This is a genomic window from Streptomyces sp. NPDC058371 (assembly GCF_042723265.1).
GTDB lineage: Bacteria > Actinomycetota > Actinomycetes > Streptomycetales > Streptomycetaceae > Streptomyces.
Map to the genome: position 1 here is coordinate 391,323 of NZ_JBHXJC010000001.1, position 57,671 is coordinate 448,993.

Genomic DNA, 57,671 nt, shown 5'->3' on the forward strand with positions numbered 1-57,671 from the left:
ATCACCCCGGACCACAACGCGCTGATCGGTGAGGCTGCCGCGCCCTCCCGCTTCCTGTACGCGACCGGGTTCTCCGGCCACGGCTTCCTGCAGGGCCCGGCGGTCGGCGAGGTCGTCCGCGATCTGGTCCTGGGCCGCACGCCGTTCGTCGACATCAGCCCCCTGGGCGTCGGCCGCTTCGCCACCGACAGCCTGCGACCGGAGGTCAACCTCGTATGACCGAGCTCCACCTGTGGCTGCGCCACGAGTCCCGTACGACCGAGCGGCGCACGCCCGTCGTGCCGTCCGACGCCCGCCGGCTCGTCGAGCGGGGCGTGACCGTCACCGTCGAGGACTCGCCGCAGCGGATCTTCCCGGTCGAGGCGTACGAGGAGGCGGGCTGCCGGGTCGCCGCGCCGGGCTCCTGGGTCTCGGCGCCACCGGACGCCGTGATCGCCGGCCTGAAGGAACTCCCGGACGAGCCCGCCGAGTTGCGACACCGGCATGTCTTCTTCGGGCATGCCTACAAGGGGCAGCCCGGCGCCGCCGCGCTGCTCGGCAGGTTTCTCGCCGGAGGCGGGGCGCTGCTGGACCTGGAGTACCTGGTGGACGACGAGGGGCGCCGGCTCGCCGCGTTCGGCTACTGGGCCGGGTACCTGGGCGCGGCCCTGGCCCTCCTGCACCACGAGGGAAGGCTGAGCGCACCGCTGCGGCCGACGTCCAAGGAGGAGCTGGACGCCGAACTCGCCGCCGTGACCGGGCAGTCGAGTGCGCTGGTGATCGGCGCGCTCGGGCGCAGCGGCCGCGGGGCACGTGCCGCGCTCGCCGTGGCCGGGAACGAGCCCACGTGCTGGGACCTGGCCGAGACCCGCGCGCTGGACCGAGCGGCGCTGCTGGAGCACGAGGTGATGGTCAACACCGTGCTCACCACCCGGCCGATCCCGCCCTTCCTCACCGACAAGGACCTCGACGAGCCCGGCCGCCGGCTGCGCACACTGTGCGACGTCACCTGCGACGTCGGCTCACCCATGAACGTGCTGCCGGTCTACGACACCACCACGGACTGGGCGCGTCCCGTGCGCCGCCTGCGCGAACAGCCGGTGCTGGATCTGATCGCCATCGACAATCTGCCGTCCCTGCTGCCGCGCGAGGCGAGCGTCGACTTCTCGGCGGCGCTGCTGCCACTGCTCCTCGACTTCGAGACGGGCGGGCCGTGGGGCCGCTGTCTGGCACGGTTCCACCAGGCGAGCCGTGAACTCGGCGCGAAGGAAGGGGAGTTCCGCCATGTCTGAGACGACCGGAGCGGGAACGGTCCCGGCGAGCGGCACCGTCCACTGGGTCGGCGCAGGCCTGTCCACCGGCAGCGGGCTCGCGGCGCTGTGCGAGGCCGCCGACCGGGTGCGCCTGTGGCACCGCACCGAGGAGCGCGCCGAGCGGAGCCTGGCCGGTCTCGGCCTGGCGGGACGCGCCGAGCCGCGCGCCTACACGCTGCCGGCGCTCGCGGCCGAACTGGCGCCCGGGGACGTCGTCGTCTCGATGCTGCCCGCGCCCGAACACGCCCCGCTGCTGAGCGCCTGCATCGAGCGCCGGGCGCACTTCGCGTGCTCCAGCTATGTCTCGGACGCGGTGGTCGAGCAGGTGCCCGCGGCGGTGGCGGCGGGGGTCGTGGTGCTCACCGAGGCGGGCCTCGACCCGGGCATCGACCACCTCTTCGCGCACGGTCTGATCGCCCGGGCCCGGGAGGCGATCGGCCCCGACACGGCGGCCTCGTACCGTTTCACCTCGTACTGCGGAGGCGTCCCCGCCGTCCCGAACGACTTCAGGTACCGCTTCAGCTGGGCACCCGCCGGGGTCCTCAACGCCCTGCGCTCGCCCGCCCGTTACCTCGAGGGCGGGGCGGAGACGACCGCCGCCCGGCCGTGGGAGGCCACCCGCCCTCATCCGATCGACGGGGAGACCTTCGAGGTGTACCCCAATCGCGACAGCGTCCCCTTCCTCGACCAGTACGCCCTTCCGGCGGCCTGGAAGCCCGAGACCTTCGTCCGCGGCACGCTCCGCCTCGACGGCTGGCTCCAAGCCTGGGACGCCGTGTTCGAGGAGCTGAGGACCGGGGACGACCGGCGGATCGCCGCGCTCGCACGGGAGTTGGCGACGGCCTATCCCACCACCGACGCCGACCGCGACCGTGTGGTCCTCGCCGTCTCCCTGGACGTGCGCGGCGGCTCGGGCGAGGCCTGGTCCGGCCGGTATCTCCTGGACCTGGAGGGGACGCCCGAGGAGAGCGCCATGGCCCGCTGCGTCTCCCGCACCCTCGCTCTCGGTGTCCGTCACGTACTCGACGGCACCCTGCCGGCCGGCCTCAGCCGCGCCGCCGAGACAGCGGAGCGGTCGGAGGAGTGGCTGGGCGAACTCCGCGCCGACGGTGTCGAGTTCGCCCTGCGGACCTGAGCGTGAAGGGGGCGCTCAGGTCCGCAGGGCTCAGCGCCCGAGCCCGGGCCCGCGGCTCAGTCCAGTACCGCCTCGTGCACCAGTCGCCGTACCTCGGGGAAGACCGCGTGTGAACCGGTCGGCCGCAGCTGGGTCAGGAACTGCACGGTCATGTCCCGGAGCGGGTCGACCCAGAAGGTCGTACTGGCCACGCCGTTCCAGCCGAACGCGCCCAGGGCGGTGGGGTAGGCCGTGACCGCCGGGTCGATCACGACGGAGACACCGAGACCGAAGCCGAGGCCCGCGTTCCCGGGCTCGTCGTGGGCGGGTGTGCCGTGGGTGCGGATGTCGACGCCGCCCGGCAACTGGTTGGACGTCATGGTGTCCACGGTCCCGGCGGCGAGCAGCCGGGTGCCGTCGAGTTCGCCGCGGCGGCGGAGGAACTCCATGAAGCGGTGGTAGTCATGGGCGCCGGCCACCATGCCCCCGCTGCCGGACAGCAGTCGCGGGCGGCCGTGCAGGGGGAGACCGGGGACGGGGGTGATCCCGCCCCTGCCGTCCTCGCCGTAGAGCTCGGCCAGCCGTTCGGACTGCTCCTCGTCGACGCAGAATCCGGCGTCCGTCATCCCGAGCGGCCCGAAGATCCGCTCGGCGAAGAACTCGTCCAGGCGCTGCCCGGACACGACCTCGACGAGCCGGCCGAGGACGTTCGTCGCCACCGAGTAGTTCCAGCGCGTGCCCGGCTCGAACTGGAGCGGCAGACGCGCGTACACCTCGCAGGCCCCTGCGAGGTCCGCGCCCTCGGGCACCGACGACTCCAGACCGGCGGCCCGGTACAGGGCGTCGACCGGGTGGGAGTGGTAGAAGCCGAAGGTCAGGCCCGCGGTGTGGGTCAACAGGTGCCGGACGAGGAGGGGTTGCCCGGCCGGACGGGTCCTGACACCGGCGCCCGTCCCCTCGACGTACACCTGCTGCTCGGCGAACGCGGGGAGATGGCGGGCGACCGGATCCGCCAGGCCGATGCGCCCCTCCTCCAGGAGTATCAGCGCGGCGACCGTGGTGACCGGCTTGGTCATCGAGTACATCCGCCACAAGGTGTCGGTGGTGACCGGGAGCCCGGCCGCGCGGTCGCGGTGGCCGTACGTCGTCAGATGGGCGACCTGACCGTGGCGGGAGACGGCGACGAGGAAACCGGGCAGCCGGCCCTCGTCGACCTCGTCCGCGAAGTGCTGGTCCAGCCGGGCGAGCGCCTTGGGGTCGAGTCCGGCCTCGGTCGGCTCGACCTCTTGCTGCAGGTGTCCCATGGCTCTCCTCCGGACTGCGGCTCCTGGACTACCTCGCGTTCATCGTCTCGTACGGACGGACCGCGGTGACGTACGGGGCGGCCATTTCGTGGTCATGCGCGGGTCATACAGGGCATTTTCCCGCTGGGTGGGGCCGTATGCGGGACATCCACGGTCGTACGGCGCCCCGTGCGGGGTGCGTGGGACGCCGTACGGAATGCGTCGTGCGTCACCCGCGGTCGTGAGGTGTCATCTGCGGGTCCCGCCGGGGCGGTTCGGGGTGTGTGCCGAGAGGCGAGCCGGCCCCCGCCGCAGGACGGTGATCGGCCGCGTCCTCCTCGCGTGGCCGTCCCGGCAGCCACCGCGCGAGCAGCGTGCCGAACGCGGACACCGCGGCGAGGACGGTCAGGGCGGGGCCCATCTCGACACCCGCGCCCGACGCGCCGGCACCGGCGTACGACAGCATCGTGGTCGCCACCGCCACACCGACCGTCGGCCCGACGTTCATCGCGGTCTGCTGGAGGCCGCTCGCGACACCCGCCGACGCACGGGACGCGTGCCGCACGATGACGGCGGTAGCGGTGACCATGACCGCGCCGAAACCGGCGCCCAGCAGCAGGAAACCGGCTCCGATCGTCACGGCCGTCGACGCCCGGTCGAGCCGCGACAGCACGAGGACGCCGGCGGTGAGGAGCGCCATGCCCGTGACGGCCGTCCGGCGGGGGCCGAAGCGGCGCATCAGTACGGCGGAGACGGGCGCGCCCAGCACCATCATCACGGCCAGCGGCAGGGCGCGGAGGCTGCTCCGGAGGGGGTTCAGGGCGAGGACGTCCTGGAGGAAGTACGTACTGGTGAAGAGCGCCCCGAACATCGCCGCCGACGCTGCCACCAGGACGCCGAGCCCCACACCGAGGGTTGCCGAGCCGCGTACGTCCGGGGGCAGCAGCGGGCTCGCGGCTCGGCGTTCGTGGCGCGCGAATACCCAGCCCAGGGTCGCGACCGCGAGCAGCCCGCGGGCCGTGGCGGCCGGCCGGTTCGACGGTGTCCCGACGAGCGTGTGGACGAGACACGCCAGGGCCGCCGCGAGCAGACAGGCGCCGGGCACGTCGAGCCGGGTGGCCGTCGCCCGTTCCCGCTCGGGACCGCGGACGGTGAGCGCCAGGACGCCCAGCACGAGCGTGGGCACGATGTTGAGGAAGAAGACGGCACGCCAGCCGAGGGCGGTGACCAGCGCCCCGCCGACGACCGGGCCCGCGGCCGCCGCCACCCCGATGGCGCTGGTGCGCAGCGCGATCGGCATACCGAGTCTCTCGGGCGGGAACGCGGCGCGCAGCATTCCCAGGGTCGCGGGCTGGAGCAACGCGCCGAAGACCCCCTGGGTGATCCGCAGTCCGACCACCCAGCCGATGTCCGGTGCCAGGCCGATCCCCGCGGAGACCACGCCGAAGCCCAACACCCCCACGGCGAAAACCCGTTGATGGCCGAAGCGGTCACCGAGGCGTCCGGCGAACACCAGCAGGCTCGCCACCGCGATCAGATAACCGGTGCTGATCCACTGGATCTGCGCGAAGGACGCGTGCAGCTCCCGGCGCAGGGTGGGCTGGGTGACCGTGAGGACGGTGCCGTCCAGGGCGACGATCGCGGCGCCGACGACGCTGCTCGCGAGGGCGACGCGGCGGTGGAGTGTCATCGGCGGTCCGGGCCGAGGTGCGCGTCCAGTGCCGTGGCCAGCAGGGGCCCGAAGTCATCCGCCCCCGTGGCGAGTTGGAGGCTGCCCCAGCTCCAGAGCTGGGCGATGCCGTGCAGGTTCGCCCAGAGGGACCCCGCGACGAGCCGGGCGTCCGCCTCGGGTCGTGCCCGGCCGACCAGGTCCACCAGTACGCCGAAGAGCGGAAGGCTGGTCTCCCGCAGCCCCAACTCATCGCTGCGCAGCATGTCGTGACGGAACATCAGCTCGTACATACCGGTGTTGGTCAGTGCGAAGTCCAGATAGACCCGGCCCAGCGTCTCCAGGTCGCCTCGCGGGCTCGCCCCGCCGGTGCCGAGCGCTTTCGTGGCACGGTCGCCGAGGTCCGTGAAGCCGCGGCGCGCGATGGCGGAGAGCAGGGAGAGGTGTGTCGGGAAGTGGCGGCGCGGGGCGCCGTGCGAGACCCCCGCCCGCCGGGCGATCTCCCGCAGGGACAGCGCCTGGGCCCCCTCGGCGGTGACCAGGTCGACCCCGACCTGGACCAGACGGGCGCGGAGCCCGGTGTCGGATTCATGCATAGACACTGTCTACCAGGTCGAGTAGACAGCGTCTACTCGCGTCTGTTCGGCTGGAATGCCATGTGGGTCAGGGGCGTTGATCACTGCATGACTCAAGACGCGACGCAGGACGCACTGCTCCAGCTGCTCTCCGACCACGGCGGTGGGGTGCTGGTCACCCTCAAGCGCGACGGCCGGCCCCAGCTCTCCAACGTCAGCCATGCCTACGACCCCGAGGAGCGGACCGTCCGGGTCTCGATCACGGACGACCGCGCCAAGACCCGCAATCTGCGCCGGGATCCACGGGCGTCGTACCACGTGACCAGTGACGACCGGTGGGCGTTCACGGTCGTGGAGGGGACGGCCGACCTCACCCCCGTCGCCCAGGACCCGCACGACGAGACGGTCGAGGAACTCATCCGGCTCTACCGCGACGTGCTGGGCGAGCACCCGGACTGGGACGACTACCGCGCCGCCATGGTCCGCGACCGCCGTCTGGTGCTACGGCTCCGGGTGGAGCGTGCGTACGGGATCCCGCGGGGGCGCTGACCGCTCACCGCTCCGGTGGTGGCCGTCGGGCGTCGTGGCCACCGGTCCCGCGCTGCTCCGTGGTGGCCGTCGGTCTCGTGCGGCCACCGGTCCCGCGCTGCTCCGGTGGTCGCCGTCGGCCCGCGCGGCCACCGGGCCCGCACCGCCCCCGTGGTCGCCGTCGGTCCTGCCTCGCTCGCGCGGCCCATGCCGCGCGTCCGGCGCGGCGGCTGTGGAAAACCGGTGTCCGATTGTCGGAACGCGGTGATAGAGAGTCAGCGTGACAACGACACCTGAGTTCGCCGTCCTGCTGCGACTGATCGACGACCGGTCGACCGCCTTCCGCGCCGCGGTCGCCTCCGCGCCCAGCCTCGACGTGCAGGTACCGACCTGCCCCGACTGGACCCTGTTCGATCTGGCGCAGCATTTGGGCGAAGGGCGCCGCTCCTGGGCCGCCACCGTCGCCGCGGGGCCTGCCGAGGCCAAGTCCGCAGCAGCGGGCGCCCCGGCCGCGCCGCGGGAGCGCGAGGCGCTGCTGGACTGGCTGGCCGTGTCGACGCAGCAGCTGCTTGAGGCACTCCAGGAGGCCGGCCCCGATCGCGGTTGCTGGACGTGGTGGGGTGCGTCGCAGTCGCCGCAGACGTCCGGTGCCGTCGCTCGGCACCAGCTCCAGGAGATCGCGCTGCACACGTACGACGCCCAGATCACCTCGGGTGCCCGGCAGCCGCTGCCGGACGAGGTGGCACTGGACGGTGTCGACGAGTTCCTGTCCACCTGCTGTGCAACGACGAGTGCCTGGCCGCACAAGCCCGCTGCCGTCGACTTCCACGCCACCGAGGGCCGCTCCTGGCGCCTCTCGCTCTCCGCCGACGGCGCACGGGTCACCCGCCTCCCCGCGTCCGGCACAGTGCCCACCACCGGTGCCGACGAGGGCCCGGACGCGGCCGCCGCCTCCGTCCGGGGCACGGCCGGTGAACTGGTCCTGGCCCTGTACGGCCGTATTCCGGTGGACTCCCTGAAGCTCGAAGGCGATGGAGTTCTCTTCGACCTGCTCCAGGCCTGGGAGCCGGAGGAGTAGAACGCCGGGTTCCGGGGCGAGGCCGACACCCTGGCCGTGCTCACCGAGCCGTCACCCTGCCGCCACGTACCTGAGGCGCCGCCGTTTCTGCCCTGCGGACCGGAGAGACACCGCCGGTCCGCAGGACCGAGCGTGCCTGGCGGCGCTCGGCGGCTCGCTCCAGCACCACGTCCGACGGGACGTGGCGAACGCTGCGCCGCGGAAGGGGAGTTGACCGCCGAGTGCGCAGCGGGTGGGCTTAGGATTCCGGCAGGCTCGGGCAGTTGATCACGGCGCGATGCCGCGGCCGCCGACCCACGGAGACAGGGAGACCCGCATGGCACCGGAGCGGATCGACACGAGTAGGCCGCACCCTGCCCGTATCTACGACTACCTGCTGGGCGGCAAGGACAACTACCCCGTCGACGAGGCGGCCGCCGAGCAGATCCTGGTGCACACGCCCACCGCCAGGACCGCGGTCCGGGCCAACCGGCTGTTCATGCAGCGTGCCGTGAGGTGGCTGGCCGCCGAGGCGGGCATCCGGCAGTTCCTCGACATCGGCACCGGCATCCCCACCGAGCCCAACCTCCACCAGATCGTCCAGGGCGTCGCGCCGGAGTCCCGGGTCGTGTACGCCGACAACGACCCCGTCGTGCTCTCCCACGCCCGAGCCCTGCTGCGCAGCACCCGGGAAGGGCGTACCGCCTATCTGCACGCCGATGCCCGCGAGCCGCAGAAGATCCTCCAGTCGCCCGAACTCCACGAGACCCTCGATCTCTCGCAGCCCGTCGCGCTGAGCCTGATCGCCCTGCTGCACTTCGTCCCTGACGAGGCCGGCCCCTACGACCTCGTACGGTCCTTCGTCGACGCCCTGCCGTCCGGCAGCTACCTCGTCCTGACCCACGGTTTCTCGGGCGAGGAGCAGGACCGGCTCAGCGAGGTCCAGACGGTCTACCGGTCCGGCGGCATCTCCGTGCAGGGCCGCTCCCGCGCGGAGGTCGCCCGCTTCTTCGAGGGCCTTGACCTCGTCGACCCCGGCATCGTCACCGCCCACCGCTGGCGCCCGGAGCCCGGCGATCCCCTCACGGACGCCACGGACGCGGAGATCATGGTGCACGCCGGGATGGCCCGGAAGCCGTAGAGCGCACGGCTGTTGGGGCGGGGAGCCTCAGGGCGCAGGCCTGCCGGCGCGGTTGCCGCAGGGCCTGCACCCATTGGCGCGGCCGGCGTGCCACGCGGCGCGTCCGGCGGTTCACCGCGCGTCCGGCGGTTCACCGCGTGACCGCGTGACCGCGTGACCGCGTGACCGCGTGACCGCGTGACCGCGTGACCGCGTGACCGCGTCACCGTGCGCGCCGGGCGGGGAAGCCGTGGGCGCGGGCGGCGATCACGACCGCCAGGACCGGGAGCACCAGGGCGAGGACGCTCCAGGGGAGGGTCCTCGGGCCGCTGAGGCCGAGGAGGATCCCGCCCGCCACGCCGCCGCCCGCCATGGCCGCGTTCCACAGGGTCACGAGCATCGCCTGCGCGGCGTCGGCCGCCTCGCCGCCCGCGTCGGCCACGGCGGTCTGCAGCAGGGTGGGCGCGCCACCCCAGCCGAGCCCCCACAGTGCGACGGCGACGTAGACCAGGACCGGGCTGTCGGCCGCCAGGGCGAGGAGCGAGGCCGCGGCGGCGACGGCGAGTGTGCTCACGAGGGTCAGCGCACGCAGTCCCCGGTCGATGCGGACGCCCACGATCCAGATGCTCGCCAGCGACGCACCGCCGAAGACCAGCAGGACGAGGTCGGTCGAGCCGCCCATGCCGAGTCGGTCCAGGTAGGCGGCGATGTACGTGTAGAGGATGGTGTGGGCCAGCACGAAGACCAGCGTGACGAACAGGACCGGCAGCACTCCCGGTACGGCGAGGGCCCGCAGCAGCGGGGGACGCCCGTCGCCCCGCTGCCCCGGCCGGTCGGGCACGGCCACGGCGATCCAGACCAGGAGGACCGCGGTGAGAACCGTCATGAGGGAGAACGCCACCCGCCAGCCCACCGCACCGCCCAGGAAGGTCCCGGCCGGAACGCCCAGCGACAGGGCGACCGGAATGCCGGTCATGACGACGGCGATCGCCTTCCCCTGCAGCCGGGCCGGGGCCAGCCGGCGGGCGTACCCGGCCAGCAGGGCCCAGGCGAGACCCGCGGCGACACCGGCGACGAAGCGGGCCACCATGGTCAGGGGGTACGAGGTCGAGGCCGCCGTGACCGTGTTGGCGACGGCGAACCCGGCCATCGCGGTGAGCAGCAGCCGCTTGCGCGGCCATCCCGCCGTGGCCGCGGACAGCGGGATCGCCGTGAGCGCGGTCCCCACCGCGTAGACGGTCACCGACTGCCCCATCGCGGACTGGCCGACGGCGAGATCCGCACTCATCGCCGGCAGCAGCCCGGCGGGCAGGGTCTCGGTGAGGCTGGTGACGAACACGGCGGTGGCGAGCGCGAGCAGCGCGGACAGGGGGAGGCCGCTCCTGTCGGCTCGCTCGGTGGAACTGCCGTATGCGGTAGGTGTGTTCGCACGGTGCGTGGCGGGGTGTCCCGCCGCTCGTGCCGCTTCTCGGGTCCGGTCGTTTCGCATGCTGCGTATGCTCGAACCCTCACATCGGTGTGAGGGTCAACGCGAGAACCTGTGAGGGCGGTCACATGCGCATCGGAGAGCTGTCGGAACGCACCGGCACCCCCCGCCGACTGCTGCGCTACTACGAGGAACAGGGTCTGATCGTCGCCGACCGCTGTGCGAACGGCTACCGGAGCTACGACGAGGTGTACGTGGACCGGGTGCTGCAGATCCGCGGCCTGCTGGACGCCGGGCTCCCCACCCGGATCATCAAGCAGATCCTTCCGTGCCTCGACAAACCCCGCGCCATTCACTTCCCCGACGCGACCCCCGACATGCTGGCCACCCTGGAGGGCGAGCGCGACCGGATGACGGAACGCATCAACTGCCTGACCCGCAACCGGGATGCCATCGCCGGCTACCTCGACGCGGTACGCGCCAGGATCGGCCCGCTGGAGGATCGCGAAGCGACGCCAGGCGCCATGACCCGGGCTGCGACGACCAGTTGACCGTGTTCTGCGCCAACTCCGCGCACACCGGCCGTCCCTGAACCCGGCCGGTGTGCGCGGAGTCGAACTTTACGGGCCCGCGGGAGCGCTGTCCGCCCGTCGCGGTGCCTTGATCGCCTTGGCCGCGCCTTTTGCGCCCAGGTCGACGAAGGCCGGCGTGACGTCGAGCGGGGTCGCGTAGTCCTGGAGAGTGCGCGGCCCCTTGACCGTCGTACCCCGGTCGACGTCGTATCACCGGCCGGACGGGAGGTGGATGTCCCGGGCCGGTGACGAGGTGAGGTTGGGCGCCGAGAGCACCGCCGGGCCGAGCATCCACTCGTCGGAGACGGTGTAACCGCCCTGGTCGCGCGGGAAGTCGAAGAACAGCGGCCGCATGATCGGATCCCCGGTCCTGACGCCGCGCTGTTCTTTTCTGCTCGTTTCGGCCGATGTTCTTGCTGAAAACATCATCTGTCAACCATGGCCGACACGCGACCACGGGACCCGGCCCGTTCCGCCGGCGCAGGCCCGAGCCCCCGAACAGCGGTGAGCTGTCGGGGACGTGGGGACAATCGGGGCCTGGTCAGGCGGTCACGGTCGCGGGTTGCGCGGACTCCAGGCCGTCGCGCACGCCCAGGTGCTCGGTCGGCACCCGGTGCGTCTCCCGTGCGGTGACGGCGGCGATGACCGGCGGAACGCACAAGGCCGCGGTGAACAGGGCGACGGCCGACCAGTCGTCGCCGTCGGGGCCGGCGATCTGCGCGGCGAACGTGACGGCGAACCCGGCCACGGCGAAGCCGATCTGTGTGCCGATCGCCATGCCGGACAGTCGCACGCGGGTGGAGAACATCTCGCCGTAGAAGGCGGGCCAGACACCGTTCGCCGCGCTGTAGACGACACCGAAGGCGACGACACCGAGGACGAGGATCAGGGGATAGGAACGCGTCGAGACGGCCCACAGGTAGAGGAACATGGTGATCGCGCTGCCGACGGCGCCGACGAGGAAGACCGGCCGGCGGCCGACACGGTCGGAGAGCTTGGCCCACAGCGGGATCGCGCCGAGGGCGGCAACGTTGGCGAGCGCGCCCACCCAGAGCATCCGGGAGCGGGAGATGCCGACCGCGTCACTGGTCGCGTAGGCCAGCGCCCACACCGTGAAGATGGTGCTGACCGAGGCGATGACGGCGCCCGCGACGACCCGCAGCACGTCCACGCGGTGGTCGCGGAGCAGCACGACGAGGGGCATCCGCACGACCCCTTCCGTGGCGGCCTGCTGAGTGAAGGCGGGGGTCTCCTGGAGGGTGCGCCGGATGACGTAGCCGACGACGGCGACCGCAAAGCTCAGCAAGAAGGGCAGGCGCCAGCCCCAGGAGAGCAGTTGGTCCTCGGGGAGCGCGGCGACCGGCAGGAAGACCAGGGTCGCGAGGAGCTGGCCGCCCTGGGTGCCGCTGAGCGTGAAGCTGGTGAAGAAGCCGCGCCGGTCCGGGGGCGCGTGTTCCAGCGTCATGGAGTTGGCGCCGGCCTGCTCGCCGGCGGCGGAGATTCCTTGGAGCACCCGGCAGAGCACGAGCAGGACCGGGGCGAGACCGCCGACCTGTGCCCGGGTGGGCAGGCAGCCGATCAGGAAGGTCGACACGCCCATCAGGATCAGCGTGAAGACCATGATCTTCTTACGGTCGGCACGGTCGCCGAAGTGGCCGAGGAAGAGTGCCCCCACCGGACGGGCCGCGTACGCGACCCCGAACGTGGCCAGCGAGAGCAGGGTCGCGGTGGCCGGGTCGGACTCGTCGAAGAAGACCTTGGGGAAGATCAGCGCGGCGGCGCTGCCGTAGACGAAGAAGTCGTAGTACTCCAGAGCGCTGCCGATCCAGGCGGCCATGGCGGCCTTCCGGGGCTGGCCGGGAGGGGCGTCGAGCGGGACGGCGGGGACGGACACGGCGTGCTCCTTCGGGGGAACTCCGGGGACGGGAGTGGCGGCGGGGAGGTGCCGGGGCCCTGGGGTGTGCGGGCCGGCCGAGCCGGGCGGGACCCGGCTAATTAACCCACTGGATAGTTAGTAGTGGATGGCTGGATGTTCCGCCCGCGTTTCCATGGTGTCAAGAGGCCATGTCGAAGAATCCTCGGCCGTGAGCCGTGCGAGGGGGCTCTGACCAGGCGCGACGCCAGGGTCCGTGCGTGGCGTGGTCGGGCTTCCGCGGTCAGTCCGCGGAGCGGTCCGCGGTCAGATACGCGATGACCATGTCGCCGAGCATGGTGCGGTAGTGCTCCCGCTGTTCGGGGGCGACCAGGTCGCGCCCGAACAGGGCGCCGAACGTGTGCCGGTTGGCGACCCGGAAGAAGCAGAACGCGCTGATCATCGCGTGCAGATCGACGGCGTCGACCTCGGCCGTGAACAGACCGGAGCTGCGCCCGGCCTCCAGGATGCGGCCGATCACCTCCAGGGCGGGCGAGCCGATCCGGCCCAGCTCCTCGGAGGCGGCGATGTGCTCCGCGCCGTGGATGTTCTCGATGCTGACCAGGCGGATGAAGTCGGGGTGCTTCTCATGGTGGTCGAAGGTGACCTCGGCGAGCCGGCGGATGGCCGCGACCGGGTCCAAGTGCTCGACGTCCAGCTCCTGTTCGGCCTCGCGGATCACGGAGTACGCGCGCTCCAGGACGGCCGTGAACAGCTGTTCCTTGCCGCCGAAGTAGTAGTAGATCATCCGCTTGGTGGTGCTGGTGCGGGCGGCGATCTCGTCGACGCGGGCTCCCGTGTAGCCGGCGCGTGCGAACTCCTGGGTGGCCACGTCGAGGATCTCGGCCTTCGTGCGGACGGCGTCGCGAATGCGGCCGTTGGGTCGTGCCGGTTCTTCGACGCTGGTCATCGGGTTCCTTCGGGCGGGGGCCAGTGCTGGCGATTGTAGAAGCAGGTCGGGGGCGGGGTGGCGGGCATTCGGCGCCGATGTGGGCTTCCGCCTCGGCGTACGTCCTGGCCGCGCTCGACGGGTCCGCGGCCGTGGGGACCAACGGAGCGGTCTTCCGATGGGGTCGGCATCCTGGTACAACTAACGTACTAGTTCGTACATTAAGCCGCTCTCCAGGAGGTCCCGTGCCCCAGGACTCGTATCTCGTCGGCCTGATCGGTTCCGGTATCGGGCCGTCCCTGAGCCCGGGCCTGCACGAACGGGAGGCCGACCGGCAGGGGCTGCGCTTCGTGTACCGGCTGATCGACATCGAGAGGCTCGGCGTGGGGCCCGAGGCGGTGGGCGATCTGGTGCGCGCGGCACGCGACCTGGGTTTCGACGGGCTGAACATCACGCACCCCTGCAAGCAACTCGTCATCGAGCACCTCGACGCGCTCGCTCCCGGGGCCGAGGCGCTCGGCGCGGTCAACACCGTCGTCTTCGAGGACGGCCGCGCCGTCGGCCACAACACGGACGTCACCGGCTTCGCCACCTCTTTCGCACGCGGCCTGCCCGACGCCCCGATCGACCGGGTCGTGCAGCTGGGCGCCGGGGGTGCGGGGGCGGCCGTCGCGCACGCCCTCCTCACGCTGGGCGCCGGGCACGTGACCGTCGTGGACGCGCTCCCGGACCGGGCCGCGGAGCTCGCCGCCGCCCTGAACGCGCACTTCGGGGCGGGCCGGGCCACCGCCGCGCCGGCGGGCGCCAGGGCGGACCTGCCCGCCGGAACCGACGGCATCGTGCATGCCACGCCCACCGGCATGGCCGCGCATCCCGGCCTTCCGATCCCCGCAGAGCTGCTGCATCCCGGCCTGTGGGTCGCCGAAGTCGTCTACCGGCCCCTGGACACCGAGTTGGTGCGCACCGCCCGCGCACTCGGCTGCGCGACGCTCGACGGCGGTGGCATGGCCGCCTTCCAGGCCGCGGACGCGTTCCGTCTCTTCACCGGGCGGGAACCCGACACCGCGCGCATGCTGGCGGACATCGCCGAGCTGACGGACGGCGGCGCGGGCGTCACTGCGTCCAGCCCTGCCCGGAGCCGCATGTAGCACGCCCCGCCGAAGTGGCGCCGAGCCAGCAGGCTGTTCCGAAGTGGCGCCGAGCCAGCAGGCTGTTCCGAAGTGGCGCCGAGCCAGCAGGCTGTTTCGAAGTGGCGCCGAGCCAGCAGGCTGTTTCGAAGTGGCGCCGAGCAAGCAGACCGTTCCGAAGCAGCGTCGAAGGAGTCGTCGTGCGTACGTCCATCGCCACCGTCTCGCTCAGCGGGTCACTGACGGAGAAGCTCACGGCCGCGGCCCGGGCGGGGTTCGACGGAGTCGAGATCTTCGAGAACGATCTGCTCGCGAGCCCCCTCGCCCCCGAGGAGATCCGTGCCCGCACGGCCGACCTCGGCCTGCGCATCGAGCTCTACCAGCCGATGCGTGACATCGAGGCGGTGCCGCGGGACGAGTTCGCGCGCAACCTGCGCCGCGCCCGGCACAAGTTCGAGCTGATGGGGCGGCTGGGCGCCGACACCGTACTGGTGTGCTCCAGCACCTCGCCGCTCGCCCTCGACGACGATGCGCTGGCAGCCCGCCAACTGCACCAACTGGCCGATCTGGCAGAGGAGTTCGGCATCCGCGTGGCGTACGAGGCGCTCGCGTGGGGACGGCACGTGAACACGTACGACCACGCCTGGCGCATCGTCGAGGCGGCGGACCACCCCGCCCTCGGGACCTGCCTCGACAGTTTCCACATCCTCGCCCGCGGCGGTGATCCCAAGGGTATCGAGGACATCCCCGGCGAGAAGATCTTCTTCCTGCAACTGGCCGACGCGCCGCTGATGGCCATGGACGTACTGCAGTGGAGCCGCCACTACCGCTGCTTCCCCGGCCAGGGCGGCTTCGATCTCGCCGGGCTCCTCGGACACGTGGTGCGCGCCGGTTACCAGGGGCCGCTCTCGCTCGAAGTCTTCAACGACGTCTTCCGGCAGGCCGAGGCCGGACCGACCGCCGTCGACGCCCAGCGCTCCCTGCGCGTACTCCAGGAGGCGACCGGGTCGGCCACGCCGCCCGCACCCGTGGTGCCCACCGGCATCGCGTTCGCCGAGCTCGTCACCCCCGACGCCGAGCCGGTCGCCGCCGTCCTCGACGCCCTCGGCTTCATCCGCACGGCCAGGCATCGCAGCAAGCCCGTGGACCTGTGGCAGCAGGGCGAGGCTCGGGTCCTGCTCAACACCGGGCCGGCCGCCCGGCGCGAGGGCACCTCACTCGCGGCCATCGGCCTGGAGTCGCCGGACCCCGCGGCGGCGGCCCGTCGCGCCGAGGCCCTGCTCGCCCCCGTCCTGCCACGCCGTCGCGCCCCCGAGGACGTACCGCTCGACGCCGTGGCCGCGCCCGACGGCACCGAACTCTTCTTCTGCGCCACGGACCGGCCCGAACTGCCCAGCTGGACCGGCGACTTCGAGCAGGCCGGACAGCGGCCGGTCGACAGCTCGGTCGACGGCTCGGTCGAGCGCATCGACCATCTGGCCCTCACCCAGCCCTGGCACCAGTTCGACGAGGCGGCTCTCTTCCACCGCAGTGTGCTCGGGCTCGCCGCGCAGGAGAGCGTCGACGTCGCCGACCCCTACGGTCTGCACCGCAGCCGCGCCGTCACGAACGCCGACGGCTCGGTGCGCATCGCGCTGGGCGTGGGAGCGGCACCCACGGACGACGGAACCCGCCCGCAGCACATCGCGCTGGCCACGCCGGACGTGGTCGCCGCCGCCCGCCGCTTCCGTGCCGCCGGCGGCCGGCTCCTTCCGATGCCTGCGAACTACTACGACGACCTCGCGGCGCGGTACGAGTTCGCCGACGGCGAGCTCGCGGCGTACCGCGAACTCGGCATCCTCTACGACCGTGAAGCCGACGGCGAGTTCCGGCACTGCTACACCGAGACCGTCGGCCGTGTGTTCTTCGAACTCGTCCAGCGCGACGGCGGTTACCGCGGCTACGGCGCCCAGAACGCACCGGTGCGGCTGGCCGTCCAGCACACTCGACGGCCCCCGTACTGAGGGGAATCGGAAGGCTCCGGCGGAGCCTGCCCAAGCCGGTCTTCCTGACCGCCGGCACGGTGCGACAGGGGTGATGCCGCCGACTGCCGCGAGGGTGCCCACTGGTCCGACTCGGGCCGGTGCCCGCGAAAGGCCGGATGCTCGGCGAGCGGGCGGCCGACCGTACGGGCCGAAGGGCGGCGGCCGGGCAAAGTGGTCGCCCGGCCCGGTGGTCGCCGCTAACGTGCGCGGAGTGATGACGGCTGACGACGTCCTGTCCCTCCTGGCCCTGCTGCGCCGGGCCGGCGTCGACGTCTGGATCGGCGGCGGCTGGGGCATCGACGCCCTGGTCGGGGAGCAGACCCGCCCGCACCGCGATCTGGATCTGGCGCACCGTCGGGAGCAGGAGCCGGCCGTCGTGGCGGCGCTGGCCGCCGCCGGATTCGTCGAGACGCTCGACTGGCGCCCCGTGCGTTTCGTGCTCACCGACCCGGGTGGACGGGAGATCGATCTGCATCCCCTGGTCTTCGCCGCGGACGGTTCCGCGGTGCAGGCCTCGCCCGACCCCGGGAGCCCGTTCCCGTACCCCGCCACGTGCTTCGTCACCGGCACGGTGCTGGGGACGACGGTCCCGTGTCTGTCGCCCGAGCAGCAGGTCTTCTTCCACCAGGGCTACGAACCCGCTGATCACGACCGTCACGACATGGCCCTGCTGCGCGAGGCCTTCGGTATCGCCACCCACTTCTGACGGCGCCGTTCATGGCGCCGAGGCCCCGCCGTCGGCTTTCGGGCGGGACCTCGGTATCCGGTGGGGGCCACGGTTCCGTCAGGGCGCGGTCCTCGGCGCGTCGGGGGAGCAGGTCAGCGGACCGGGTGCCGGGTGCGGCCGTCCAGGTCGCGGGCGTCCTTGGGCGCCTGTTCGACCACCGGGGCCTGGCCCTTGCGGACGAACACCTGGTACAGCACGGCGGCGAGAACACCGCCGAGCACCGGACCGACGATGACCACCCACCAGCCGCCGTAGGAACCGGAGGCGATCATCGGGCCGAGGCCGCGCGCCGGGTTGACCGCCGCGCCGTCGGTCGGGCCGCCGATGAAGACCGCGGTGGCGAGGGCGAATCCGATGACGAGGGGGGCGGCGGGGGCCGGGAAGCGCCGGTCGGTGGCGGCGGCGGTGACGACGAAGACCAGGATGAACGTGATCAGGAACTCGACGAGCAGTGCCCGCCCGTCGCTCACACCCGGCTTCGGGTTGGTCGCGCCGAGATGCATGACGGTGCGCGCCGCGTCACCGCGAATGGCCCACGTGGCGAGGGCGGCCACGATGCCGCCCGCCATCTGGACAGCGACGTAGCCGGGCACGTGCCGCCACGAGAACTTGCGGACGACGGCCATCGCGATCGTCACGGCCGGGTTGAAGTGCGCACCGGAGACATGGGCGAGGCCGCCGACCAGTGCGGCCAGTGCCAGGCCGTTGACCAGCACGATGGCCAGCGAACCGTAGGGGGATCCGGCGACGGACTGCGCCAGGCCGGCCGAGGTGGCGGTGGCGGTGATGGCGAAGACCAGGATGAAGGTTCCGGTGAACTCGGCCAGATAGGCGCCGGCGACGCTGTGGGAGGCGGCTCGCGCGGAGCCGCGGTGGGTGCGGAGGTGGAACCGGGTGGGGGAATCGACATGTACAGCCATGGTGCGCGTCCTTATGAGACTGGCGGGTGGGGGCTGTGCGACCGGCGGGACGACCGCCGGGGCTGGGGGCGCCGCGGGCGCGAAGCACGTCAACGGCGCGGTGGAAACCCTGGATACGAGGGAACCGCGGGTGTGGGCCGGGACTGGGGCCGTTCGCTCGCGAGGCGAAGACCTGGGCGGAACACCGGCCACCAGGGCGCCGAAGAGCTGTCGCGAGAGACGCGGGGCGTCACGGCGAGCGCCGGACGAGAGGCGTATCGGGGAGTCTCCGGGTGAACCGGGTGACCGGATGTCCAGCTGACCGGATGCCCGGATGCCCGGATGCCCGGCTGACCGGCTGACCGGCTGACCGGATGCCCCGGTGACCGGGGGCGCCGGTGACCGCGAGGAGCAAAGGGCTATGCCGCAGGGCTAGTTGTGCCGCCCGCGCAGTTCCTTCACCGCGAGTTCCAGTCGCCTGCCGAGATCGCCGTCGGCCTGGGCGAAGTTGCCGACCGCCCGGTCGACGACGTCGTCGCGGTCGGCGGAGACACCGGAGATGGCAGTCGCCAGATTGGTGACCAGGCGGTCCTTGGCGTCGTCCGGCATCAGCCGGTAGAGGTCGCCCGCCTGCACGAAGTCGTTGTCCTCGGCGTGCAAGGGTGCTTCGTGGTTGCCGGTGCTTCCGTCGACGGAAGTCGGCGACCACAGGGGCTGGTCGGTCTGGAACGGTCCGCCGTAGCTGTTCGGTTCGTAGTTCTTGGTGCCGTTGTGCCGGCCGTCGTAGAGCGCACCGTCGCGTCCGTAGGTCCGCGCTTCGGTGGCGTGCGGGCGGTTCACCGGCAGCAGGTCGGCGTTGACCCCGACGCGGTAGCGCTGGGCGTCCCCGTAGGCGAAGAGGCGGCCCTGGAGCATCTTGTCCGGGGAGGGCCCGATGCCGGGGACGAAGTGGGCGGGGCTGAAGATGGCCTGCTCCACCTCGGCGAAGACGTTCTCCGGGTTGCGGTTGAGCTCCAGCCTGCCGATCTCGATCTCGGGGTAGTCCGCGTGCGGCCAGACCTTGGTGAGGTCGAACGGGTTGAAGCGGTAGTGCGCCGCCTCGGCCTCCGGCATGATCTGCACCTGCACGGTCCAGGACGGGAACTCGCCGTGCTCGATGGACTCCCGCAGATCACGCTGGTGCGAGTCGGGATCGAGCCCCGACACCTTCACGGCATCCTCCACCGTGAGGTTCTCGATGCCCTGGTCGGTCTTGAAGTGGTACTTGACCCAGAAGACCTCGCCGGCTTCGTTGTTCCACTGGTACGTGTGCGAGCCGTACCCGTTCATGTGGCGGAAGGACGCCGGGATGCCGCGGTCGCCGAACAGCCACAGCACCTGGTGCGTCGACTCGGGTGACAGACCCCAGAAGTCCCACATGTTGTCCATCTCCTGGGAGCCCGTGTACGGGTCGCGCTTCTGGGTGTGGATGAAGTCGGGGAACTTGCTGGCGTCCTTGATGAAGAACACCGGGGTGTTGTTGCCGACGAGGTCGTAGTTGCCGTCCTCGGTGTAGAACTTCAGCGCGAAGCCGCGGGGGTCGCGCACGGCGTCGGCGGAGCCGAGGCTGCCCGCGACCGTGGACATGCGCAGGAAGGTCTCGGTCTGCTTGCCCACCTCGGAGAGGAACTTCGCGCGGGTCCACTGCGAGACGTCACGGGTCAGGGTGAAGGTGCCGTAGGCGGCGCCGCCGCGCGCGTGCACGATCCGCTCCGGGATCCGCTCACGGTTGAAGTGCGCGAGCTTCTCGAAGAGTTGCTGGTCCTGAACCAGCATCGGCCCGCCGGGACCGGCCGTCTCCGTGTTCTGGTTGTCCGCCAGTGGGGCGCCTGCCTCGGTGGTGAGGGTGCGACGGGCTTGCTGTTCTGTCGTCACTTCGGCCTCCGAAGGTCCGATCGTGAGAGGCCCGGTCCTGGGTGCGGGCGAGGCCCGGTCTCACCCAGGATAAAAATGGACAAGTGCATATAAAAACCAAGAGAGAGTATTTATAAGGCAACCATCCGGGTCATATCGGGCATCACGAACGGTGACGGATGACGTGCTGATCGTCAGAAAGAGGAGGTGGCGGGCGGGGTGCGGTCACTGATGGAAAGGCAAAGTGGGGCGGGCGGTCGAGCCACCCGCCCCCACTCCGGCCTATCGCACGAGCCGCAGGCTGAACGCCCGGTCGAGCGTCAGGCTCGGTGTCGTGACCGTCGTGACCCTGCTGTCCGTGTCGTACGACCAGGCCGAAGCCGGCAGCGGCCGCCCGTTCAGAAGTACGTGCCCGGGGGCGGACTCACCGTGCACGGTGAAACGGTACGAGCGCGCCCCGGGCTTGTCCCGGTAACTGCCCTTGCTGGCACCGACGTTGACCTCGGTCGACCGCTTCGCCGCACTCACGGACACACGCTGCGTGGCCGACGCGCCCTCGGCGAACCCGCGGGTCACCCCGTCGTCCTCGTAGAGCGTGTAGTCGCTGTCGCCCTTCGGGTACAGGTCCCAGTCCAGCTCGTGCCGGTCGCGGGTCTGCCAACTGGTCGTCCCCTTCGGCCACATGGGGACGATCGCACCGCTCTTCACGAAGAGGGGGAGGGTGTCGAGCGGCGCGTGGTAGCCGTTGACCGTGGTCGGGCCCTGGTAGGTGCGGCCCGTCCAGTAGTCGGTCCAGGTGCCCTTCGGCAGATAGATGCCGTCACGGGTGTCGGAGTCCTCGTAGACGGGTGCGACGAGGAAGTCGGAGCCCGTGAGGAACTCGTACTTCGCCTGCGCGCCAAGGGTGTTGGGGTCGTCCGGGTACTCCAGCCACAGCGGACGGACCGCGCCCACCCCCGTCTTCGCCGCCTCGGCCGACAACGTGTACATGTACGGGAGCAGACGCTCCTTGAGCTGGAGGTACTTGCGGTTGACGGACGTGTACGGCTCGCCGTCCAGCCAGGGCTGCTGGTCGGCCGGCTTCCCGGTGCTGATGTCCGACGCCCAGCCGTCCATCGTCATGATGGCGGGCAGGAACGCCTTCCACTGGAGGTCGCGGGCGTACATCTCGGGGTCGTGGCGGTAGATCGAGCCCACGTCACCGGTGTTGTACGCGATGCCGGACATGGTGGCCCCGGCGTACGTCGGGATCTGCCAGCGGATGTAGTCCCACGACAGCTTCTGGTCACCGCTCCACAGGACGCCGCAGCGCTGGGCGCCCGCCCAGGACACGGGCAGCCAGACGAAACCGCGCGCGTCGCTGTTCTCCTCGATCCCGGCCTTGGCCTTGTCGCAGGCGTCCAGGGCGAAGCGGTAGCCGTTGCCGACCCAGGCGACGTCCAGTTTGGCGACGCGCTGGCCGGCCTTCACCTGGTCGGCGAGCTTGTCGATGCCGTCCTGGGTCCACAGACCGAGCTGCGCGTTGTGGTCCTGGAGCCCCTTGGCGGTCTGCTCCAGGTTCTCGTAACCACAGCCGTAGCCGTCGTTGACGAGCATCCAGCCCAGCGGCATGTCGTGCTCGGTGTAACCGTCGGCGACCTTCAGTGCGTCGAGGGTGTGCCGTTCACCGCGGTTGGCGTTGTGCAGATAGCAGTCGGAGTCGCCCGGTTCGAGGCCGTACACCGGCGGCATGAACGGCTTGCCCACCAGCGCGGTGTACTTGCCGATCACCTGCTTCGCGTCACCGGTGAAGTAGTAGGCGTCCAGCCGGCGTTCCTGCTGTCCGGTCCTGACCGGTGAGCCGAAGTCGTAGACCCCGGGCGCGAAGGTGTTGCGGAAGACGCCGTAGCCCGCGCTGGAGAGGTAGAAGGGCTGCGAGTTGTTGTAGCCGCCCTCGTTCCAGTCGAAGCTGTTCGCCACGTACATCGTCCGGTCGCGGTGCGAGAAGCTGCCGTTCTGCTCCCCGCCGCCGAAGAACTGCTCGTCCGCGCCGCGCGCGAGACTCTGCCGCATCCCGCTGGTGGACCAGCGCAGGGGCTTGTCCTCCTGCCAGACGGGAGTGCGGTTGTCCGCCTTGTAGAGGCCGAAGCGCAACGGCTTCTTGTACACGCGCAGCACGGCGCCGGGGGAGCGGATGCCGTAGTACGAGCCCGCGTCGAAGGACCTGGTGTGTTTCTGCAGGGCCGGCTGTTTGCGGACGATGACGGTGCCGGCCGGGTCGTCGAGCTTCCCGGACGGGTCGGCCTGCAACCGCAGTTGACCATCCGTCAGGAAATCGGCCCGCGCTGTCAGCTGCCCGGCGGCGATGGTGTAGCTGCCGTCGCCGCCGCTGAAGGACGTGAGGTCTCCCGCGTCGGTGGTCTCCGGGAGATACGCCTTCCCGGTGTACGCGTTGTCGTGCACGTCGTACGGCACGACCAGCACGTGGTAGGTCCCGGACGCGTTCGGGATCAGTGTGGCCTCGGGGTCGGCGGTGCCCGCGCTGGAGGCGACCTGCTTGCCCGCGTCGTCGTAGATGTACAGATCGAAGTCGTCGGTGGGCTTCTGCCACTCGATCGAGATCGGCACCCCGCCCTCGGGGTTGTCGGCCCAATACCCCTCGGGTACCGCGACGTTCACGTCGAAGCGGTCGCAGACCTTGTTGTCCGGATCCTCTGCGGCGGCGGGACAGCTCTCGGTGCCGCCCGACGTGCCCTTCGGGTAGACGGGACTCTGCCAGGTGACGCTCTTGTGGGTGGTGTCCAGGACGGCGCTGGGCGGGGCCGCCGCGAGCGCCGGCCCGGCCGGGGCGCTGAGCACGGTGACGGCCAGGGCGGTGGCGAGCCCCGCCATGGCCCAGGAACGGTGTCGGAGTCTTCGCACGGTACGCATCTCCACTCAAACCGGCAGTGTGGTGTTTGCAGGTGCTCGAAACAGCGTCGGATCGTGCATGTTCAAGCAGAGAGAGTGGCCGTTCGCGCAGGTTCATGTCAATGGATCTCGACGGAAAGCCGGGCGGCCGCCGCTCCGGGAGTCCGTCATCGGGTTCTCCGGCGGGCCGGTCGGTGCGGCCGAACAGGCCCTCGGTGCAGCGCAGTTGGCAACGCGAAGGGGCCGGGCTCCCGTGGAGCCCGGCCCCTTCTCATCGACCGCTTCGGCAAGTCCCTCTTCGGGTCCCGGAGGTGATCACGGGCCGACGGCCGCGGCGCCTCCGGTGGCGTTCCATTCGGCGATCACGGGACGGCCGTGCTCGGTGGAGAGCCGGCTGACCGTGCCCGTCGCGAGCTGGAACAGGCGGCCGTCCGCGGCGGTAAGCCCCAGATAGCGGGCCGTCAGCGCGCGCAGGAAGTGGGCGTGTCCGACGAGGACCACGTCCCCGTCGTCCAACACCGTCCCGGCCTGCTTCAGCACGCGGTCGGCGCGCTGTCCCACCTCGGCGGGGGACTCGCCCGGATGGCCGGCCGGACCGGGCGGCACCCCGTCGTCCCACAGGTACCAGTCGGGCCGGGTGCGGTGGATGTCGACGGTCGTGACGCCTTCGTACGCGCCGTAGTCCCACTCGTGCAGCTCGGGATCCGGCACGGCACCGGCCAGGCCCGCGAGCTCCGCGGTCCGGATCGCGCGGTGCAGCGGGCTGGTGAGCGCGAGGGCGAAGGTCCGGCCGGCGAGCAGCGGGGCGAGGGACGTGGCCTGTTCCTCGCCGCGCCGGGTGAGGGGCAGGTCGGTCCAGCTGGTGTGCTGTCCCGACACGCTCCACTCGGTCTCGCCGTGGCGGACCAGCAGGAGGTCGCCCACGGCTCGCCTACTTCGCCGACTCGACGGCGTGGCCGCCGAACTGGTTGCGCAGCGCCGCGATCATCTTCATCTGCGGCGAGTCGTCCTGTCGCGAGGCGAACCGCGCGAAGAGCGACGCGGTGATCGCGGGCAGCGGCACGGAGTTGTCGATGGCCGCCTCGACGGTCCAGCGGCCCTCGCCCGAGTCCTCCGCGTAGCCGCGCAGCTTGTCCAGGTGCTCGTCGCCGTCGAGGGCGTTGACGGCGAGGTCGAGCAGCCAGGAGCGGATGACTGTGCCCTCCTGCCAGGAGCGGAAGACCTCGCGCACGTCGGTGACGGAGTCGACCTTCTCCAGCAGCTCCCAGCCCTCGGCATAGGCCTGCATCATGGCGTACTCGATGCCGTTGTGGACCATCTTGGAGAAGTGGCCGGCGCCGACCTTGCCCGCGTGCACGAACCCGAAGTCGCCCTCCGGCTTCAGCGCGTCGAAGACGGGCTGCACCTTGGCGATGTTCTCCGCGTCGCCGCCGACCATCAGGGCGTAGCCGTTCTGCAGGCCCCACACGCCGCCGGAGACACCCGCGTCGACGAAGCCGATGCCCTTCGCCGCCAGCTCCTCGGCGTGCTTCTCGTCGTCCGTCCAGCGGGAGTTGCCGCCGTCGACCACCGTGTCGCCGGGCTCCAGCAGGTCGCCGAGCTCGTCGACGACCGACTGTGTCGGGCCGCCCGCGGGCACCATGACCCACACCACGCGCGGGCCTTCGAGCTTCTCGACGAGCTCGCCGAGGCTGTGCACGTCGGCGAGGTCCGGGTTGCGGTCGTAGCCGATGACGGTGTGGCCGGCGCGGCGTATCCGCTCGCGCATGTTGCCGCCCATCTTGCCGAGGCCGATGAGTCCGAGCTGCATGTCAGTTCACTTCTTCCGGAGAGTGCGGTAGGCGGCCACGAGGGCGGCGGTGGAGGGGTCGAGTCCGGGGACGTCGGCGCCTTCGGTCAGTGCGGGCTCGACCCGTTTGGCGAGGACCTTGCCGAGCTCGACGCCCCACTGGTCGAAGGAGTCGATGTTCCAGATCGCGCCCTGCACGAACACCTTGTGCTCGTAGAGCGCGATCAGCTGGCCGAGGACCGAGGGGGTCAGCTCGCTCGCCAGAATGGTCGTGGTGGGGTGGTTGCCCTTGAACGTCTTGTGCGGGACCAGCTCCTCGGGCACCCCTTCGGCACGCACCTCGTCCGGCGTCTTGCCGAACGCCAATGCCTGTGTCTGCGCGAAGAAGTTCGCCATCAACAGATCGTGCTGAGCCGCGAGTTCATCGCTCAGCTCGGCGACCGGGTTGGCGAACCCGATGAAGTCGGCCGGGATCAACTTCGTGCCCTGGTGGATGAGCTGGTAGTAGGCGTGCTGGCCGTTGGTGCCGGGCGTGCCCCACACGACCGGGCCGGTCTCCCACTCCACGGGCTCGCCGTCCCGGTCCACCGACTTGCCGTTGGACTCCATGTCCAACTGCTGCAAGTAGGCGGTGAACTTGGACAGGTAGTGCGAGTACGGCAGCACCGCGTGCGACTGCACATCATGGAAGTTGCCGTACCAGACACCCAACAGACCCAGCAGCAGTGGTGCGTTGGACTCGGCCGGCGCGGTACGGAAATGCTCGTCGACGAGGTGGAAGCCCTCGAGCATCTCCCGGAACCGGTCCGGGCCGATCGCGATCATCAGCGACAGACCGATCGCCGAGTCGTACGAATAACGCCCGCCGACCCAGTCCCAGAACTCGAACATGTTCGCCGTGTCGATCCCGAAGTCCGCGACCTTCTCACCATTGGTCGACAGCGCCACGAAGTGCTTCGCGACCGCCTTGTCCTCGCCGCCCAGCCCGGCGAGCAGCCAGGTCCGCGCCGAGGTGGCGTTGGTGATGGTCTCGATCGTGGTGAACGTCTTGGACGCGATGATGAACAGCGTCTCCGCCGGGTCCAGATCACGCAGCGCCTCGTGCAGATCGGCGCCGTCCACATTCGACACGAACCGCAGCGTCAGCGAACGGTCCGTGAACGCCTTCAACGCCTCGTACGCCATCGCCGGCCCGAGATCGGACCCACCGATCCCGATGTTGACCACGTTCTTGATGCGCCTGCCGGTGTGACCGGTCCACTCGCCCGAACGGACCCGCTCGGCGAAGCCGGCCATCTTGTCCAGCACCGCGTGCACCGCCGGCACCACATTCTCGCCATCCACCTCGACCACCGCATCACGCGGCGCCCGCAACGCCGTGTGCAGCACCGCCCGATCCTCGGTCACATTGATCTTCTCGCCCCGGAACATCGCATCCCGCAACCCGAACACACCGGTGGCGGTGGCGAGTTCCTGGAGCAGGGCGAGGGTCTCGTCCGTGATCAGGTGCTTGGAGTAGTCGATGCGCAGATCGCCGACGCTCACGACGTAGCGCTCCGCGCGCCCGGGGTCGGTGGCGAACAGCTCACGCAGCTGCGGCTGGAGCAGCTCCTGGGCGCGGTGGTCCTCCAGCGCCGTCCACTCCGGGCGGTGGGTGAGCTTGGGGGAGTCAGACATGGCTGGGGTTCTCCTTGGTGCCCTCGCCCCGCAGGGCTACGGCGTACATCTCGTCCGCGTCGAGGCGGCGCAGTTCCTCGGCGATCAGCTCCGAGGTGCTGCGCACCTTCAGCGCGAGGGTGCGGGCGGGCTGGCCGGGCAGGGACAGGGTGGCCAGCGGGCCCTCGGGGCGGTCGATGCGGATCTCGCCGTTCCCGGTGCCGAGCCGGACGGCGGTGACCACGGGCCCTGCGGTGACGACGCGCTCGACCTTGACCTTCAGCCGGGCCTCCAGCCAGCGGGCGAGGAGTTCGGCGCTCGGGTTCTCGGCCTCGCTCTCGACGGCGGCCGAGGTCACCTTCGTACGGGCCTGGTCGAGGGCGGCGGCCAGCATCGAGCGCCACGGGGTCAGCCGGGTCCACGCCAGGTCGGTGTCGCCGGGCGCGTAGGCGCGGGCCCGGGCCTCCAGTGCGGTGAGCGGTACCTCGACCGCGTACATGTCGGTGATCCGGCGGGCCGCGAGGGCGCCCAGCGGGTCCTTGACCGGGATCTCGGGCGCGTCCACCGGCCACCAGACGACGACCGGCGCGTCGGGCAGCAGCAGCGGCAGGACCACGGAGTCGGCGTGGTCGGACACCTCGCCGTACATGCGCAGCACGATCGTCTCGCCGGTGCCGGCGTCGGCGCCCACCCGGACCTCGGCGTCCAGGTGCGAGTTCGTGCGGTCGCGCGGGGTCCTGGCGTGCCGCTTGATGACGACCAGGGTGCGCGAGGGGTGCTCGCGCGAGGCCTCCTCGGCCGCCTTGATCGAGTCGTACGCGTTCTCCTCGTCGGTCACGATGACCATCGTCAGGACCATGCCCACGGCTGGCGTGCCGATGGCGCGGCGGCCCTGCACGAGGGCCTTGTTGATCTTGCTTGCCGTGGTGTCGGTCAGGTCGATCTTCATGGCCTGCGCCAGCTCCGTCCGTCTCGTGCGAGCATCTCGTCGGCTTCCCCGGGTCCCCAGGTGCCCGAGGCGTACTGCGCGGGCTTGCCGTGGGTATCCCAGTAGCCCTCGATCGGGTCGAGGACCTTCCAGGACTCTTCCACCTCCTGGTGACGGGGGAAGAGATTGGCGTCGCCGAGCAGGACATCCAGGATCAGCCGTTCGTACGCCTCCGGGCTGGACTCGGTGAACGACTCGCCGTACGCGAAGTCCATCGTGACGTCCCGGATCTCCATCGACGTACCCGGGACCTTCGAACCGAAGCGCACCGTCATGCCCTCGTCGGGCTGGACGCGGATGACGATCGCGTTGGCGCCGAGCTCCTCGGTGGCGGTGGAGTCGAACGGGGAGTGGGGCGCGCGCTGGAAGACCACCGCGATCTCCGTCACCCGACGGCCGAGCCGCTTGCCGGTCCTGAGGTAGAAGGGGACGCCCGCCCAACGGCGGTTGTCGACCTGGAGCTTCACGGCCGCGTAGGTGTCGGTCGTCGACCGCGGGTCGATACCGTCCTCCTGCAGGTAGCCGAGCACCTGCTCGCCGCCCTGCCAGCTCGCCGTGTACTGCCCGCGCACGGTGTGCTCGCCCAGGTTCTCCGGCAGCTTCACGGCCCGGAGGACCTTCAGCTTCTCGGTGAGCAGCGACTCGGCGTCGAAGGCGGCCGGCTCCTCCATGGCGGTCAGCGCCATCAGCTGGAGGAGGTGGTTCTGGATGACGTCACGGGCCGAGCCGATGCCGTCGTAGTACCCCGCGCGGCCGCCGATACCGATGTCCTCGGCCATCGTGATCTGCACGTGGTCGACATAGCTGCGGTTCCAGACGGGCTCGTACATCTGGTTGGCGAAGCGGAGCGCCAGGATGTTCTGGACGGTCTCCTTGCCGAGGTAGTGGTCGATGCGGAAGACCTGGTCCGGGTGGAACACCTCGTGCACGATCGCGTTCAGCTCGCGGGCGCTCGCCAGGTCGTGGCCGAACGGCTTCTCGATGACCGCGCGCCGCCAGGAGCCCTCGGGAGCGTCCGCCAGTCCGTGCCGCTTGAGCTGCTGGACGACCTGCGGGAAGAACTTCGGCGGTACGGAGAGATAGAAGGCGTAGTTGCCGCTCGTACCGCGCGAGGAGTCCAACTCGTCCACGGCCGCGCGCAGTTGCTTGAACGCGGTGTCGTCGTCGAAGTCACCGGGGATGAAGCGCATGCCCTCGGCCAGCTGCTGCCAGACCTCCTCGCGGAACTCAGTCCTGGCGTGTTCGCGCACCGAGTCGTGCACCACCTGCGCGAAGTCCTGGTCCGCCCACTCGCGCCGGGCGAACCCGAGGAGTGAGAAGCCCGGCGGCAGCAGGCCGCGGTTGGCGAGGTCGTAGACGGCCGGCATCAGCTTCTTGCGGGAGAGATCGCCGGTGACGCCGAAGATGACGAGGCCCGAGGGACCCGCGATACGGGGGAGCCGGCGGTCCTGAGGGTCGCGCAGCGGGTTCTCCCAGTCGGCCCCGGCGAGACCGAGGGCCTCGGCGAGAGCCTGCTGCGCCGACTCGGCGCCGGCTGCCGGCTGCCCGGCGGCGGTTTCCGGCTGCCCCGCCGCGGCGGACGGCGTCCCGGCCGTGGCCTTCGGCGACTCGGTGCCGGACTCCGGTTTCCCGGCAGCGGCGCCGGCCTCCGGCGACGACGCGTCGTGTCGCGCCGCCGGGGTCTTTTGCGCAGGGTTCCCGCTCATTCCCCCTCAACTCCCTTGCTGCTCAGCGAGGTGGCGACGGCCTCCAGCAGGTCCTGCCACGCGACCTCGAACTTCGAGACGCCCTCGTCCTCCAGCTGCTTCACGACCTCGTCGTAGGAAATCCCGAGCCCCTCGACGGCCGCGAGGTCGGCGCGGGCCTGGGCGTAGCCGCCGGTCACCGTGTCGCCGTGGATGTCGCCGTGGTCGCCGGTGGCCTTCAGGGTCCCTTCGGGCATGGTGTTGACCGTGCCCGGCGCGACCAGCTCGTCGACGTAGAGCGTGTCCTTGTACGCGGGGTCCTTCACGCCCGTCGAGGCCCACAGGGGGCGCTGCTTGTGGGCGCCGGAGGGGGCGAGCGCGGTCCAGCGGGCGGAGGCGAAGACCTCTTCGTACGCCTCGTACGCGAGCCGGGCGTTGGCCAGGGCCGCCCTGCCCTTGAGCGCGAGTGCCTCGTCTGTGCCGGCCTTCGCCAGCCGCTTGTCGATCTCGCCGTCGACGCGGGAGACGAAGAAGGAGGCGACGGAGTGGATGCCGGCCAGGTCGATGCCGGCGGCCTGTGCCTGCTCCAGGCCCGCCAGATAGGCGTCCATGACCTCGCGGTAGCGCTCCAGCGAGAAGATCAGCGTGACGTTGACGCTGATGCCGAGGCCGATGACCTCGGTGATCGCCGGGAGGCCGGCCTTCGTCGCCGGGATCTTGATCATCGCGTTCGGGCGGTCGACCAGCCAGGCGAGCTGCTTGGCCTCGGCGACGGTGGCCTTGGTGTTGTGGGCCAGGCGCGGGTCGACCTCGATGGACACCCGCCCGTCACGGCCACCGGTCCTGTCGTACACCGGCCGCAGGATGTCGGCCGCGGCGCGGACGTCGGCGGTGGTCATCATGCGGACGGCTTCTTCGACGGTGACGCCGCGTACGGCGAGGTCGGCCAGCTGCTCCTCGTAACCCTCTCCGGAGCCGATGGCGGCCTGGAAGATCGAGGGGTTGGTGGTGACGCCCACCACGTGCTGGTGCTCGACGAGTTCGGCGAGGTTGCCGGACGTGATCCGCTTGCGGGAGAGGTCGTCCAGCCAGATGGAGACGCCTTCGTCGGAGAGGCGCTTGAGGGGTACCGCGGTCGCGGCTGCTTCGGTCACAGTGATCATCTTCCTTTGTGCGATCGGATCAACCGCGGGCTGCGGCAAGAGATTCCCGCGCGGCGGCGGCGACGTTCTCGGCGGTGAAGCCGAACTCGGCGAACAGCGTCCCGGCGTCGGCGGAGGCGCCGAAGTGCTCCAGCGAGACGATGCGTCCGGCGTCACCGACGTACCGGTACCAGGTCAGGCCGATGCCCGCCTCGACCGCCACGCGGGCCTTCACGGACGGCAGGAGCACGCTCGCGCGGTACTCCGGTGACTGCTCCTCGAACCACTCCACGGACGGCATCGACACCACGCGGGTACCGACACCCTCGGCCTCCAGCCGCTCGCGCGCGGCGACGGCGAGCTGCACCTCGGAGCCGGTGGCGATCAGGATCACGTCGGGCGTCCCGGTCGAGGAGTCGCGCAGGACGTAACCGCCCTTCGCCGCCTCGGGGTTGGCCTCGTACGCCGGCACGCCCTGACGGGTCAGGGCCAGGCCGTGCGGGGCCGGGTTCGTGGCGTGCCGCCTGAGGATCTCGGCCCAGGCGATGGCGGTCTCGTTGGCGTCGGCCGGGCGGACGACGTTGAGGCCGGGGATGGCGCGCAGTGAGGCCAGGTGCTCGACCGGCTGGTGGGTGGGGCCGTCCTCGCCGAGGCCGATCGAGTCGTGCGTCCACACGTAGGTCACGGGGAGCTGCATCAGCGCGGACAGGCGTACGGCGTTGCGCATGTAGTCGGAGAACACCAGGAAGGTGCCGCCGTAGATACGGGTGTTGCCGTGCAGCGCGATGCCGTTCATCTCCGCGGCCATCGAGTGCTCGCGGATGCCGAAGTGGACGGTACGGCCGTACGGGTCGGCCTCCGGCAGCGGGTTGCCGGCCGGCAGGAACGAGGAGTTCTTGTCGATCGTGGTGTTGTTCGAGCCGGCGAGGTCGGCCGAGCCGCCCCACAGCTCGGGGAGCACACCGCCGAGTGTCTGGAGGACCTTGCCGGACGCGGCGCGGGTGGCCACGGACGTGCCCGCCTCGAAGACGGGCAGCACGCTCTCCCAGCCCTCGGGCAGCTGACCGGCGACGACACGGTCGAAGAGCCGGGCCCGCTCGGGCTGCGCGAGGCGCCACTCGGCGATCCGCTTGTCCCAGCCGGCGTGCGCCTCGGCGCCCCGGTCGAGGGCCTCACGGGTGTGGGCGAGCACCTCGGGCGCCACCTGGAAGGACTGCTCCGGGTCGAAGCCGAGGACGCGCTTGGTGGCCGCCACCTCGTCGGCACCCAGGGCAGAGCCGTGGGAGGCCTCGGTGTTCCGCGCGTTCGGGGCCGGCCAGGCGATGATCGTGCGCATCGCGATGATCGAGGGGCGGCCGGTCTCGGCCTGCGCCGCCCGCAGCGCCGTGTGCAGCGCGTGGACGTCGATGTCGCCGTCGTCGGCGGGCGTGATCCGCTGGACATGCCAGCCGTACGCCTCGTACCGCTTGAGGACGTCCTCGGAGAAGGCCGTGGCGGTGTCGCCCTCGATGGAGATGTGGTTGTCGTCGTAGAGGAAGACGAGGTTGCCGAGCCGCTGGTGGCCGGCGAGCGACGAGGCCTCGGCGGAGATGCCCTCCTGGAGATCGCCGTCCGAGACGATCGCCCAGATGGTGTGATCGAAGGGGGACTCGCCCTGCGGGGTCTCCGGGTCGAAGAGCCCTCGCTCGTAGCGGGCGGCCATCGCCATGCCCACGGCGTTCGCGACGCCCTGGCCGAGCGGTCCGGTCGTGGTCTCGACACCCGCGGTGTGCCCGTACTCGGGGTGGCCGGGGGTCTTCGACCCGTGCGTGCGGAACGCCTTCAGATCGTCGAGGCCGAGTTCATAGCCCGACAGGAAGAGCTGGGTGTAGAGGGTCAGCGAGGTGTGGCCGGGTGACAGGACGAAGCGGTCACGGCCGGTCCACTCGGGGTCGGCCGGGTCATGCCGCATCACCTTCTGAAAGAGGGTGTACGCGGCCGGGGCCAGGCTCATCGCGGTCCCCGGGTGCCCGTTTCCGACCTGCTGTACGGCATCGGCCGCGAGAACGCGGGCGGTGTCGACGGCACGCCGGTCGCGTTCGGTCCACTCGAAGCTGTCGAATATCTGCGTGCTCATCTTCAAGAAGTCCTCGATAGGAGCGGGGTAACTGCTCTGATGCGTTCAAACTTAAAAGTCTGACTTTTGCCGGGGAAGGTGCCCCTGTGTCAGCCTTCGGTGAAAGTGGGACAGCGAGTGCGGGACCGAGTCGACACGAGAAGGACATGGCGGACAGAACACCCCAAGGCGGCGCCGGAGCGCAGGACGGGATCAAGACCTTCCCCTTCCCCGTCGACCTGAGCGTCTCCGGTGTTGGTATGCAGATCGGGCCGATGGGCACCGGCCGCACCTGGCACGCGGACGCGCCCCTGGACCGGGTCCACCGGATCGACTTCCACGTCGTGATGCTGTTCCACGGAGGTCCCGTCAGACACATGATCGACTTCGCCGAGTACGAGGCCTCCGCGGGCGACCTGCTCTGGATCCGCCCCGGCCAGGTCCACCGCTTCTCCCGTGACAGCGGGTACCGCGGGACCGTCCTGACCATGCAACCGGGTTTCCTGCCCCGCGCCACGGTCGAGGCGACCGGCCTCTACCGCTACGACCGGCCCCCGCTGCTGCGCCCCGACGCGCCCCGACTGGCCGCGCTCGAACACTCCCTGGCCCAACTGGAGCGCGAGTACGTCGACACGACCACCCTGCCGCTCAGCCTGCACACCTCGGTGCTGCGGCACTCGCTGACCGCGTTCCTGCTGCGGCTGGCGCACCTCGCGGCCAGCTCCGCCGAGGCTGCGCACGAGCAGGCCGGCACCACCTTCACCCGGTTCCGGGACGCGGTCGAGAAGGACTTCGCCACCAACCACAGCGTCAGCGCCTATGCCGACGGGCTCGGTTACTCCCGCCGCACCCTGGTCCGCGCGGTGCGCGCGGCGACCGGTGAGACCCCGAAGGGCTTCATCGACAAGCGGGTGATCCTGGAGGCCAAGCGGCTGCTGGCGCACACGGAGATGCCCATCGGCCGCATCGGCGCGGCGGTCGGCTTTCCCGACGCGGCCAATTTCTCCAAGTTCTTCCACCAGCACACGGACACGGCTCCGGCGCAGTTCCGGGCCGAACTGCGCTGAAGGGGCGGGCCCTTCGGGGCCCGCCCCTTCTCCCTGCTCTCCCTCCTCTCTCTACGGACGCTTCATCGGCCGGTGCCGGACATCGGTCGACACCGCTGTCAGCGAATCTGTCAGCGATCTCTGTCGGTGACCCCTGTCGGCGATCCGAGGCGGACCGTCAGTGACCGAAGTCGAACCAGTTGACGTTCACGAAGTCGGCCGGCTGACCGCTGGAGAAGGTCAGATAGACGTCGTGGGTGCCGGTGACACCGGAGATGTTCGCCGGGACCGTCTGCCAGCTCTGCCAGCCGCCGGTGTTGCCGAGCGCGAAGCTGCCGACGGGAGCGCTGGTACGGCTGTCCAGGCGCACCTCGACCAGACCGCTGACGCCGCCCGCCGCGCCGCTCGCCACGCGCCCGCGGAACTGCCGCGCCGCCGAGGAGCCGAAGTCGACGCCCTTGTAGAGGGCCCAGTCGCCGTTGCCGAGCGCGCTGATGTCCTGGCCGCCGCCCGTGTCGGTGGTCGACTCGGTGCTCACGCCGCCCTGGTCGTCGTACGACTCGGCCTGGACCGCGCTGTAGGCGTCACGGTTGCCGGACGGGGGCGGGGTCGGCGTCGGGCCGCCACCGCCGCTCGTCGACTGGAGGACCTGGACGTAGTCGACCACGAGCGGGTGGCCGGGGACCGTGCCGCCGTCGGGGCCACCGCCGAAGGCGGCCGGGAACTCGCCGCCCATCGCCACGTTCAGGATGATGAAGTAGCCGTGGTTGGTGGCGTTGGCCCAGGTCGTGGCATCGACCTGACTCTGCCTGACCGTGTGGAAGTTGACGCCGTCGAGGTAGAAGCGCATCTCCTGGACACTCGTCGACCTGTCCCACTCGACGGCGTAGGTGTGGAAGCCGGCCTGGCAGGTCGTGCCCGCACAGGCCCGCTGCCCGCCGATGCCGGACTTCTCGTTGCAGGGGCCGCCCGGGCTGGTGCCGCAGTGCATCGTGGCCCACTCGTTGTTGATGCCCTGGACGTTCTCCAGGATGTCGAGTTCGCCGACGCCGGGCCAGTTCCACCAGTTGCCGCGGTAGGGGGCGCCCAGCATCCAGAAGGCGGGCCAGTAGCCCTTGGCGGCGGCGCCGGTCACGTTCGGCATCTGGATCCGGGACTCGACGCGCAGTCTGCCGCCGGCGGGCGGCTGGAAGTCGGCGCGGTTGGTCTCGATCCGGCCGGACGTCCAGTTGCCCGCCGCGTCGCGGCGCGGGGTGATCCGGAGGTTCCCGGCCCCGTCCAGCGAGACGTTGTTGGTGCTGGAGGTCATCGTCTCGACCTCGCCGGTACCGAAGTTGGCGGGCCCGCCCGGGTAGCCCGTGCCCGTCGTGTAGCGCCAGTCGGAGGTGTTCACGCCGGATCCGGCGGCACCGTTGAAGTCGTCGAGGAAGACCTGGGACCAGCCGGAGGGCGGCGGCGGAGCAGAGGCGTTGGCGGGCAGGGTGACGGCCGTGGCCGCGGCCGCCGCCAGGCTGAGCGTGCTGAACACGGCGATGAGCGCCCGCCGTAGAGGGCGGCGTCTGCCTGGTGTGCCGGACGGTGCACTCATGGTGTGCCCCTTCGGGTACGGAGTGAGGTGCGCGGGTGGGGGATGAGAGCGCTCTCAGCAGAATTGAGAGCGCTCTCACAGCAGCTGCGCCGACAATGTGCTCTCCGTCACTCCGGCCGTCAAGAGGTGAAGCCGAGAAAGTCTTTTGGGCGTTCGGGAGTTCACGCCGTGAAAGAAGTGCCGTGCGAAGTAAGGGGAGTTGGGGTTCCTAGGAGCGCCCTAGAGGGCGCTGCCCGCCTGCCAGTCGGACCAGGGCAGGTTCCATCCGTTGAGTCCGTTGGACGCGGCGACCGTGTCCTCGCCCGAGTTCTTCACCACGACCACGTCGCCGAGCATCGAGCCCTTGTAGAACGCGTAGCCCGGCGTGGAACCGTCGTTCGCGCCCTGGGTGTCCCGCAGCCCGATGCAGCCGTGGCTGGCGTTGGTGGTGCCGAAGACGGAGGCGGCGGCCCAGTAGTTGCCGTGGATGAAGGTGCCGGAGGTGGTCAGGCGCTGGGCGTGCGGCACGTCCGGGATGTCGTACTCGTCGCCGAGACCCACGGTCGAGGACTCCATCCGGGTCTCCTTGAACCGTTCGCTGATCACCATGATCCCGGACCAGGTCGTGTGGTCGGCGTCGCCGCCGGTGACCGGGTAGGTGGCCAGGGTCTTGCCGTCCCGCCGTACGGTCATCGTCTTCTGCGCCAGGTCGACCGTGCTGATCTGCTCGCGGCCGATGTGGAAGACCACGTCCTTGGACTGTGTGCCGTAGACGCCGTCCGTGCCCTCGACGTCCTTCAGGCGCAGGCTCAGCGTGATCTTCGTGCCGGCCGCCCAGTAGTCCTCGGGCCGGAAGTCCAGACGCGTGTCGCTGAACCAGTGGCCGACCACGTCGACCGCGGGCTCGGCCGTCACCGTGATCGCTTTCTGGACAGCGGCCCGGTCCTTGACCGCACGGGTGAAATTGATGGACACGGGCATGCCGACACCGGAAGTCGAATTCGCCTCGGGCGTGAAATAGCCCACGAAAGTCTCCCCGGGTGCTTTCGTGGAGAACTCCGCCGTGTATTCCTCGGCACCCTGCGCCTTCACCGTGACCGAGTAGGCGGTGTCCGAGTACGGGTTTCTTCCGGACGTCCATCGCGTACGGGCGTCATTGAAGGAACCGGCCAGGGTGGCGCCGTCGTCGCCGGTGACCTCGACGGACGAGAGCGTGCCGTCGGCCACGGTGACCTCGACGGGGTTCGCGAAGTCGGCCCGCTTCGTGCCGTCCGCCGGGATGACGGTGACGGTCGGTGCCTTGACCTGGGACTTGGTGGTCCCGGACGGTGTCGACCCGGTCCCGCCGGTGGCGCTCTTCGTCTCCGAGGCGTCCGCCGATCCGCTGCACGCCGTCAGGACACCGGCCGGCACCGCGCCGAGGACGGCGAGCACCCCGCGCCGGGACCACAACTGCCGCTCGGACCGGTTCGATATCTCGGGGACGTCCACGGCATGCCTTTCCTGGATGACCATCAGTGCTGGTGCATCCTGCGCCCCTTTCATGGGTTGATCCTGTGAATCCAGGGGGTCGCACCTGAGATTCCTGTGAGGACGTGCTGAGAGAAGGCCTGAAACCCGGGTTGTCCGGCGCCCTGCGACGGTGAGCAGAGTATGAGCAGCCGACCGGTGCGCTGAGTTTCCGGTGAGATCCCCGTCCCCGGCATCGCATCCCCACCCATCCGATCGGAAGAGTGAAGAAGGAGTTGAAGAGGGAGTTCCGTTTGGTGGCTCCCGACCGACCACCGCCGGAGGTATGTCGTGATCCCAGCCCGCAAGGGGCCCACCGTGGCCGTCGTCGGAGCGGGTGCGGCCGGCACGCTGACCGCCGTCCAGGTGTGCGAGACGGCCGCCCGCCGCCGGACACCCCTCGACCTCGTCCTGATCGATCCGGCCCCCGAGGCAGGCCGCGGCACCGCCTACGCCACGCCCGACCCGCGGCACCGGCTCAACGTGCCCGCGAGCAACATGAGTTGCTATCCCGATGAGCCAGGACACTTCACCCGATGGCTGTGCCGGCACGGCGAACCCGGCGTCACCGGCGCCGACTTCGCCACCCGCCACCGCTACGGCGCCTACCTCGCCGACACCCTCGGCCAGGCCATCGTGCGAGCGCATGGCACGGTCGCCGTACGCCGACTGCGCACCCGCGCCGAGAGCTGTACCGCCACTCCTGACGGCAGGGTGGAACTCCACCTCGCCGACGGGGGACGACTCACGGCCGACCGTGCCGTCCTCGCCACCGGGCCCGCCGCGCCGCGCGGCGACTGGGCCCCGGACGCGCTGCGGGCCCGTGCGCGTTTCATCGCCCTGCCGTGGGCCACCGGCGCGCTAGACGGTCCGCTCGCCGACACCGCGGACGTCCTGCTGGTCGGCACCGGCCTCACCGCCGTCGACCTCGCCCTCTCGCTCGACCGCCCCGGACGCACCGTGCACGCCGTGTCCCGCAACGGTCTGCTGCCGCAGCCGCACGCCCTCACTCCCGCGGGCGCGATGGGCGCCCCCGCCGGGCTGGACGCCACCTCCCTGGCCGGCCTGCGCAGGACCGTCTACCGTCACCTCAGCCGAGCCGTCCGCACCCACGGCGACTGGCGGCCCGCCCTCGACAGTCTGCGCCCGCACACCGCGCGGCTGTGGCGCAGCCTGACCCCCGGGGAGCGCGCGGAGTTCCTCGCCGTCGAGGGCGCGCTGTGGAACACCCACCGGCACCGGATGGCGCCCGCGACGGCGGAGTCCGTGTCGCGGAGCCGAACGGCGCGACGGCTGCGGCTGCACGCGGGCGGCATCACCGGCGTCAGGGTCGAGGGCGACGGACCGGTCGTCGTCTCCCTCGCCAACGGCCTTACGGTCCGGGCGGGTTGGGTGATCGACTGCACCGGACCCGGACCCCGGCCCGACGACCCGCTGTGGCGCTCACTGTTCGCCTCGGGTACCGCGGTCCCCGGCCCGCTCGGGATGGGCGTCGCCACCCGTGAGGGCCGCCTCCTCGATGCCGGTGGCCGCGCCGACCGTCCGCTGTTCACCCTGGGTGCCCCGCGCCGCGGTGAACTGTGGGAGACCACCGCGGTCCCCGAGATCCGCGTCCAGGCCGCCGCGCTGGCCCAGGAGTTGCTCGCCCCGCAGGTCCCTGCGCCGCGCGCGGGCCGACGTATGCGACGCGGGCCCCACGACGCCTTCGGGCTCGCCCTGTCCACCCACGCCGAGGCGGCCGCCGCCCACCGCACCGGTCTCGACCGGGTGCTCAAGGTCAGGGCCGGGGCCGAGGACGCGTTCGCCCGCGCGGTCGCCCTCGACCCCGGTTTCGCCCTCGGGCATGCCGCGCTCGCCCTGCTCGGCCACGAGTGCGGCGCCGACGTCGACGTGCCCCGGGCGCTGGCCGACGCCCAGCGCTGCGCACGTGAACGGGCCGACGAACGCGAACGGTCCTTCGTCGACGTCGTCACCCACCGGGTCCACGGCACGGACGGCGACCGCGCGCTGCTGCGGCACCTCGACGCCCACCCCGCCGACGCGCTCGCCCTCGCCGCCGCCGTACCCACCATCGCGTTCTCCGGCATCAACGACCTCGACCGGACGTATGCGCTGCACCTGGTCGAGCGCACCTCGCCCGCGTACGACGGGCACTGGTTCGTCACCTCGCTGCTCGCCTTCCTCCGACAGGAGCAGAGCCGCTTCCACGAGGCGGGCGAGCTGGCCCTCCGCGCCCTGGCGGCCGAACCCGCGTCCGGTCACGCCGTGCACGCGCTCGCCCACGTCCACTACGAGTCCGGCGCGCACCGGGCCGGACGTGACTGGCTGGACGCCTGGGTGTCCGGCCGGGGGAGAGGAGCGGTCCACCGGGCGCACTTCTCCTGGCACATCGCCCTGCACGAACTGGCCCTGGACGACCCGGCCGCCGTACGCAAGCGGTGGTTCGCGCAGCTCGCGCCGGGCCGGGTCACCGGAGTGCGGGCCCTGGTCGACTCGGGGTCCCTGCTGTGGCGGGCCCGGCTCAGCGACAGCTGGCGGGGGCGGGTGCCCGCGGCGGACGTGCTGGAGACCGTCGCGCGCGAGATGGTGGAACGGCCGGCGACCGCGTTCACCGCGCTGCACGCCGCGGTCGCCCTCGCCGCCGCCGGGGACCTCGCCGCCCTGCGCCGGCTGCGCGACCACGCGGCCGGCGCCGACCCCGTGCAGCGCGAGGTCGTCGTCCCGCTCTGCGAGGCCTTCGCCGCGCTCGTCGAGGAACGCTTCCACGAGGCGGCCCGGGGCCTGGACGCCCTGCTGCCGGTCCTCCGCAAGGTCGGCGGCAGCGCCGCGCAGCGCGAGGTCGTGGAGGAGACGCTCCTGTACGCCCTGGTGGCGGCGGGCCGGTGCGACGCCGCCCGCCGTCTGCTCGACGCCCGTCTCGACCGCGGATCCGCCCCACGGGACCGCCGGATGCTGGCCGCGCTGGATTCGGCCCCGGCGGCCGCGGACCTGCCGTCCCCGCAGTCCCGGTTCCGCCCCTGACGGGCCCGGCTGCCGCTCAGGGGCGGGAGACGTCGCCGAAGGCGTCCGGCGCCGGAAGCGGTGGGAACCGCCAGTCGCCGTTCAGCGAGAGGGAACCGGCCCGACGGTCCACCGAGTGCGCCGGCAGCCGCCCCCAGGAGGCCACCTCGGGTGTCTCCCAGGGGCCTTGAGGCTCACCACGCTGTCGTAACGGGCCCTGGCCTGAGCGACGACCCTGGGGCTGAGGCCGCCGCTCCAGTACCACAGGACCATGTTCCGGCCGGTGGAGCCGGTCGGCACGGCGCAGCCGGTCGCCAGGCCGCCGAGCGCGGTGCCGGCCAGGCCCGCGCGCAGCAGGCCTCTTCGTGAGAGCGGCACAGCTCCCACCGCCTTTCGGATGTCTTCGGTCTTCGCCTACGAGTCGACACCCTCCTGTCCGGCGCGTACGGCACGGCAGTACGCGCCGTACGCGTCGTCCCCGAAGACCGTGGCCAGGCTGGTGCGCAGCCCGTAACGGGACGCCGCCACGGCCAGGTTGGCGATACCGCCGGGGCTGACGCCCATGCCCTCGGTCCAGATCTCCTGGCCCGGGGCCGGCGGTCCGCCCAGCCCGGTGAGGACGAGGTCGTAGAAGAGCAGCCCGGTGAGCAGCACATCGGGCCGTTCGTCACCCACGGCGCATCCTCTCGTCAAAAGTCTGCAAGCGGTGCACGGGATCGTGCGCGCCTCTCAGGGATTTGGCAAGAGTCGAGCAGAACCGCGCATGGAAATGATGGGAGATGACGAGTACTGTTCACGACGTGCTGGCAGAGCGACGACATCAACTCATCCTGCGGGCCCTGCGCTCCGGCGGTCCCGCGGCCGTGACCGACCTCTCCGAACAGCTGGGCGTGAGCGCGGCCACCGTCCGCCGTGACCTGGTGAAGCTGGAGGAGGACGGTCTGCTGACGCGGGTGCACGGCGGCGCGGTCGTGGACGAGGGCGACCAGCCCTTCGCCGAGGTCGCCGAGGTGCGCGTGCCCGAGAAGGACGCCATAGCGGCCCGGGCCGCGTCCCTGGTCGAGGACGGCCAGTCGATCCTCCTCGACATCGGCACCACCGCCTACCGGCTGGCTCGCCAGCTGCACGGCCGCCGGCTCACCGTGATCACCAGCAACCTCGTGGTCTACGAGGAACTCGCGGACGACGAGGGCATAGAGCTGGTCCTGCTCGGCGGCATGGTCCGTCGCGAGTACCGCTCTCTCGTCGGCTTCCTCACCGAGGACAACCTCCGCCAGCTGCACGCCGACTGGCTCTTCCTCGGCACCAGCGGGGTGCGGCCGGGCGGCCAGGTGATGGACACGACCGTCGTCGAGGTACCGGTCAAGCGCGCCATGATCAAGGCAGCGGAGCGGGTGGTCCTGCTCGCCGACCGGGCCAAGTTCCCCGGGACGGGCATGGCGAAGGTGTGCGGTCCGGACGAGCTGGACGCAGTAGTGACGAACGCGCCGGTGGACGCGGCGACGCGGTCCTCCCTGGAGGAAGCGGGCGTGCAAGTGGTCGTGGCATGAGAACCAGGAAAGGCAGGACGGGCGTGAAGCTGACGATTCTGGGTGGCGGCGGGTTCCGGGTGCCGCTCGTGTACGGGGCACTCCTCGGGGACCGCGCCGAGGGCCGCGTCACCCAGGTCGTGCTGCACGACCTGGACGCGGGACGCCTCTCGGCCGTGGCCCGGGTCCTCGCCGAGCAGGCCGCCGGGGATCCGGACGCACCCGAAGTGAGCGTCACCACCGACCTCGACGACGCCCTGCGCGGCGCCGACTTCGTCTTCTCCGCGATCCGTGTCGGCGGCCTCGAAGGCCGCGCGGCCGACGAGCGGGTCGCCCTCGACGAGGGCGTTCTCGGCCAGGAGACGGTCGGCGCCGGCGGCATCGCGTACGGACTGCGCACGGTCCCCGTCGCCGTCGACATCGCGCGGCGCGTGGCCCGCCTCGCCCCGGACGCCTGGGTCATCAACTTCACCAACCCCGCCGGTCTGGTCACCGAGGCCATGTCCCGCCACCTGGGCGACCGGGTGATCGGCATCTGCGACTCACCGGTCGGCCTCGGCCGCCGCATCGCCCGGGTGCTGGGCGCCGATCCCCGCGAGGCCTGGATCGACTACGTCGGTCTCAACCACCTCGGCTGGGTACGGGGCCTGCGCGTCGCGGGCCGCGACGAACTCCCCCGCCTGCTCGCCGACCCCGAGCTGCTCGGCTCCTTCGAGGAGGGCAAGCTCTTCGGCCCCGAGTGGCTCCGGTCCCTGGGCGCGGTCCCGAACGAGTACCTGCACTACTACTACTTCAACCGCGAGGCGGTACGGGCCTACCAGCAGGCCGAGAAGACCCGGGGCGCCTTCCTGCACGACCAACAGGCCCGCTTCTACGACGAGATGAAGCACCCGGAAACCGCCGCACTGACGGCCTGGGACCGTACCCGCGCCGAACGCGAGGCCACGTACATGGCGGAGAACCGGGACGCGGCCGGCGCCGGCGAACGCGACGCGGACGACCTGTCCGGCGGATACGAGAAGGTCGCGCTCGCCCTGATGCGGGCCATCGCCCGCGACGAGCGCACCACCCTGATCCTCAACGTCCCCAATCGCGGCACCCTTTCGGTGCTCGACGCGGACGCCGTCATCGAAGTGCCGTGCCTGGTCGACGCCAACGGCGCGCACCCGGTCACCGTCGATCCGCTGCCGGACCACGCCACCGGTCTCGTGTGCGCGGTCAAGGGCGTGGAACGGGAGATCCTCGCCGCGGCCGAGAGCGGGTCCCGTACGACCGCGGTGAAGGCCTTCGCCCTGCATCCGCTCGTGGACTCGGTGAACGTGGCACGCAGACTGCTGGACGGCTACACAGCCGTCCACCCCGGCCTCGGGTATCTCACGTAGGCATCGGTCTCACCGCGCAGACGTCGATCGCAAGGAGATGTACGGCCATGCATGACGAACGCAGCCGCATCGAGGAGCGCGTCGCGCGCGTCCACGACCAGCGCATCAAGCCCGCGATCTACGCCGCGTCCCTGCCCTTCGAGGTCGAGGCGTGGCAGGCGCCCGGCGAGCCCGTCCCGTTCGAGGAGGCCGCGTCCGCCGGCTACGCGCCCTTCGCCATGGACACCCCGTGGGGGCCGCCCTGGGGCACGACCTGGTTCCGGATGCGCGGGACCGTACCGCCCGGGTGGGCCGGCCGGCGCGTCGAGGCGGTGATCGACCTGGGCTTCGTCGGCGACTGGCCCGGCAACCAGGCCGAGGCGCTCGTCCACCTCGCCGACGGCACCCCGCTGAAGGCGGTCAACCCGCTCAACCAGTACGTGCCGATCACCAACCCGGCGGCCGGCGGAGAGCGGATCGACTACCTGGTGGAGGCGGCCTCCAACCCGGACATCCTGGCCGACCACTTCGCCGCCACGACCCCGCTGGGCGACCCCCGCACCGCCGGCGACAAGCCGCTCTACACCTTCCGCCGCGCCGACCTCGCCGTCCTGGACGAGGAGGTCTGGCACCTCTCCCTCGACGTCGAGGTGCTGCGTGAACTGATGCTGGCTCTCGGCGAGCACGACCCGCGCCGGCACGAGATCATGCACACCCTGGACCGCGCGCTGGACGCCCTCGACCTGGACGACGTCTCCGGTACGGCGACAGAGGTCCGCGCGGTGCTCGCCCCGGCACTGGCCAAGCCGGCGCACGCCAGCGCCCACACCCTTTCCGGTGTCGGCCACGCGCACATCGACTCCACTGGCTGTGGCCGATCCGCGAGACGAAGCGCAAGACGTCCCGTACCTTCTCGAACGTCACGGCGCTCGCCGACGAGTACGAGGAGTTCGTCTTCGCCTGCTCGCAGGCCCAGCAGTACGAGTGGGTGCGTGACAACTACCCGCAGGTCTGGACCCGTATCAAGGAGTCCGTGAAGAAGGGCCAGTGGGCGCCGGTCGGCGGGATGTGGGTCGAGGCCGACGGGAACCTGCCCGGCGGCGAGGCCCTCGCCCGCCAACTCGTCCACGGCAAGCGGTTCTTCATCGACCACTTCGGAGTCGAGACGAAGGGCGTCTGGCTGCCCGACTCCTTCGGCTACAACGCCGCCTACCCGCAGCTCGCCAAGCTCGCCGGCAACGAGTGGTTCCTGACCCAGAAGCTCTCCTGGAACCAGACCAACAAGCTGCCCCACCACACCTTCTGGTGGGAGGGCATCGACGGCACGCGCATCTTCACGCACTTCCCGCCCGTCGACACCTACAACGCGCGCTTCAGCGGCGAGGAGATGGCCCACGCCGTCCGCAACTACGCCGACAAGGGGGGCGGCACCCGCTCGCTGGCCCCCTTCGGCTGGGGCGACGGCGGTGGCGGCCCCACCCGCGAGATCATGGAAAGGGCCCGTCGGCTGGCCGACCTGGAGGGCTCCGCGAAGGTCGTCGTCGAACACCCCGACGCGTTCTTCAAGGCCGCCCGCGAGGAGTACCCGGACGCCCCGGTCTGGGTCGGTGAGCTCTACCTGGAGCTGCACCGCGCCACCTACACGTCCCAGGCCCGCACCAAGCAGGGCAACCGGCGCAGCGAACACCGGCTCCGCGAGACCGAGTTGTGGGCCACCACGGCCGCGCTGCGCACCCCGGACTACTCCTACCCGTACGAGAAGCTCGACCGGCTCTGGAAGACGGTCCTCCTCCACCAGTTCCACGACATCCTGCCGGGCTCCTCGATCGCGTGGGTGCACCGCGAGGCGGAGGCCGAATACGCGCGGGTGGCCGAGGAGTTGGAGGCCCTCACGGCGGAGGCCGTGGCCGCGCTGGGCACGGGGGAGACGCTCGTCCTCAACACGAGCCCGTACGACCGCTCCGAGGTGGTCCGTACGTCGACGGGTGTGCCGATGTACGTGGAGGTGCCGGCGAGCGGCAGCGCACCGCTCGCCGTCGCCGAGCCGCCGCGCCCGGTCACCGTCACCGGCCGCGTCCTCGACAACGGCCTGGTCCGGGTCGAGTTGGCCGACGACGGGACCCTCGCCTCCGTACGCGACCTGAGGGCGGACCGCGAAGTACTGGCCGACCGGGGCAACCTGCTCCGGCTGCACACCGACCTTCCCAACCACTGGGACGCCTGGGACATCGATAAGCACTACCGCAACCGCTTCACGGACCTCCTGGACGCCGAGTCGGTCACCGTCGTGGAGGAGGACCCGCTGCTCAGCTCGATCCGGGTGGAGCGCGCCTTCGGACGGGGTTCGAGGATCTCCCAGACGATCACGGTCAGGGCGGGCAGTCCCCGCATCGACTTCGAGACGGAGATCGACTGGCACGAGGCGGAGAAGATCCTCAAGGCCGCCTTCCCGGTGGACATCCGGGCACCGCACTCGTCCGCGGAGATCCAGTTCGGCCATGTCCGGCGCCCCACCCACACCAACACGAGCTGGGAGGCGGCCCGCTTCGAGGTGTACGGCCACCGCTGGGTGCACATCGGCGAACCGGGGTACGGCGTCGCGGTCGTCAACGACTCGACGTACGGCCACGACGTCTCCCGCACGGTCCGCGAGGACGGCGGCACGACGACCGTCCGGCTGTCCCTGGTGCGCGCCCCGCGCGTGCCCGACCCCGAGGCCGACCAGGGCAGGCACCGCTTCACGTACGCGCTGCTGCCGGGCGCGAGTATCGAGGACGCGATCGCCGAGGGCTACGCCCTGAACCTGCCGCTGCGGATCGCCGAGGCGGCGCCGGCCGAACCGGTCGTCTCCGTCGACGGCGAGGGCGTGACGATCGAGGCGGTCAAGCTCGCCGACGACGCCTCCGGCGATGTCGTCGTACGCCTCTACGAGTCCCGGGGTGGCCGCGCCACCGGCACCCTTCGCACCGCGTTCCCGCTGGCCGGGGCCCAGTTGACCGACCTGCTGGAGCGCCCGCTGGCGACGGCGGAGACGGCCGCGAACACGGTGCCGCTCACGCTGCGCCCCTTCGAGGTGCAGACCGTGCGGCTGGCCGTGCGGCGGCGGTGACCGTCGCCTCGGTGAGGGGTACCCGGCCGTCCGTGACGGCCGGGTACCCCACGCCCGAGAGCGTCAGCCGGTGAACCCGGCCGTGATGGACGTGAACTGCCAGTTGTTCTGGCTGATCCCCGAGCAGTTGCTCACCACGCCGCCACCGGGGCAGGGCCGGTCGCGGTTGACGGACCAGAAGGCGAGCCGGGCGATGTGGTGCGAGTTCGCCCAGTCGCGGATCTGCGTCCAGATCGCCGGGGTGGTGTTCTCCTGCTGGTCGCTGAGACCGTTCATCCCGGAGATGCCGATGTGCGCGTAGGCCGTCGCGTCGTCCCAGCCGTAGGTCGACTTGAGCTTGGTCTTGAGACCTTCGGAGGCGCCCACCGTGTTGCCGTACATGTCGGAGCCGCCACCGAAGTCGAACGGCATGATCGTGAAGACGTCGATGTTGGCGTTGAGCGCCTTGGACTGCTCGATGAGCCGGTTGCCCCAGGACGTCGGGCCGGTCGTCGAGGTGCCGAAGGTGACGATCGTGCGCAGGCCCGGGTTGTTCGCCTTGACCGTCTTCAGCGCGGTCAGGATGCGGTCCTGGACCGCGGCGTTCTCGAACTCGTCGGTGTTCTCGATGTCCATGTCGATCGCCTTGAGTCCATAGGCGTCGATCACCTTCTGCAGCGCCGCGGTCAGCGCGCTCGCGGAGGAGCAGTTGGCGCCGAGCTTGCTGCCGGACCAGCCGCCGAACGACGGCACGATGTCACCGCCCGCCGACCGGATCGAGTTGATGACACTCTGGTCGTTGCCGCCGGTCAGCGGCCTGCTGCCGTCCCAGGCGGGGTTGCAGCCGCCCGAGTCGAGCATGAACGCCATGGTGTACCACTTGATGCCGGTCGAGCTCATCACCGACGTCGCGCTCGGCGGATCGCCCCAGCCGAGGTAGAGGTAGGGCGCGGCCTGCTTGAAGCCGGTGCCTCCGCCGGTGCCCGCGTCGGTCGTCACGCTCAGCGCGTTGGAGGCGGCCGAGGTGTTCCCGGCCGCGTCGCGGGCCTTCACCGTGAAGGTGTAGGCCGTGCTGGGGGAGAGCCCGCTGACCGTCGCGCTCGTGCCCGAGACGCTCAGCACCTGGTTCGAGCCGCTGTAGATGTCGTACGCGGTCACGCCGACGTTGTCCGTCGACGCGTTCCACGCCAGCGACACGCTCGACGAGGTCTTGGCCGTGGAGCGCAGGCTCGCCGGCGCCGTCGGGGCCTGGCTGTCCGAGCCACCGCCGCCGGGGCCGTCCAGGCTGATGTCGTCCGCGTAGTAGGTGCCCTGCCCGTACCAGCCATGGGTGTAGATCGTGGCGCTGGTCTGCGCGGCACCGGTCTTGAAGGACACGGTCAGCTGGCTGTACGTCGAAGTGGAGGTCGTCCACGTCGAGGCTCCGCCGTCCACGCCGAGGTACACATAGCTGCCGCGCACCCAGCCCGAGAGGCTGTAGCTGGTGTTCGGCTGGACCGAGACGGTCTGGCTGCACTTGGCGTTGTCACTCGAACTCGCGGCGCCCGCAAGGGCTTTGGAGCCGCCGTGCACGGGACTGGAGACGACCGACCCCAGGTTCCCCGTGCAGGTCCAGGGGGAGAGACTGCCCGATTCGAGGCCGGGGTTGGACAGGATGTTGGCCGCTTGGGCCGTGCCGGGCAGGGCGACCGCCCCGGCCAGAGCCAGAGCGGCGGAGCCGAGCAGGGCGAGGAAAGTGCGTCTGGAGCGTCGGAAAGGTGTGATGCGCACGCGATCTCCCTGGTGAAATGGGGGTGTTCGGGAGTGCTGGAGGTGCGCAACCAAGTTGGTATGGACCAATGCAGCTGTCAAGACGCTGTGCGTGGATTGGTCCAGACCGGTAGTTCCGACGGTGTGGTGGGAAGCGGCTATACGGGTGCGATGCCGGCCGGCGCACTTGCGGCGACGGGGGCCGTGACGGGCCCGGCGGCGGGTTCCGTGACCGGCCCCGGGACGGCCTCCGCGTCCGGGGCGGCGGTGGCCTGGGCGGGCACTGCCGGGAGGGTCTGAGCCGGGGTCTCCGTCCGCTGCTGCGGCAGCGACACCGGGCGCAGTGGACGGGGGCCCGCGACCACCGTGTAGTCCTGCGCGAGACGCGACGGCACCAGCTCGCCCGGGTCCTCACCGAGCGCCAACCGCACCGCCGCCCAAGGGGCGTTGATCCCGCACAGCGCGAGCTGGTGCAGCCCGCCCGCGGGCCGGGTGTTGACGTCCATGAGAACGGGCTCGTCCCCGTACATCCGGAACTGGATGTTCGTCAGATAGTGCAGCTCGAAGGCCTCCGCGATCCGGCGCGCCGGATCGATCCACGAGGGATGGAGGGTGAAGCCGCGGCGCCGCCCGTTCTTGGTGCGGCCCACCGCCATCCGCACCCGGCCGTCGGGCCCGGTGAGGCAGTCGACGGACACCTCCGGCTGCTCCAGGCGCGGCATCACCAGCCAGTCGACGGGCCGCTCGGCCTGCCGCACCGCGTCCATCACCAGATCGAGCGGCATGTAGGGACTCGGGAACCCGTTGAGATGCGCGAGCGAGAAGGGGGCGCGCGTGATGATGCGGAAACCCACTCCGCCCGCGCCCGCCGCCGGCTTGAAGCACGCCTTGTGCCCGGCCTCCTCCAGCGCCTCGACCGCGGTCAGCAGCTCCTCCGCCGTCCGCACCCGCCACCAGGGCGGCACCGGAATGCCCTGCGCCTGGAGCGCCTCGTACGCCGTCACCTTGTCGTGGAAGACGGCCACGGCCTCGGCGGGCGGCGCGAGCAGAGCGGTACCCAGTGCGGCGAACTCCGCGCGATGCGCCACGATCGCCGCCTGGTAGAGGACGGGGACGAAGACATCGATGCCATGGCGCGCGCACTGGTCCAGCGCGTACTCGACGTAGGCCGCCGGGGAGAGCCCTTCCGGCTCCAGCGCGGCGATGTCGGCCGCGGCCAGGATGGGGGAGTCGGCGTCGCCGTGCGTGGCGTGGATCTCGACGGGCCGGCCGTGCGGATTGCTCCGCAGCTGATCCATGAAGAACACGTTCTCCGCGTACGTGCGGTTGAGCCAGACGCGTACGCGAGAGCCCATGCAGGCCGCCTTTCACAGTTTCCGGGCACAGCGGAGCAGGCCGTGCCCGGCCAGGGGGGAGGGAGGTACACCGAGCCGCCGTACGCCGTGGAAGGCTCGTGACAGCTGTGTTGGGGCGATCATAGGGGGCGCGGAGCACCTGTGACGCTACGGGCGTGTTACGGATTCCCCGGATGTCCACGCGGGTTCGCCCGATGCCGGCGCCGTGCCCAGCCGGACGGCCCTTGTCCGTGGCAGGGCAGATGTGTTCTTGTGGTCCCCATCGGGATCTCGGAGGGGGCGGGAGTGGAGTCGACGGCCGATCGTCCGGGACACCTGCTGGCCATCAGCGATCTGCACATCGGATACGCCGAGAACCGCGCCCTGGTCGAGGCCATGCGCCCCACGTCCGACCACGACTGGCTGCTGGTCGCCGGAGACGTCGCGGAGACCGTGGCCGACATCCGCTGGGCCCTCGGCACGCTCGCCGGCCGCTTCGGCAAGGTGATCTGGGCCCCCGGCAACCACGAGCTGTGGACGCACCCGAAGGACCCCGTCACCCTGCGCGGCGTCGCCCGCTACGAGCATCTGGTCGCCCTCTGCCGCGACCTCGGCGTCCTCACTCCGGAGGACCCCTACCCGGTCTGGAACGGATCGGGCGGTCCCGCGGTCGTGGCACCCCTGTTCCTGCTGTACGACTACTCGTTCCTGCCGCCGGGGTGCGCGACCAAGGCCCAGGGCCTGGCCTACGCGGAATCGACCGGCATCGTCTGCACCGACGAGCACGTACTGCACCCCGATCCCCACCCCAGCCGCGACGCCTGGTGCCGGGCCCGGATCGCCGAGACCGAGCGCCGGCTCGCCGAACTGCCCGAAGAGCTGCCGACCGTGCTGGTCAACCACTACCCGCTGGACCGGCACCCCACCGACATCCTGCGCTACCCCGAGTTCGCGATGTGGTGCGGCACCCGGCTGACCGCCGACTGGCACCGCAGATTCCGCGCCGAGGTCATGGTCTACGGACATCTCCACATCCCGCGGACCACCTGGCACGAGGGCGTCCGCTTCGAAGAGGTGTCGGTGGGCTACCCCCGTGAGTGGAGCAAGCGACCGGGACCGCCCGGCACGCTGCGCCGCATTCTGCCGATGGAGGTCGGAGCAGGTGATCGAGGAGCTGCTCCCGGAGTCGGTCGTGGCCGTGGAGACACACGGTGACGACGAGACCGGGCGCGCCACGCTGTACCCCGAGGAAGAGGCGCTGATCGCGCGTGCCGTGGAGAAGCGGCGCCGCGAGTTCACCGCGGCGCGCGCCTGTGCGCGCCGTGCCATGGAGAAACTCGGCGTGACCCCGCAGGCCGTCCTCACCGGGGAGCGCGGAGCACCCCTGTGGCCGGAGGGTGTGGTCGGCAGCATGACGCACTGCGAGGGCTACTGTGCCGCCGCACTGGTCCGCGCCGCCGACCTCGCGTCCCTCGGCATCGACGCCGAGCCCCATCTCCGGCTCCCGGACGGCGTCCTCGCCTCCATCGCCCTGCCCGCGGAGCTGGAGCGGCTGCGCCGGCTGAGCGCCGACGCCCCCGACGTCCAGTGGGACCGGCTGCTCTTCAGCGCCAAGGAGTCCGTCTACAAGGCGTGGTTCCCGCTCACGGAGAAGTGGCTGGACTTCTCCGAGGCGGACATCGCCCTCTCGGTGGACCCGGCGTCCGGGAGCACGGCACCGTCGGGCCGCTTCCGCGCCGAACTCCTGGTGCCCGGCCCGCTGTTGGGCCACGAGCGCGTCCGGTCCTTCGACGGACGCTGGACCGTGCAGCGGGGGCTGCTGGCGACGGCGGTCAGCGTGCCGCACCCCTAGCCGGGCGTCACCGGCGCACAGTCAGCCGGGGTCGGGGCACCAGTCGTGCAGCAGACGGAAGAACGCCTGCTCGTTGCCCGCGAGGCCGGCCGCCGCCAGGGCTCGCTCCGCCTCCGCCAGGGCGGCGGGCGGCACCACGGGTGGTCGGCTGGCGTCCGGCGGACCGTCGAACGCCGCTCGTACGGTGTGCAGCAGACGCAGATAGGCCTGGACGGCGGCGCGTTCGTGATCGGTCAGTACGGCGGTCGGCATCGGACGGCTCTCCCCTGGTCGGCTTGTCGAAGCGGTACGTGTCGTGACCGTTCGTGCGGTGCGGACGCCCCCCGGCACGGCAGCGGCGGACAGCGCTTCCGCCCCCGCGCACCGGTGACACGACTCCAGCTTGCCGTCCACCACTGACAATCCGGTTTCTCCCCCATTCCCGACTTCGCTCGGCCGGGGCCCGACGTGGTGGTCCGCCCGCTTAGCGGAGGCGAAACCTCCCGGAAATCCCTGGTGGGACAAGGGCCCTACGCTGGAGTGAAGGGTGGTGAACCGCCGCTTGCGCGGCCTGGATCAGGAGGCGAGCCCGTGACCGACGTACCGCCTCGGCGTCCGCGGCGCAGCGGACGGCTGCGCCCGGTGGGCGACGGGGAACTGCGACTGCACTTCCGTGTCGTGCACGGCTACCGGCGCGCCTTCCGCATGGCGGGCGAGGGCCCGCCGCTCGTCCTGATCCACGGCATCGGCGACTCGTCGGCGACCTGGGCGGAGCTGATCCCCGACCTCGCCCGCACCCACACCGTCATCGCGCCCGACCTGCTCGGCCACGGCGCCTCGGACCGGCCGCGGGCCGACTACTCGGTGGCGGCGTACGCGAACGGGGTGCGTGACCTGCTCACCACGCTCGGCGTCGAGTCCGCCACCCTCGTCGGGCACTCGCTCGGCGGCGGCGTCGCCATGCAGTTCGCCTACCAGTTTCCCGAGCGCACCGAGCGGCTCATCCTCGTCAGCGCGGGCGGCGTCGGCCGTGAGGTCAACCCCGTACTGCGGGCGGTCTCCCTGCCGGGGGCCCATCTCATGCTCTCCACGCTGCGGTTGCCCGGCATGCGGTTCCAAGTGGGTCTGTTCGCACGGGCGATGAGGCTCCTCGACACCGACCTGGGCCAGGACGCACCGGAGTTGCTCACGCTCGTGGACGCGCTGCCCGACACGAACTCCCGCACCGCGTTCATCCGCACGCTGCGCGCGGTGGTCGACTGGCGCGGACAGGCGGTGACCATGCTCGACCGCTGCTATCTGACCGAGGGCATGCCGACGATGCTGCTGTGGGGCGGCCGGGACAGCGTGGTGCCGGTACGGCACGCGTACGGCGCCCACGAGGCGATGCCCGGCAGCCGTCTGGAGATCTTCGAGGGCGCGGGCCACTTCCCCTTCCACAGCGACCCGGGCCGCTTCGTCGCCGCCGTCGAGGAGTTCACGAGCACCACCGACCCGGCCGACTGGAGCCGTGAGCACTGGCGCGAACTCCTGCGCGCCGGCCGGCCCGGCAGCGCCGCCGGGCAGCCCGACACGGTCCGCAGCCGTGCCGCGGAACGCGACCTGCGGGAGGCGAGCGAACGCAGCGCGACCTGACGCCGCAGGCCGGTGTCCTCGGTCAGTACGCCCGCTGCTCGCGGTCGGCCGGCGGGGTCGCCGTGGCCCCCTCGCGGGCGGCCGCGACGACGGGTGACCGCCGCAGGGCGAGGGACATCCGCACGAGATCGCGCGGACCGTCGGTGGGCTCGGACGGTTCAGCGGCCGCCGCCGAGCTGATGACACTGCCGTCCGGGTCGGCGGCCCTGGCCCGCACCGCCGCCGTCACCATTGCGGCGTCGGCCTCGGCGTGCGCCTGTGCGGGATCCGTGCCCGCCGCCACGGCCGTGTCGTAGGCACGTGCGCGCACCCCCGTGTCGAAGTAGGGGTTCAGGCCCAGCAGGCCGTCGTGGATGTCGGACTCCCGCTGGGTCACCAGGAGTTCGGCGGGAGACCACCAGGAGATCCGCACCCCGCGGTCCCCGTGGACGGCGACCGAGCGCAGCTCGCGCCAGAGCGGCCCGAGCCTGCGGTACGTCGACCAGGTGTGCCAGCTGTCCCCGAGGCGTCGGCAGGCGAGCGGGAGACAGAAGCCGAGCGCGGTGAACTGGGCGCCCGCGGAGGCCAGTACGGGTGCCACATTGGTGCTCAGACCGTCCAGGTCGCCGCCGTTCCAGCGGGCGGCCACCGCGGTCAACTTGGCTGCCGCGTAAGGGATGTTGAAGAGGAAGCCGAGGGCGATCACGAGCAGCCCGGCGCGCAGCCAGCCGCTCACCTGAAGCGCCCAGCGCCAGCACATCACGTTCATCGCGACGCCCGAGACGGTGAGGGCGACGAGATAGAGCACGATCATCTCGCGGATGAACGGCGTGTTGGCGTAGTAGGTGTCGAGGTCCCGCAGCCGCTCCCGGGGAGTGTCGCCGAGGACGAAGAGCACGATCAGCGTGACGCTCACCAGGCTGTATCCGCCGATCCAGCGCCGGGTGATCCGGCGGGTCACCTCCGGCGGGCCGCCGCGCCAGTACACGATGAGGACGAGACAGGAGGCGCTGAAGGCGCTCAACAGGCAGTAGACCAGCGGTGCCGAGACATTCGGGATCCCGGTGACGTCGTTGACCTCGGCGATCGTCGGCGGGGCCGCGAAGAGGAACACCAGCGCGGCCAGGGCCAGCAGCACGCCCACGGACCGCAGCAGCGGGTCGCGCCAGCCGCGAAGGAGCGCGGGCGCCTTGAAGGCGAGGGCCACGCCCATGGTGGCGGCCGGGATGTAGTAGCTGGGTCCGTCCATCGTCTTCGGCGTCTCCCGGGGTGGTCAGCCCTGCGGGCCGCGGTAGCCCAGGGAGGCCTCGATCCGGCCCGCCAGCCCGTCCCGCCGCACGGGCCCGCGCAGCGCCGAACCGGCCAGCCACGTACGGCACTTGCTGGCGAGCAGCAGACCGAAGCTCTCGGCCTCCTTCTCGTCGCGGAGGTCGAACCGGGTGCGGGCCGCCACCTTCAGCACCGTCGCCTGAAGGTCCGCGCCGTCACTGAGGAGCCGGGCCGCGACGGCCGCGCCCGCGACGTGATGGCTGCAGTGCCCGGCCTTCATGTGCCACAGCTCGTGCCCGAGGATCACTAACTGGTGGTCGGGGGCGGTGCGTTGCTCGATGACGACGAGATCCTGGTCGGCCATGTCGAGCCACAGCCCGCTGGCGGTGCCGGGCGGGAACGCGGCCGTACGGTACTGCACGGGGCGACCGCGGCGTCTGCTCATGGCGTCGCACAGGGCGGCGTACAGATCGGCGGGCTCCGCCGGCGCCGGGAGCGAGAGTTCCGCGACCAGTTCACCGCACAGGCGGCGCATGTCCTTGCCGATGCCCACAGTTCTCCCCCGGATCACGACTCGGGCCGCTTGACGCTTTCCAGGAGCATGTCCAGCCATTCCGCGACCTTGTCCCGGTGCTGGTCGGTGGGCAGCTGTGCGGCCCGCCAGGCGATCCCGCGGACGCCGTGGTCCTGGAGCAGCCGCTCCAGCGGGTCGTGGGCGGCCAGGGCAGCCGCGCGCTCGCGGTCGGCGAGCTGTTGGAGGAGTTCCTGCTCGCAGCGCTGGAGGGCGCTCGCAAGCGCCTCGGGGTCTTCGGCGGTGAGGAAGCCGGCATGGACGCGGAAGAAGCGCTGGATCGCGTCGCAGTGCTCCATGGTGGGGCGTCGGTCGCCGTTGATGAGGGCTCCGGCCTGCTGACGCGACATGCCCGCGCCGTCGGCTATCTCCTGCTGCGTGTATCTGCGTCCGTTGGGCTTGAGCCGGGTGCGGCGCAGGAGGTCGAAGCGCTGCAGAAAGCGCGTCTGCAGATCGGGTTCCCCGGCGGGCCGGCCGCTCAACAGGGCCCTGACCACGGGGTCGGGGACGCCGGACTCGGCCGAGAGCCGGCGGACGTCGAAGACCTCGCCGGGCTGCACACCGAGCCGGTCGGCGAGTGCGGTGACCCGGGCCACGACGGCCGGCAGCAGAACCGTCGCCGTGGCGCCCGGAACCTCGAAGCCATCCGTCACCGACAGATCTCCTACGTCTCTCTCAGGTAATTCACAAGATGCTCAGGAACCATCCGGAGACTATCCGCTTGTTCGAACCCGCATCCAGGTCTCGCCACAACTGTGGCGAGATTCAGCCGTCAACAGGCAGCGAATGCCACGATAGTTGACACGCCTCCGTCACGGGCAGCAGGATCAGGGCGCCGCGTGAAGGCCGCATAGGCAAGAGGGGTGACCTCCCGATGGCGTACCAGGCAGGAGGGCAGCGGTCTCAGCCGCGGCCCGTTCCCGAGAGTCTCGAAGCGCAGGCGTATCTGCAGGACTACGCCGCACTTCTCGAGGCCCTCCCTTTCCCCTCGGTCGTGTTCGACCATCGCTGGGACGTCGTCCTGTCCAACGCCGCGTTCGAGACACTTTTCCGAGGTGTCGGCCCTCATCCGACGGCCATGCCGGGCGACAACTTCCTCCGGTTCGTCCTGTTCCACCCGGACGCGGGCACGATCCTCGGTGATCACGAGTCGAGTTGGTGTCTGCCGATGCTCGCCCACTTCGCGGCCTCGCTGGAGCGGCACGGGCAGGACCGCGGTCTGCAGTCGATCCGCCGGGACATCGCCCAGGACCCGATCATGGAAGCCGCCTACCGGCACGGGCTGCCGCACTGGATCCGCGCGGTCGGCGCGAACGCCGTGGAGCACGACGGCGCCGTCCGTCCTCTCGTGCACCCCGACCCGCGCTGGGGCCGCACGGACTGCCGGATCGTCGGGGAGACCCCCAACACCCTGCAGAACATGGGCTATGCGCGGATGACGCTGGTGCTGCGTGAGTCGCGCAAGGCGACGCCGGCACCCCGCAGGACGCGTACCGCCCGACACGGCACCGCGCATCTCAGGATCGTGTAACTCCCTTTCCCGAAGACCCTGTTCACCGCCGCACGTCCTTCGCCGGCCCTGTTCCCGGTAAGAGAGCCATGTGACATAGTACTGACGTGAGTACGCGACTGACCTGCGATGTCGTCGTAGTCGGAGCCGGCATGGTCGGCGCCGCCTGTGCCTGGTACGCGGTCCGGGCGGGTCTCGACGTCGTCCTCGTGGACCGCGGCCCGGTGGCCGGCGGCACGACCGGCGCCGGCGAGGGCAATCTGCTCGTCTCCGACAAGGAACCCGGCCCCGAACTCCGGCTGGCCCTGCTGTCGGGGCGGCTGTGGGCCGGCCTCGCCGAGGAGCTGGGCGAGGCGATCGAGTACGAGGCCAAGGGCGGCCTCGTCGTCGCCTCCACGCCCGAGGGGCTGACCGCCCTGGAGACCTTCGCCGCGGGCCAGCGGGCGGCCGGGGTCACGGCACGGCCCGTGCCCGGGGATCAACTCCACGATGTGGAACCGCATTTGGCATCCGGGCTCGCGGGCGCCGTGCACTATCCGCAGGACACCCAGGTGATGCCCGCCCTGGCCGCCGCGCATCTGGTCCGGTCCTCGGGGGCGCGGCTGCTCACCGGTCGGACGGTGACCGGGGTGCTGCGCGCAACGGACGGCTCGCTGCGCGGGGTGCGTACCGACCAGGGGGACCTGCACGCTCCGGTGGTCGTCAACGCGGCCGGAACCTGGGGCGCCGAAGTGGCCGCGCTGGCGGGCGTCCCGCTGCCGGTTCTGCCCCGGCGCGGCTTCGTGCTGGTGACCGAGCCGCTGCCGCGGCGGGTCCGGCACAAGGTGTACGCCGCGGACTATGTCGCCGACGTGGCCAGCGACTCGGCCGCGCTGCAGTCCTCGCCGGTCGTGGAGGGAACCGCCGCCGGACCGATCCTGATCGGCGCGAGCCGTGAACGGGCCGGCTTCGACCGCTCCTTCTCGCTGCCGGTGGTACGGGCGCTCGCCGCGGGCGCGACCCGGCTCTTCCCGTTCCTCTCGGACGTACGGGCCCTGCGCACCTACGTGGGATTCCGGCCGTACCTGCCCGACCACCTTCCCGCCATCGGCCCCGACGCGCGGGTTCCCGGACTCTTCCACGCCTGCGGGCACGAGGGCGCGGGCATCGGTCTCGCCACCGGTACCGGGCATCTGCTCGCCCAGGTCCTCGCCGGGAGGACGCCCGACCTGGACCTCGCGCCCTTCCGGCCCGACCGCTTCCCCGAGGAGGTCGCGTGAATCCCCGGGAACCGGCCGGGGGCCTGCCCCTGGCGGCGTTCACCGTCACCCTCGACGGCCGTGAGCTGGAGGCACGGCCCGGGCAGACGGTCGCCGCCGCGCTGTGGACTGCCGGAGTCACCTCGTGGCGTGCCACCCGCGGGGCAGGCAGGCCGCGCGGAGTCTTCTGCGGCATCGGCATCTGCTTCGACTGCCTGGTGACCGTCAACGACCGCCCCAATCAACGTGCTTGTCTCGTCCCGGTCCGGCCGGGCGACGCGATCCGCACCCAGGAGGGGACCGGTCACGATGACTGAGCGCCCGCATCTCGCGGTGATCGGCGCCGGCCCCGCGGGCCTGGCCGCGTCCCTGGCCGCGGCGTCTCGCGGCGTCCGGGTCACCCTGATCGACTCGGCGGCCGAGGCGGGCGGGCAGTTCTACCGGCACCCCGCAGCGGAGTTGAGTGCGCGCCGCCCACTCCAGCAGTCACGGACCTGGGCAAGGCTGGTGCGGGGTCTCGCCGATCAGGTGCGGGCGGGCGCGATCGAGCACTTGACGGACCACCACGTGTGGGTCGTCGAGGGTGGTGCGCCGGGGGAGGGCGGGGGAGTGGCGGGCGGGTGTGGCGCCTACGGGGGCGTCCTTGGCGGGCGTACGGGCGGGGTGGATGCGGTCGACGGGGGCGTCCTTGGCGGGCGTACGGGCGGGGTGGATGCGGTCGACGGGGCCGTCCTTGGCGGGCGCACGGCCGAGGTGGATGCCGCCGACAGGGCCGCCCCTGCCCGACGTGCGGCGGGACCGGTGGTGAGCCCCGCGGTGCCGCGTCCCGGAGGGTTCGCCGTGCATGCCCTGCTCGGCCCCCTCCAGGAGGAGTCCGCCGTCGTCCGCGCGGACGCCGTCCTCCTCGCCACGGGCGGATACGAGCGGGTCCTGCCGTTCCCCGGCTGGACGCTCCCCGGGGTCGTCACCGCCGGTGGAGTCCAGGCCCTGCTCAAGGGCGCGCTCGCCGTGCCGGGCCGGACCGCCGTGGTGGCCGGGAGCGGGCCGCTGCTGCTGCCCGTGGCGACCGGGCTCGCCGCAGCCGGTGTCGATGTCGCCGCGCTC

At 71.3% G+C, this 57,671-nt stretch carries 46 protein-coding genes and 3 pseudogenes (2 of these 49 cut by a window edge); 22 read left to right on the top strand and 27 right to left on the bottom strand.

Annotated elements, in window-relative coordinates:
* The 3 genes in view from ACFWM2_RS01665 to ACFWM2_RS01675 are tightly spaced (each overlapping or abutting the next) and all read left to right on the top strand, a layout consistent with a single transcriptional unit that may run on beyond the window.
* Positions 1 to 219: the final stretch of an NAD(P)/FAD-dependent oxidoreductase gene (locus ACFWM2_RS01665; protein ID WP_383271863.1), read on the top strand. It extends 927 nt beyond the left edge of the window; only the last 219 of its 1,146 coding nucleotides appear in the window; its start codon lies off the left edge, out of view; it ends in the stop codon at positions 217 to 219.
* Positions 216 to 1,271, top strand: a complete 1,056-nt coding sequence (locus ACFWM2_RS01670; protein ID WP_383271865.1) for a saccharopine dehydrogenase — start codon at positions 216 to 218, stop codon at positions 1,269 to 1,271. Before ACFWM2_RS01665 ends, ACFWM2_RS01670 begins: the two co-directional genes overlap by 4 nt.
* A complete protein-coding gene (locus ACFWM2_RS01675; RefSeq protein WP_383271867.1) occupies positions 1,264 to 2,427 on the top strand; it encodes a saccharopine dehydrogenase family protein in 1,164 nt (387 codons plus the stop codon). Before ACFWM2_RS01670 ends, ACFWM2_RS01675 begins: the two co-directional genes overlap by 8 nt.
* 56 nt (positions 2,428 to 2,483) lie before the next feature.
* On the opposite strand, the gene ACFWM2_RS01680 is transcribed toward ACFWM2_RS01675, so the two are convergent.
* From ACFWM2_RS01680 to ACFWM2_RS01690, 3 genes are all read right to left on the bottom strand, one after another.
* On the bottom strand, positions 2,484 to 3,710 hold the full coding sequence (locus tag ACFWM2_RS01680; RefSeq protein WP_383271869.1) for a serine hydrolase domain-containing protein: 1,227 nt from the start codon (positions 3,708 to 3,710) through the stop codon (positions 2,484 to 2,486).
* A 208-nt stretch (positions 3,711 to 3,918) separates the two neighbouring features.
* Positions 3,919 to 5,379 (bottom strand): MFS transporter, encoded by a 1,461-nt coding sequence (locus ACFWM2_RS01685; RefSeq protein WP_383271871.1) that lies wholly within the window; start codon positions 5,377 to 5,379, stop codon positions 3,919 to 3,921.
* Complete coding sequence (locus ACFWM2_RS01690; protein ID WP_383271873.1) at positions 5,376 to 5,954, bottom strand: TetR/AcrR family transcriptional regulator; 579 nt, start codon at positions 5,952 to 5,954, stop codon at positions 5,376 to 5,378. Before ACFWM2_RS01690 ends, ACFWM2_RS01685 begins: the two co-directional genes overlap by 4 nt.
* An 87-nt stretch (positions 5,955 to 6,041) precedes the next feature.
* Between ACFWM2_RS01690 and ACFWM2_RS01695 the strand changes: the two genes are divergently transcribed.
* The 3 genes from ACFWM2_RS01695 (at position 6,042) to ACFWM2_RS01705 (ending at position 8,659) form a co-directional block, all read left to right on the top strand.
* Positions 6,042 to 6,482, top strand: a complete 441-nt coding sequence (locus ACFWM2_RS01695) for a PPOX class F420-dependent oxidoreductase (protein WP_383271875.1) — start codon at positions 6,042 to 6,044, stop codon at positions 6,480 to 6,482.
* A gap of 259 nt (positions 6,483 to 6,741) precedes the next feature.
* Entirely contained in the window at positions 6,742 to 7,539 is a 798-nt protein-coding gene (locus tag ACFWM2_RS01700) for a maleylpyruvate isomerase family mycothiol-dependent enzyme (protein ID WP_383271877.1), read from the top strand.
* 316 nt (positions 7,540 to 7,855) lie between these two features.
* A complete protein-coding gene (locus tag ACFWM2_RS01705; RefSeq protein ID WP_383271879.1) occupies positions 7,856 to 8,659 on the top strand; it encodes an SAM-dependent methyltransferase in 804 nt (267 codons plus the stop codon).
* 202 nt (positions 8,660 to 8,861) lie between these two features.
* On the opposite strand, the gene ACFWM2_RS01710 is transcribed toward ACFWM2_RS01705, so the two are convergent.
* A complete protein-coding gene (locus ACFWM2_RS01710; protein WP_383271881.1) occupies positions 8,862 to 10,127 on the bottom strand; it encodes an MFS transporter in 1,266 nt (421 codons plus the stop codon).
* A gap of 65 nt (positions 10,128 to 10,192) precedes the next feature.
* On the opposite strand from ACFWM2_RS01710, the gene ACFWM2_RS01715 reads away from it, so the two are divergent.
* Positions 10,193 to 10,615: a MerR family transcriptional regulator gene (locus tag ACFWM2_RS01715; RefSeq protein WP_383271883.1), complete on the top strand. Its 423-nt coding sequence runs from the start codon at positions 10,193 to 10,195 to the stop codon at positions 10,613 to 10,615.
* Positions 10,616 to 10,846: 231 nt separating this feature from the next.
* On the opposite strand, the gene ACFWM2_RS01720 is transcribed toward ACFWM2_RS01715, so the two are convergent.
* The 3 genes from ACFWM2_RS01720 to ACFWM2_RS01730 all read right to left on the bottom strand — a co-directional run bounded on the left by ACFWM2_RS01720 (position 10,847) and on the right by ACFWM2_RS01730 (position 13,458).
* Entirely contained in the window at positions 10,847 to 10,990 is a 144-nt protein-coding gene (locus tag ACFWM2_RS01720; protein WP_383271885.1) for a hypothetical protein, read from the bottom strand.
* A 187-nt stretch (positions 10,991 to 11,177) separates the two neighbouring features.
* Positions 11,178 to 12,530, bottom strand: coding sequence for an MFS transporter (locus ACFWM2_RS01725; RefSeq protein ID WP_383271887.1), 1,353 nt, complete (start codon positions 12,528 to 12,530; stop codon positions 11,178 to 11,180).
* 262 nt (positions 12,531 to 12,792) lie between these two features.
* The gene (locus ACFWM2_RS01730; protein WP_383271889.1) at positions 12,793 to 13,458 is read right to left on the bottom strand and encodes a TetR family transcriptional regulator; all 666 of its coding nucleotides are present in this window, start codon (positions 13,456 to 13,458) and stop codon (positions 12,793 to 12,795) included.
* 224 nt (positions 13,459 to 13,682) lie between these two features.
* On the opposite strand from ACFWM2_RS01730, the gene ACFWM2_RS01735 reads away from it, so the two are divergent.
* From ACFWM2_RS01735 to ACFWM2_RS01745, 3 genes are all read left to right on the top strand, one after another.
* Complete coding sequence (locus ACFWM2_RS01735; protein ID WP_383271891.1) at positions 13,683 to 14,585, top strand: shikimate dehydrogenase; 903 nt, start codon at positions 13,683 to 13,685, stop codon at positions 14,583 to 14,585.
* 179 nt (positions 14,586 to 14,764) lie between these two features.
* Positions 14,765 to 16,567 (top strand): bifunctional sugar phosphate isomerase/epimerase/4-hydroxyphenylpyruvate dioxygenase family protein, encoded by a 1,803-nt coding sequence (locus ACFWM2_RS01740; RefSeq protein ID WP_383271893.1) that lies wholly within the window; start codon positions 14,765 to 14,767, stop codon positions 16,565 to 16,567.
* Positions 16,568 to 16,802: 235 nt separating this feature from the next.
* Complete coding sequence (locus tag ACFWM2_RS01745) at positions 16,803 to 17,294, top strand: nucleotidyltransferase domain-containing protein (RefSeq protein ID WP_383274051.1); 492 nt, start codon at positions 16,803 to 16,805, stop codon at positions 17,292 to 17,294.
* Between the two features lie 113 nt (positions 17,295 to 17,407).
* Here ACFWM2_RS01745 and ACFWM2_RS01750 read toward each other — a convergent pair whose 3' ends face one another.
* From ACFWM2_RS01750 to tkt, 10 genes are all read right to left on the bottom strand, one after another.
* A complete protein-coding gene (locus ACFWM2_RS01750; protein ID WP_383271895.1) occupies positions 17,408 to 18,235 on the bottom strand; it encodes an MIP/aquaporin family protein in 828 nt (275 codons plus the stop codon).
* Positions 18,236 to 18,646: 411 nt separating this feature from the next.
* Positions 18,647 to 20,128, bottom strand: a complete 1,482-nt coding sequence (locus ACFWM2_RS01755) for a catalase (RefSeq protein ID WP_383271896.1) — start codon at positions 20,126 to 20,128, stop codon at positions 18,647 to 18,649.
* A gap of 261 nt (positions 20,129 to 20,389) precedes the next feature.
* Positions 20,390 to 23,008 (bottom strand): TIM-barrel domain-containing protein, encoded by a 2,619-nt coding sequence (locus tag ACFWM2_RS01760; protein ID WP_383271898.1) that lies wholly within the window; start codon positions 23,006 to 23,008, stop codon positions 20,390 to 20,392.
* Between the two features lie 303 nt (positions 23,009 to 23,311).
* Positions 23,312 to 23,920 (bottom strand): histidine phosphatase family protein, encoded by a 609-nt coding sequence (locus ACFWM2_RS01765; RefSeq protein ID WP_383271900.1) that lies wholly within the window; start codon positions 23,918 to 23,920, stop codon positions 23,312 to 23,314.
* Between the two features lie 7 nt (positions 23,921 to 23,927).
* Positions 23,928 to 24,806: a phosphogluconate dehydrogenase (NAD(+)-dependent, decarboxylating) gene (gene gnd / locus ACFWM2_RS01770; protein ID WP_383271902.1), complete on the bottom strand. Its 879-nt coding sequence runs from the start codon at positions 24,804 to 24,806 to the stop codon at positions 23,928 to 23,930.
* A gap of 6 nt (positions 24,807 to 24,812) precedes the next feature.
* Entirely contained in the window at positions 24,813 to 26,462 is a 1,650-nt protein-coding gene (gene pgi / locus ACFWM2_RS01775; RefSeq protein WP_383271904.1) for a glucose-6-phosphate isomerase, read from the bottom strand.
* Positions 26,455 to 27,390, bottom strand: coding sequence for a glucose-6-phosphate dehydrogenase assembly protein OpcA (gene opcA, locus ACFWM2_RS01780; protein ID WP_383271906.1), 936 nt, complete (start codon positions 27,388 to 27,390; stop codon positions 26,455 to 26,457). The genes pgi and opcA overlap by 8 nt, the downstream gene beginning before the upstream one ends.
* The gene (zwf, locus tag ACFWM2_RS01785; RefSeq protein WP_383271908.1) at positions 27,387 to 29,135 is read right to left on the bottom strand and encodes a glucose-6-phosphate dehydrogenase; all 1,749 of its coding nucleotides are present in this window, start codon (positions 29,133 to 29,135) and stop codon (positions 27,387 to 27,389) included. Before zwf ends, opcA begins: the two co-directional genes overlap by 4 nt.
* Positions 29,132 to 30,277: a transaldolase gene (gene tal / locus ACFWM2_RS01790; RefSeq protein WP_383271910.1), complete on the bottom strand. Its 1,146-nt coding sequence runs from the start codon at positions 30,275 to 30,277 to the stop codon at positions 29,132 to 29,134. Before tal ends, zwf begins: the two co-directional genes overlap by 4 nt.
* A gap of 19 nt (positions 30,278 to 30,296) precedes the next feature.
* The gene (gene tkt, locus ACFWM2_RS01795) at positions 30,297 to 32,372 is read right to left on the bottom strand and encodes a transketolase (RefSeq protein ID WP_383271912.1); all 2,076 of its coding nucleotides are present in this window, start codon (positions 32,370 to 32,372) and stop codon (positions 30,297 to 30,299) included.
* Between the two features lie 146 nt (positions 32,373 to 32,518).
* Between tkt and ACFWM2_RS01800 the strand changes: the two genes are divergently transcribed.
* On the top strand, positions 32,519 to 33,418 hold the full coding sequence (locus ACFWM2_RS01800) for a helix-turn-helix domain-containing protein (RefSeq protein WP_383271914.1): 900 nt from the start codon (positions 32,519 to 32,521) through the stop codon (positions 33,416 to 33,418).
* Positions 33,419 to 33,575: 157 nt separating this feature from the next.
* Here ACFWM2_RS01800 and ACFWM2_RS01805 read toward each other — a convergent pair whose 3' ends face one another.
* Together ACFWM2_RS01805 and ACFWM2_RS01810 are read right to left on the bottom strand one after the other, a co-directional pair.
* On the bottom strand, positions 33,576 to 34,985 hold the full coding sequence (locus tag ACFWM2_RS01805; protein WP_383271916.1) for a glycoside hydrolase family 16 protein: 1,410 nt from the start codon (positions 34,983 to 34,985) through the stop codon (positions 33,576 to 33,578).
* 219 nt (positions 34,986 to 35,204) lie between these two features.
* Positions 35,205 to 36,455: an Ig-like domain-containing protein gene (locus tag ACFWM2_RS01810; RefSeq protein WP_383274054.1), complete on the bottom strand. Its 1,251-nt coding sequence runs from the start codon at positions 36,453 to 36,455 to the stop codon at positions 35,205 to 35,207.
* Between the two features lie 309 nt (positions 36,456 to 36,764).
* Here ACFWM2_RS01810 and ACFWM2_RS01815 point away from each other — a divergent pair, with 309 nt between their 5' ends.
* Positions 36,765 to 39,494: an FAD/NAD(P)-binding protein gene (locus ACFWM2_RS01815; protein ID WP_383271918.1), complete on the top strand. Its 2,730-nt coding sequence runs from the start codon at positions 36,765 to 36,767 to the stop codon at positions 39,492 to 39,494.
* Positions 39,495 to 39,656: 162 nt separating this feature from the next.
* On the opposite strand, the pseudogene ACFWM2_RS01820 reads toward ACFWM2_RS01815, so the two are convergent.
* Both ACFWM2_RS01820 and ACFWM2_RS01825 read right to left on the bottom strand, forming a co-directional pair.
* Positions 39,657 to 39,851, bottom strand: a pseudogene (locus ACFWM2_RS01820) (sugar ABC transporter substrate-binding protein); the annotation flags it as partial.
* A gap of 42 nt (positions 39,852 to 39,893) precedes the next feature.
* Positions 39,894 to 40,148: pseudogene (locus ACFWM2_RS01825) on the bottom strand (carbohydrate kinase family protein); the annotation flags it as partial.
* A 125-nt stretch (positions 40,149 to 40,273) separates the two neighbouring features.
* Between ACFWM2_RS01825 and ACFWM2_RS01830 the strand changes: the two are divergent.
* From ACFWM2_RS01830 to ACFWM2_RS01840, 3 genes and pseudogenes are all read left to right on the top strand, one after another.
* Positions 40,274 to 41,023 (top strand): DeoR/GlpR family DNA-binding transcription regulator, encoded by a 750-nt coding sequence (locus tag ACFWM2_RS01830; protein ID WP_383274057.1) that lies wholly within the window; start codon positions 40,274 to 40,276, stop codon positions 41,021 to 41,023.
* A gap of 23 nt (positions 41,024 to 41,046) precedes the next feature.
* On the top strand, positions 41,047 to 42,384 hold the full coding sequence (locus tag ACFWM2_RS01835; RefSeq protein WP_383271920.1) for a 6-phospho-beta-glucosidase: 1,338 nt from the start codon (positions 41,047 to 41,049) through the stop codon (positions 42,382 to 42,384).
* Between the two features lie 47 nt (positions 42,385 to 42,431).
* Positions 42,432 to 45,472 (top strand): annotated as a pseudogene (locus tag ACFWM2_RS01840) (alpha-mannosidase).
* A gap of 63 nt (positions 45,473 to 45,535) precedes the next feature.
* On the opposite strand, the gene ACFWM2_RS01845 reads toward ACFWM2_RS01840, so the two are convergent.
* Both ACFWM2_RS01845 and ACFWM2_RS01850 read right to left on the bottom strand, forming a co-directional pair.
* A complete protein-coding gene (locus ACFWM2_RS01845; RefSeq protein ID WP_383271922.1) occupies positions 45,536 to 47,221 on the bottom strand; it encodes a fibronectin type III domain-containing protein in 1,686 nt (561 codons plus the stop codon).
* Between the two features lie 137 nt (positions 47,222 to 47,358).
* Positions 47,359 to 48,555, bottom strand: a complete 1,197-nt coding sequence (locus ACFWM2_RS01850; RefSeq protein WP_383271924.1) for an ATP-grasp domain-containing protein — start codon at positions 48,553 to 48,555, stop codon at positions 47,359 to 47,361.
* Positions 48,556 to 48,840: 285 nt separating this feature from the next.
* On the opposite strand from ACFWM2_RS01850, the gene ACFWM2_RS01855 reads away from it, so the two are divergent.
* Both ACFWM2_RS01855 and ACFWM2_RS01860 read left to right on the top strand, forming a co-directional pair.
* Complete coding sequence (locus tag ACFWM2_RS01855; protein WP_383271926.1) at positions 48,841 to 49,749, top strand: metallophosphoesterase family protein; 909 nt, start codon at positions 48,841 to 48,843, stop codon at positions 49,747 to 49,749.
* Entirely contained in the window at positions 49,697 to 50,386 is a 690-nt protein-coding gene (locus tag ACFWM2_RS01860) for a 4'-phosphopantetheinyl transferase (RefSeq protein WP_383271928.1), read from the top strand. Before ACFWM2_RS01855 ends, ACFWM2_RS01860 begins: the two co-directional genes overlap by 53 nt.
* A 21-nt stretch (positions 50,387 to 50,407) precedes the next feature.
* Here ACFWM2_RS01860 and ACFWM2_RS01865 read toward each other — a convergent pair whose 3' ends face one another.
* On the bottom strand, positions 50,408 to 50,638 hold the full coding sequence (locus ACFWM2_RS01865; RefSeq protein WP_383271930.1) for a hypothetical protein: 231 nt from the start codon (positions 50,636 to 50,638) through the stop codon (positions 50,408 to 50,410).
* 318 nt (positions 50,639 to 50,956) lie between these two features.
* Here ACFWM2_RS01865 and ACFWM2_RS01870 point away from each other — a divergent pair, with 318 nt between their 5' ends.
* Complete coding sequence (locus ACFWM2_RS01870) at positions 50,957 to 52,000, top strand: alpha/beta fold hydrolase (protein WP_383271932.1); 1,044 nt, start codon at positions 50,957 to 50,959, stop codon at positions 51,998 to 52,000.
* 22 nt (positions 52,001 to 52,022) lie between these two features.
* On the opposite strand, the gene ACFWM2_RS01875 is transcribed toward ACFWM2_RS01870, so the two are convergent.
* Genes ACFWM2_RS01875 through ACFWM2_RS01885 form a run of 3 tightly spaced genes read right to left on the bottom strand, consistent with a single transcriptional unit; the run spans position 52,023 to position 54,472 of the window.
* Positions 52,023 to 53,228: an MAB_1171c family putative transporter gene (locus ACFWM2_RS01875; RefSeq protein WP_383271934.1), complete on the bottom strand. Its 1,206-nt coding sequence runs from the start codon at positions 53,226 to 53,228 to the stop codon at positions 52,023 to 52,025.
* Between the two features lie 24 nt (positions 53,229 to 53,252).
* Positions 53,253 to 53,783, bottom strand: coding sequence for a toxin-antitoxin system, toxin component (locus ACFWM2_RS01880; protein ID WP_383274060.1), 531 nt, complete (start codon positions 53,781 to 53,783; stop codon positions 53,253 to 53,255).
* Positions 53,784 to 53,815: 32 nt separating this feature from the next.
* Positions 53,816 to 54,472 (bottom strand): helix-turn-helix domain-containing protein, encoded by a 657-nt coding sequence (locus ACFWM2_RS01885; protein ID WP_383271936.1) that lies wholly within the window; start codon positions 54,470 to 54,472, stop codon positions 53,816 to 53,818.
* 221 nt (positions 54,473 to 54,693) lie between these two features.
* Between ACFWM2_RS01885 and ACFWM2_RS01890 the strand changes: the two genes are divergently transcribed.
* From ACFWM2_RS01890 to ACFWM2_RS01905, 4 genes are all read left to right on the top strand, one after another.
* Positions 54,694 to 55,350 (top strand): hypothetical protein, encoded by a 657-nt coding sequence (locus tag ACFWM2_RS01890; RefSeq protein ID WP_383271938.1) that lies wholly within the window; start codon positions 54,694 to 54,696, stop codon positions 55,348 to 55,350.
* A gap of 86 nt (positions 55,351 to 55,436) precedes the next feature.
* Positions 55,437 to 56,588 carry an NAD(P)/FAD-dependent oxidoreductase gene (locus tag ACFWM2_RS01895; protein WP_383271940.1) on the top strand — a complete coding sequence of 384 codons (1,152 nt, stop codon included), beginning with the start codon at positions 55,437 to 55,439 and terminating at the stop codon, positions 56,586 to 56,588.
* A complete protein-coding gene (locus ACFWM2_RS01900; protein WP_383271942.1) occupies positions 56,585 to 56,884 on the top strand; it encodes a (2Fe-2S)-binding protein in 300 nt (99 codons plus the stop codon). The genes ACFWM2_RS01895 and ACFWM2_RS01900 overlap by 4 nt, the downstream gene beginning before the upstream one ends.
* A protein-coding gene (locus ACFWM2_RS01905) for an NAD(P)/FAD-dependent oxidoreductase (RefSeq protein WP_383271944.1) crosses the window boundary here: on the top strand, positions 56,877 to 57,671 show its start. The gene runs 882 nt beyond the window's last position; the window shows 795 of its 1,677 coding nt (coding positions 1-795); it begins with the start codon at positions 56,877 to 56,879; its stop codon lies beyond the right edge, outside the window. The genes ACFWM2_RS01900 and ACFWM2_RS01905 overlap by 8 nt, the downstream gene beginning before the upstream one ends.

Coding starts and splice junctions, on each gene's coding strand:
- ACFWM2_RS01670 (WP_383271865.1), top strand. CDS start 216: ATGACCGAGCTCCACCTGTGGCTGCGCCACGAGTCCCGTACGACCGAG.
- ACFWM2_RS01675 (WP_383271867.1), top strand. CDS start 1,264: ATGTCTGAGACGACCGGAGCGGGAACGGTCCCGGCGAGCGGCACCGTC.
- ACFWM2_RS01680 (WP_383271869.1), bottom strand. CDS start 3,710: ATGGGACACCTGCAGCAAGAGGTCGAGCCGACCGAGGCCGGACTCGAC.
- ACFWM2_RS01685 (WP_383271871.1), bottom strand. CDS start 5,379: ATGACACTCCACCGCCGCGTCGCCCTCGCGAGCAGCGTCGTCGGCGCC.
- ACFWM2_RS01690 (WP_383271873.1), bottom strand. CDS start 5,954: ATGCATGAATCCGACACCGGGCTCCGCGCCCGTCTGGTCCAGGTCGGG.
- ACFWM2_RS01695 (WP_383271875.1), top strand. CDS start 6,042: ATGACTCAAGACGCGACGCAGGACGCACTGCTCCAGCTGCTCTCCGAC.
- ACFWM2_RS01705 (WP_383271879.1), top strand. CDS start 7,856: ATGGCACCGGAGCGGATCGACACGAGTAGGCCGCACCCTGCCCGTATC.
- ACFWM2_RS01710 (WP_383271881.1), bottom strand. CDS start 10,127: ATGCGAAACGACCGGACCCGAGAAGCGGCACGAGCGGCGGGACACCCC.
- ACFWM2_RS01715 (WP_383271883.1), top strand. CDS start 10,193: ATGCGCATCGGAGAGCTGTCGGAACGCACCGGCACCCCCCGCCGACTG.
- ACFWM2_RS01720 (WP_383271885.1), bottom strand. CDS start 10,990: ATGCGGCCGCTGTTCTTCGACTTCCCGCGCGACCAGGGCGGTTACACC.
- ACFWM2_RS01730 (WP_383271889.1), bottom strand. CDS start 13,458: ATGACCAGCGTCGAAGAACCGGCACGACCCAACGGCCGCATTCGCGAC.
- ACFWM2_RS01745 (WP_383274051.1), top strand. CDS start 16,803: ATGACGGCTGACGACGTCCTGTCCCTCCTGGCCCTGCTGCGCCGGGCC.
- ACFWM2_RS01750 (WP_383271895.1), bottom strand. CDS start 18,235: ATGGCTGTACATGTCGATTCCCCCACCCGGTTCCACCTCCGCACCCAC.
- gnd (WP_383271902.1), bottom strand. CDS start 24,806: ATGCAGCTCGGACTCATCGGCCTCGGCAAGATGGGCGGCAACATGCGC.
- pgi (WP_383271904.1), bottom strand. CDS start 26,462: ATGTCTGACTCCCCCAAGCTCACCCACCGCCCGGAGTGGACGGCGCTG.
- opcA (WP_383271906.1), bottom strand. CDS start 27,390: ATGAAGATCGACCTGACCGACACCACGGCAAGCAAGATCAACAAGGCC.
- zwf (WP_383271908.1), bottom strand. CDS start 29,135: ATGAGCGGGAACCCTGCGCAAAAGACCCCGGCGGCGCGACACGACGCG.
- tal (WP_383271910.1), bottom strand. CDS start 30,277: ATGATCACTGTGACCGAAGCAGCCGCGACCGCGGTACCCCTCAAGCGC.
- tkt (WP_383271912.1), bottom strand. CDS start 32,372: ATGAGCACGCAGATATTCGACAGCTTCGAGTGGACCGAACGCGACCGG.
- ACFWM2_RS01800 (WP_383271914.1), top strand. CDS start 32,519: ATGGCGGACAGAACACCCCAAGGCGGCGCCGGAGCGCAGGACGGGATC.
- ACFWM2_RS01805 (WP_383271916.1), bottom strand. CDS start 34,985: ATGAGTGCACCGTCCGGCACACCAGGCAGACGCCGCCCTCTACGGCGG.
- ACFWM2_RS01850 (WP_383271924.1), bottom strand. CDS start 48,555: ATGGGCTCTCGCGTACGCGTCTGGCTCAACCGCACGTACGCGGAGAAC.
- ACFWM2_RS01865 (WP_383271930.1), bottom strand. CDS start 50,638: ATGCCGACCGCCGTACTGACCGATCACGAACGCGCCGCCGTCCAGGCC.
- ACFWM2_RS01875 (WP_383271934.1), bottom strand. CDS start 53,228: ATGGACGGACCCAGCTACTACATCCCGGCCGCCACCATGGGCGTGGCC.
- ACFWM2_RS01880 (WP_383274060.1), bottom strand. CDS start 53,783: ATGCGCCGCCTGTGCGGTGAACTGGTCGCGGAACTCTCGCTCCCGGCG.
- ACFWM2_RS01890 (WP_383271938.1), top strand. CDS start 54,694: ATGGCGTACCAGGCAGGAGGGCAGCGGTCTCAGCCGCGGCCCGTTCCC.